The 57671-nt window shown below is 68.2% G+C and carries 52 protein-coding genes (1 of these 52 running past the window's edge); 36 read left to right on the top strand and 16 right to left on the bottom strand.

Features of this window, described 5'->3' with window-relative positions; translation table 11 throughout:
- On the bottom strand, positions 1–611 hold the start of the coding sequence (locus NE2_RS26265; protein WP_063030384.1) for a form I ribulose bisphosphate carboxylase large subunit. It extends 832 nt beyond the left edge of the window; 611 of the gene's 1443 nt are visible here — the first part of the coding sequence; the start codon lies at positions 609–611; its stop codon lies off the left edge, out of view.
- Positions 612–804: 193 nt separating this feature from the next.
- Between NE2_RS26265 and NE2_RS26260 the strand changes: the two genes are divergently transcribed.
- The gene (locus NE2_RS26260; protein ID WP_228817417.1) at positions 805–1800 is read left to right on the top strand and encodes a LysR family transcriptional regulator; all 996 of its coding nucleotides are present in this window, start codon (positions 805–807) and stop codon (positions 1798–1800) included.
- A gap of 2 nt (positions 1801–1802) precedes the next feature.
- On the opposite strand, the gene NE2_RS26255 is transcribed toward NE2_RS26260, so the two are convergent.
- The gene (locus tag NE2_RS26255; protein ID WP_218018667.1) at positions 1803–3842 is read right to left on the bottom strand and encodes a TcpD family membrane protein; all 2040 of its coding nucleotides are present in this window, start codon (positions 3840–3842) and stop codon (positions 1803–1805) included.
- Between the two features lie 941 nt (positions 3843–4783).
- On the opposite strand from NE2_RS26255, the gene NE2_RS26250 reads away from it, so the two are divergent.
- Together NE2_RS26250 and NE2_RS26245 are read left to right on the top strand one after the other, a co-directional pair.
- Complete coding sequence (locus NE2_RS26250) at positions 4784–5242, top strand: MarR family winged helix-turn-helix transcriptional regulator (RefSeq protein ID WP_030514401.1); 459 nt, start codon at positions 4784–4786, stop codon at positions 5240–5242.
- 98 nt (positions 5243–5340) lie between these two features.
- A complete protein-coding gene (locus NE2_RS26245) occupies positions 5341–6324 on the top strand; it encodes an aldo/keto reductase (protein ID WP_063030380.1) in 984 nt (327 codons plus the stop codon).
- A gap of 3 nt (positions 6325–6327) precedes the next feature.
- On the opposite strand, the gene NE2_RS26240 is transcribed toward NE2_RS26245, so the two are convergent.
- On the bottom strand, positions 6328–6720 hold the full coding sequence (locus NE2_RS26240) for a PASTA domain-containing protein (protein WP_063030378.1): 393 nt from the start codon (positions 6718–6720) through the stop codon (positions 6328–6330).
- Positions 6721–7404: 684 nt separating this feature from the next.
- Entirely contained in the window at positions 7405–7833 is a 429-nt protein-coding gene (locus tag NE2_RS26230; protein ID WP_063030373.1) for a CBS domain-containing protein, read from the bottom strand.
- A 230-nt stretch (positions 7834–8063) separates the two neighbouring features.
- Between NE2_RS26230 and NE2_RS26225 the strand changes: the two genes are divergently transcribed.
- From NE2_RS26225 to NE2_RS26150, 16 genes are all read left to right on the top strand, one after another.
- Positions 8064–8471, top strand: a complete 408-nt coding sequence (locus NE2_RS26225; RefSeq protein ID WP_174553982.1) for an Rv3143 family two-component system response regulator — start codon at positions 8064–8066, stop codon at positions 8469–8471.
- Between the two features lie 342 nt (positions 8472–8813).
- Positions 8814–9194, top strand: a complete 381-nt coding sequence (locus tag NE2_RS26220; protein ID WP_063030371.1) for an NADH-quinone oxidoreductase subunit A — start codon at positions 8814–8816, stop codon at positions 9192–9194.
- A 104-nt stretch (positions 9195–9298) separates the two neighbouring features.
- Positions 9299–9853 carry a NuoB/complex I 20 kDa subunit family protein gene (locus NE2_RS26215; RefSeq protein ID WP_063030367.1) on the top strand — a complete coding sequence of 185 codons (555 nt, stop codon included), beginning with the start codon at positions 9299–9301 and terminating at the stop codon, positions 9851–9853.
- Positions 9850–10650 (top strand): NADH-quinone oxidoreductase subunit C, encoded by an 801-nt coding sequence (locus NE2_RS26210; RefSeq protein ID WP_084494338.1) that lies wholly within the window; start codon positions 9850–9852, stop codon positions 10648–10650. Before NE2_RS26215 ends, NE2_RS26210 begins: the two co-directional genes overlap by 4 nt.
- A complete protein-coding gene (gene nuoD, locus NE2_RS26205; RefSeq protein ID WP_063030365.1) occupies positions 10650–11981 on the top strand; it encodes an NADH dehydrogenase (quinone) subunit D in 1332 nt (443 codons plus the stop codon). The genes NE2_RS26210 and nuoD overlap by 1 nt, the downstream gene beginning before the upstream one ends.
- On the top strand, positions 11978–12739 hold the full coding sequence (gene nuoE / locus NE2_RS26200) for an NADH-quinone oxidoreductase subunit NuoE (RefSeq protein WP_084494337.1): 762 nt from the start codon (positions 11978–11980) through the stop codon (positions 12737–12739). Before nuoD ends, nuoE begins: the two co-directional genes overlap by 4 nt.
- Positions 12739–14094 (top strand): NADH-quinone oxidoreductase subunit NuoF, encoded by a 1356-nt coding sequence (nuoF, locus tag NE2_RS26195; RefSeq protein ID WP_063030363.1) that lies wholly within the window; start codon positions 12739–12741, stop codon positions 14092–14094. Before nuoE ends, nuoF begins: the two co-directional genes overlap by 1 nt.
- Positions 14091–16559, top strand: coding sequence for an NADH-quinone oxidoreductase subunit G (locus NE2_RS26190; protein ID WP_063030397.1), 2469 nt, complete (start codon positions 14091–14093; stop codon positions 16557–16559). The genes nuoF and NE2_RS26190 overlap by 4 nt, the downstream gene beginning before the upstream one ends.
- Before the next feature lies 1 nt (position 16560).
- Positions 16561–18414, top strand: a complete 1854-nt coding sequence (nuoH, locus tag NE2_RS26185) for an NADH-quinone oxidoreductase subunit NuoH (protein ID WP_063030396.1) — start codon at positions 16561–16563, stop codon at positions 18412–18414.
- Positions 18411–19280: an NADH-quinone oxidoreductase subunit J gene (locus NE2_RS26180; RefSeq protein ID WP_084494336.1), complete on the top strand. Its 870-nt coding sequence runs from the start codon at positions 18411–18413 to the stop codon at positions 19278–19280. Before nuoH ends, NE2_RS26180 begins: the two co-directional genes overlap by 4 nt.
- The gene (gene nuoK / locus NE2_RS26175) at positions 19277–19576 is read left to right on the top strand and encodes an NADH-quinone oxidoreductase subunit NuoK (RefSeq protein ID WP_025350204.1); all 300 of its coding nucleotides are present in this window, start codon (positions 19277–19279) and stop codon (positions 19574–19576) included. The genes NE2_RS26180 and nuoK overlap by 4 nt, the downstream gene beginning before the upstream one ends.
- 1 nt (position 19577) lies before the next feature.
- Positions 19578–21482 carry an NADH-quinone oxidoreductase subunit L gene (nuoL, locus tag NE2_RS26170; protein WP_063030361.1) on the top strand — a complete coding sequence of 635 codons (1905 nt, stop codon included), beginning with the start codon at positions 19578–19580 and terminating at the stop codon, positions 21480–21482.
- Positions 21479–23128, top strand: coding sequence for an NADH-quinone oxidoreductase subunit M (locus NE2_RS26165; protein WP_063030359.1), 1650 nt, complete (start codon positions 21479–21481; stop codon positions 23126–23128). Before nuoL ends, NE2_RS26165 begins: the two co-directional genes overlap by 4 nt.
- Positions 23125–24750, top strand: a complete 1626-nt coding sequence (gene nuoN, locus NE2_RS26160; protein WP_063030357.1) for an NADH-quinone oxidoreductase subunit NuoN — start codon at positions 23125–23127, stop codon at positions 24748–24750. Before NE2_RS26165 ends, nuoN begins: the two co-directional genes overlap by 4 nt.
- Before the next feature lie 110 nt (positions 24751–24860).
- Positions 24861–25682, top strand: coding sequence for an SAM-dependent methyltransferase (locus tag NE2_RS26155; RefSeq protein WP_063030355.1), 822 nt, complete (start codon positions 24861–24863; stop codon positions 25680–25682).
- Between the two features lie 37 nt (positions 25683–25719).
- The gene (locus NE2_RS26150) at positions 25720–26544 is read left to right on the top strand and encodes a cyclase family protein (RefSeq protein ID WP_063030353.1); all 825 of its coding nucleotides are present in this window, start codon (positions 25720–25722) and stop codon (positions 26542–26544) included.
- Between the two features lie 30 nt (positions 26545–26574).
- Here the strand turns inward: NE2_RS26150 and NE2_RS37290 are convergent, their stop codons facing one another.
- From NE2_RS37290 to NE2_RS26135, 3 genes are read right to left on the bottom strand one after another with little or no spacing between them, the layout of a single operon-like run.
- Positions 26575–27186: a DUF4232 domain-containing protein gene (locus tag NE2_RS37290; protein ID WP_233429882.1), complete on the bottom strand. Its 612-nt coding sequence runs from the start codon at positions 27184–27186 to the stop codon at positions 26575–26577.
- A 31-nt stretch (positions 27187–27217) separates the two neighbouring features.
- Entirely contained in the window at positions 27218–27781 is a 564-nt protein-coding gene (locus tag NE2_RS26140; protein WP_063030351.1) for a maltokinase N-terminal cap-like domain-containing protein, read from the bottom strand.
- Positions 27782–27790: 9 nt separating this feature from the next.
- Positions 27791–28417 carry an HdeD family acid-resistance protein gene (locus NE2_RS26135; RefSeq protein WP_063030349.1) on the bottom strand — a complete coding sequence of 209 codons (627 nt, stop codon included), beginning with the start codon at positions 28415–28417 and terminating at the stop codon, positions 27791–27793.
- Positions 28418–28600: 183 nt separating this feature from the next.
- On the opposite strand from NE2_RS26135, the gene NE2_RS26130 reads away from it, so the two are divergent.
- The 3 genes from NE2_RS26130 to NE2_RS26120 all read left to right on the top strand — a co-directional run bounded on the left by NE2_RS26130 (position 28601) and on the right by NE2_RS26120 (position 31847).
- Positions 28601–29914 (top strand): cytochrome P450, encoded by a 1314-nt coding sequence (locus tag NE2_RS26130; RefSeq protein ID WP_063030347.1) that lies wholly within the window; start codon positions 28601–28603, stop codon positions 29912–29914.
- A 253-nt stretch (positions 29915–30167) separates the two neighbouring features.
- Positions 30168–30842, top strand: a complete 675-nt coding sequence (locus tag NE2_RS26125; protein ID WP_063030345.1) for an NAD(P)H-binding protein — start codon at positions 30168–30170, stop codon at positions 30840–30842.
- A gap of 33 nt (positions 30843–30875) precedes the next feature.
- Positions 30876–31847: an EamA family transporter gene (locus NE2_RS26120; RefSeq protein WP_063030343.1), complete on the top strand. Its 972-nt coding sequence runs from the start codon at positions 30876–30878 to the stop codon at positions 31845–31847.
- On the opposite strand, the gene NE2_RS26115 is transcribed toward NE2_RS26120, so the two are convergent.
- Both NE2_RS26115 and NE2_RS26110 read right to left on the bottom strand, forming a co-directional pair.
- The gene (locus tag NE2_RS26115) at positions 31820–32578 is read right to left on the bottom strand and encodes a MerR family transcriptional regulator (protein ID WP_063030394.1); all 759 of its coding nucleotides are present in this window, start codon (positions 32576–32578) and stop codon (positions 31820–31822) included. The genes NE2_RS26120 and NE2_RS26115 overlap by 28 nt on opposite strands.
- Positions 32579–32652: 74 nt before the next feature.
- Complete coding sequence (locus NE2_RS26110) at positions 32653–33282, bottom strand: TetR/AcrR family transcriptional regulator (RefSeq protein ID WP_063909488.1); 630 nt, start codon at positions 33280–33282, stop codon at positions 32653–32655.
- 48 nt (positions 33283–33330) lie between these two features.
- Here NE2_RS26110 and NE2_RS26105 point away from each other — a divergent pair, with 48 nt between their 5' ends.
- Positions 33331–36504, top strand: coding sequence for a carboxyl transferase domain-containing protein (locus tag NE2_RS26105; protein ID WP_063030339.1), 3174 nt, complete (start codon positions 33331–33333; stop codon positions 36502–36504).
- 25 nt (positions 36505–36529) lie between these two features.
- Here NE2_RS26105 and NE2_RS26100 read toward each other — a convergent pair whose 3' ends face one another.
- Positions 36530–37342: an SAM-dependent methyltransferase gene (locus tag NE2_RS26100; protein WP_218018665.1), complete on the bottom strand. Its 813-nt coding sequence runs from the start codon at positions 37340–37342 to the stop codon at positions 36530–36532.
- A gap of 151 nt (positions 37343–37493) precedes the next feature.
- On the bottom strand, positions 37494–38468 hold the full coding sequence (locus tag NE2_RS26095; protein WP_063030337.1) for a coiled-coil domain-containing protein: 975 nt from the start codon (positions 38466–38468) through the stop codon (positions 37494–37496).
- Between the two features lie 465 nt (positions 38469–38933).
- Here NE2_RS26095 and NE2_RS35945 point away from each other — a divergent pair, with 465 nt between their 5' ends.
- The 4 genes from NE2_RS35945 (at position 38934) to NE2_RS26080 (ending at position 41177) form a co-directional block, all read left to right on the top strand.
- Positions 38934–39071 carry a hypothetical protein gene (locus NE2_RS35945; RefSeq protein WP_157110968.1) on the top strand — a complete coding sequence of 46 codons (138 nt, stop codon included), beginning with the start codon at positions 38934–38936 and terminating at the stop codon, positions 39069–39071.
- Positions 39072–39129: 58 nt separating this feature from the next.
- Positions 39130–39465 (top strand): metalloregulator ArsR/SmtB family transcription factor, encoded by a 336-nt coding sequence (locus tag NE2_RS26090; protein WP_063030335.1) that lies wholly within the window; start codon positions 39130–39132, stop codon positions 39463–39465.
- A gap of 14 nt (positions 39466–39479) precedes the next feature.
- Positions 39480–40229 (top strand): DUF2071 domain-containing protein, encoded by a 750-nt coding sequence (locus tag NE2_RS26085; RefSeq protein ID WP_228817423.1) that lies wholly within the window; start codon positions 39480–39482, stop codon positions 40227–40229.
- 369 nt (positions 40230–40598) lie between these two features.
- Positions 40599–41177 carry a DinB family protein gene (locus tag NE2_RS26080; RefSeq protein WP_063030331.1) on the top strand — a complete coding sequence of 193 codons (579 nt, stop codon included), beginning with the start codon at positions 40599–40601 and terminating at the stop codon, positions 41175–41177.
- A gap of 74 nt (positions 41178–41251) precedes the next feature.
- Here the strand turns inward: NE2_RS26080 and NE2_RS26075 are convergent, their stop codons facing one another.
- Positions 41252–41725, bottom strand: coding sequence for a flavodoxin family protein (locus tag NE2_RS26075; RefSeq protein WP_063030329.1), 474 nt, complete (start codon positions 41723–41725; stop codon positions 41252–41254).
- A 75-nt stretch (positions 41726–41800) separates the two neighbouring features.
- Between NE2_RS26075 and NE2_RS26070 the strand changes: the two genes are divergently transcribed.
- Entirely contained in the window at positions 41801–42562 is a 762-nt protein-coding gene (locus NE2_RS26070; protein WP_063030327.1) for an enoyl-CoA hydratase, read from the top strand.
- A gap of 85 nt (positions 42563–42647) precedes the next feature.
- Positions 42648–43430, top strand: a complete 783-nt coding sequence (locus NE2_RS26065; protein ID WP_063030325.1) for a PaaI family thioesterase — start codon at positions 42648–42650, stop codon at positions 43428–43430.
- Positions 43431–43443: 13 nt separating this feature from the next.
- On the opposite strand, the gene rox is transcribed toward NE2_RS26065, so the two are convergent.
- A complete protein-coding gene (gene rox / locus NE2_RS26060) occupies positions 43444–44862 on the bottom strand; it encodes a rifampin monooxygenase (RefSeq protein ID WP_063030392.1) in 1419 nt (472 codons plus the stop codon).
- Positions 44863–45055: 193 nt separating this feature from the next.
- A complete protein-coding gene (locus NE2_RS26055; RefSeq protein WP_218018664.1) occupies positions 45056–45556 on the bottom strand; it encodes a GNAT family N-acetyltransferase in 501 nt (166 codons plus the stop codon).
- Between the two features lie 65 nt (positions 45557–45621).
- On the opposite strand from NE2_RS26055, the gene NE2_RS26050 reads away from it, so the two are divergent.
- The 5 genes from NE2_RS26050 (at position 45622) to NE2_RS26030 (ending at position 50810) form a co-directional block, all read left to right on the top strand.
- Entirely contained in the window at positions 45622–46836 is a 1215-nt protein-coding gene (locus NE2_RS26050) for a site-specific integrase (RefSeq protein ID WP_063030321.1), read from the top strand.
- Positions 46837–47211: 375 nt separating this feature from the next.
- Positions 47212–48660 (top strand): amidase, encoded by a 1449-nt coding sequence (locus NE2_RS26045; protein WP_063030319.1) that lies wholly within the window; start codon positions 47212–47214, stop codon positions 48658–48660.
- A 186-nt stretch (positions 48661–48846) separates the two neighbouring features.
- Positions 48847–49524, top strand: a complete 678-nt coding sequence (locus NE2_RS26040; protein WP_063030317.1) for a nucleotidyltransferase domain-containing protein — start codon at positions 48847–48849, stop codon at positions 49522–49524.
- Complete coding sequence (locus tag NE2_RS26035) at positions 49521–50156, top strand: metallophosphoesterase family protein (protein ID WP_063909486.1); 636 nt, start codon at positions 49521–49523, stop codon at positions 50154–50156. The genes NE2_RS26040 and NE2_RS26035 overlap by 4 nt, the downstream gene beginning before the upstream one ends.
- A gap of 9 nt (positions 50157–50165) precedes the next feature.
- Complete coding sequence (locus NE2_RS26030; RefSeq protein ID WP_063030314.1) at positions 50166–50810, top strand: LysE family translocator; 645 nt, start codon at positions 50166–50168, stop codon at positions 50808–50810.
- Positions 50811–50871: 61 nt separating this feature from the next.
- Here the strand turns inward: NE2_RS26030 and NE2_RS26025 are convergent, their stop codons facing one another.
- Positions 50872–53178 carry a molybdopterin-dependent oxidoreductase gene (locus NE2_RS26025; RefSeq protein WP_063030311.1) on the bottom strand — a complete coding sequence of 769 codons (2307 nt, stop codon included), beginning with the start codon at positions 53176–53178 and terminating at the stop codon, positions 50872–50874.
- A 165-nt stretch (positions 53179–53343) separates the two neighbouring features.
- On the opposite strand from NE2_RS26025, the gene NE2_RS26020 reads away from it, so the two are divergent.
- Together NE2_RS26020 and NE2_RS26015 are read left to right on the top strand one after the other, a co-directional pair.
- A complete protein-coding gene (locus tag NE2_RS26020; RefSeq protein WP_063030309.1) occupies positions 53344–54696 on the top strand; it encodes a family 1 glycosylhydrolase in 1353 nt (450 codons plus the stop codon).
- Between the two features lie 105 nt (positions 54697–54801).
- Positions 54802–56496, top strand: coding sequence for a hydrogenase maturation protein (locus tag NE2_RS26015; RefSeq protein WP_063030307.1), 1695 nt, complete (start codon positions 54802–54804; stop codon positions 56494–56496).
- A 65-nt stretch (positions 56497–56561) separates the two neighbouring features.
- Here NE2_RS26015 and NE2_RS26010 read toward each other — a convergent pair.
- The coding region (locus tag NE2_RS26010; protein ID WP_063030305.1) for a flavin-containing monooxygenase at positions 56562–57671 on the bottom strand (1110 nt) is incomplete at its 5' end.

Here is a 57671-nt window from a genome sequence, read left to right as displayed (position 1 = left end):
ATGTTCTCGTCGTCCTTGGTGAAATCGAGGCCGCCCTTACACGCCTCGTACACCACCCGTCCGTAGTTGCGTGCCGAGAGGCCGAGTTTCGGCTTCACGGTCGCCCCCAGCAACGGCCGTCCGTACTTGTTCAGATATTCCCGTTCCATAACGATTCCGTGTGGCGGCCCCTGAAAGGTCTTGACATAGGCCACCGGAATGCGCATGTCCTCGAGCCGCAATGCCTGGAGCGGTTTGAAACCGAAGACATTGCCGATCACCGACGACGTGAGATTGGTGATCGAACCCTCTTCGAAAAGGTCCAGATCGTAGGCGATATAGGCGAAATACTCGCCCGGCCGCCCCGGCACCTCCTCGACCCGATAGCATTTGGCCCGGTAGCGGTCGTGCGCGGTGAGCCGGTCGGTCCACACGACAGTCCATGTGGCAGTGGAGGATTCGCCGGCCACGGCAGCTGCCGCCTCGATCGGGTCCACCCCCGGTTGCGGCGTCACCCGGAACACCGCCAGCACATCGGTATCGCAGGGTTGATAGTCCGCGTCGTAATAGCCCATCGACGCATACGAGTGCACGCCCGGATCCCAGCGGTCACGAGTCGATTCGTCGGTCATCGGTCCTCCTGTATTCTGCGGGACACCCGCACCCGGTCGGCATCGCGAGCCGCTGCGCGAATCTCACCTGCGACACCTCCTGGGATGGTGCGGCGAGTGCGCAGATTCAGGATGCGGGCACCCGCCCGGCGAGGACAATTCGATTGTTTCCGGTCTCGCTCAACCGAATCGTTGAGTTTGCTACCGTCTGTAGATGGGAACGGTGAGTGCGGTCCGAATGGAAACATTTCTGGCTGTGGCCCGGCACAACAGCATTCGGCGCGCCGCTGCGCAACTGCACATCACCGAGGCGGCCGCATCGGCGGCGGTGGCACATATCGAAAAGCAACTCGGCGCGAAACTGATCGCGAAATCCGGACGCGGTATCGCACTCACCGAGGCGGGGCGGGTCTATGCCGAATACTGCCGCAGCATCCTCGGTTTGATGAAAGAGGCGCATGCCGCGGTCCGCCGCGCCGAAACGGGGCGGCTGCGTATCGGGGTGGTGGCGACCGCCGGGGAATACGTGCTGCTGCGGCTGCTGGTGTCGTTTCGCGACCGCTACCCCGAGATCGAACTGGGCCTGTCGATCCACCCGCGCGATCTGCTGTTCATCGAATTACAGCATCACGAAACCGATCTCGTGATCGCCGGGCGTCCGCCGCGCGACACCGGGCTGGTGGTACGGGCGCGCCGACCCAGCCGCCTGGTCGTGGTAGGAGCGCCGGGACGATCCCACGATCCGCGCACCACGACGTGGCTGTTGCGCGGCCCCGGCTCGGGCACCAGGGACACCACACTGGCCCTGCTGGACCGGCTGCAGATCCGCCCACCCGCCCTCACCCTCGGCACCCACGGCGCCGTCCTCGCCGCCGCCCGGGAAGGGCTGGGGATCACGCTGATTCACAGCGACGCGGTGGAAGCCGATGTGGCGCAAGGCAACCTGGTCGTCGTGCCAATCGAGGGAACACCACTGGACCGGCCGTGGCATGCGGTGACGACCGGCACCCCGACTCCGGCGGCGCGCCTGTTCGTCGCGCATATGGTCGACCCCGCCCGGGTGGGTGACCACGCCTTCCACCCGACCACCGACCACCCCACCGGCCCCTTGCCGACCACCTCCGCCGCCCCCGACCCGGCCCCGCATCCTCATTCGACCACGCGACGCGCCGGCACCGGACCGGAAGTGTCTCCACCGCCGGAGCCATAGCGTCACGGCTGCCAGGGATCGGCGCCCATCTCTGGTTTGAGATGGTGCAGATTGGTGATCCGGCGTGCGGATTCCCGCAACTGACGCCTGTGCTGCTCCAACGCAGGGTCGTTGGTCACCACCGACCGGTGATATCTCTCCGCGATCGCCAGGTGATTCTCGGCCAGTCGGTTGCCGATGTAGTAGCGGGTGTCGCGACCGGCATTGTTCCACTGGTCCGGAGTGATCCGGCGTATCGCCGTCTCGGAGTCCCAGGATCGCTCGACCAGCCGCACGAAATTGTGATCGATCGCGGCGCCGTCCTCGGGAGCGTTGGCGTGTCGCCTGAAGTTGGCCGCGGCCACCACCGCCTGCGCGGAGAAGGCCTCGTGCGCGCGATCGCCGACGTGGTTGTCGACGGCCATCGACGCGGCGAGCGCCTTTTGCAGCGGAGCGAACCCGTACGGTGACGCGTCCCGGAGGCTCGCCTTCTGCACGGCCAATGCCCGCAGCGCGTCGATAACTCCCTGATCGGTGGCTCCGGTCGCCAGAAGGGTGGGAGCGAGATACAGGTCCGGCACCCGGCTGTCGGTCAACCCGTCCAGCGCATTGGCCACGCCGAGGGTCGACTCCAAACCGTCGCTGCCGGCGCGCGCGAGCGCCTTCTCGCGCCAGTTCAGCCGGTTCAGCTGGAGCCATTGCGCACCCTCGCGGTTCAGCGGCGCGCTGTCCATATTCGCCAGATCTGCGCGCTTGCGCCGTAGCGCGAACGGATTCAACGGTCCCATCGTGCGCCCGGCAGCCCAGGCGGCGATCGGTGACGAGTTCAAGGTGTTCAGGGCCGCCACGGTGGTCAAAAGCTTTGTCGGAGAATGCGCGCCGGATCCGCCACCGGGCATGCCGAGGGCGGTCTTTCCCCCGGCCCCCGTGGCGAAGCCACCCTGGGTCGCGAGCGCGAATCGGTTGGCGATCCAGTCGTTTCCTCTGTCCAGGTTGAAATCGAGGCGGCGCAGCTGCGTGATCGCGATGATCTCGACACACACGACAATTATCAGAACGGCGAACACCTGGCCCTGCGCCTGGTCGAACAGGCCGCCGAGAAGGACGAGATATATCCCGAGAAATATAATGAAGGCGACCATTTTGAATCCGGACACGAAGGAATGCACGAGACTTCGCACCAGATGCGTCTGGGTGGGTCCGTATATGAATCCGCCCGCGGCGAACCCGAATATCGTCATGAACGCGTAGTAGATGGCGTCGAACGCCGTGCGCATGATTTTGAGGGCCATGTAGACGCCGAACAGGATTGTTATCAACCCGCAGAGGATCAGCACCAGGCCGGTACCGACCTGCGACATCGTCGGATGGTCGATGCGGTGGATCGCATCCATGTCATGACAGTTCTCCAGGCCCGAGTGCAGCAGATTCTTGCTGCCTGCCGTGATTCCGGCGGTCCACGCGTTCCGGCACGCGGAATTGCCGTCGATGACATGTCCGAAATTCCATACCTGCACCGGCTTGCGTACCAAGTTGTCCGCCAGGGCGCTCTGGATGTTCTTCACAAATTCGCCGGCCGCGGGCGTGGATCGGCCTTGCAGGCCTGCTACCACGGCAATGCCGAGGTCGCGGCCCTGAGCCATCAGTCCGTCGGAGGAGAGGACATCGGCCAGCGGGTTCGCCAGGAAGAACGGTCCGGCTATGCCGATGAGAATCATCGTTACCGCTTGTGACGTGGCTTTGGAGTGGAATCCGCGCACGACGAACCAGGCCACGACGAGTGCGCCGATGGTTGCCGCGGTGACGAGCATCATCGGAGTCGCAAGCTGTTCGGTGAGTGCGGAGGCCAGCCCGCGCAGCGGGTTTGCCAGCATATCCAGCCATTTGAAGCTGAGGGCCATGCCGATGAGCCATATGGCGGTCGTCATGATGACGACGTACAGGATCAGTTCGAACCCGAGAGCCGACCACAACACCGTGGTGCCGGGATGCAGTATCCCGGGGTCTTTTGCGGCGAATTGATAGTTCGCCAGCGGGGCCCCGGTGGAATCGTGTATCTGCATCCAACTGACGGCATCCACGGACGAACTGTCGTCTCCGGTATCGGTACCGGGTTGCGCCCGCGCCATTCCGATCATGCCAGGCGGTGCGAGGACGGCCAGTACCGAAAGAAACAGGAAAAGAAAGAGCCGGCGTCGTATCGGCGAAATGCCGGGCTTCGACGGACTCGCCATCGGCTGTGAAGCTGCGGTACTGCGATCGATTCTCATCGGTCGTGCCAACTTCCGGTAAGAGAGCAGCGTTGTAGCCGTGCCGAAAGCCGCCCTTCGACTCGGGGCGTTTTTTTACATGCTCGGACTACCCGCCGCTCGCATTGTCGAGGGGGTTCACACAGGTGACGCGCGGCCGGAACCTGAGCCGCCGCAGACAGAATTCGGCTACGGAGCCCAGCGTTCCGGCTTCGATATCAGTGCTGTTGCAGACTGCAATGCCGACAACCAGTGCAACGCAGTCGGAAAGGCGTGATCACCCGAGTCGCGTCGTCATCGCAAGCGACGGCGGCCGCGTCTCCAGGCGGTGAAACGGCGATCGACGTTACATCCCGAGCTCAGCTCGAGCGCGGGCGTCCCACTCGGGGGTTCGAGTGGTCGAAGCGCTGTGTTGCGCGCGGAGTTCGTTTGCCGCTGTGTTCATCGCCGTCCTGAGTCCGTTAACCCATTATTCAAGATCAAGATACCGTGCGCCCGAGGCATTTTCGACTCTCCACGCCTGGGGCGCCGGGTCCGGAACGTCCGCCGTCGATCCGGCCGCCAGCGTGTTGCGCGGGGAACGGTGCGCAACCGCCACGCGGAACGCGGCCGGGTCGGCCGAGGAAACACTCGGCGCCGCCGATGAGCAGGCCGAACGCGTCGGGATCGAGCGGGAGGGCATACTTACTGAATCGGATATCGCCGACGGTGCGGCTGCCGACGGTCCCAGCACACGCGTAGGAGCGACAACGCCCATGATCCAGCAGGAGCGCGCACGCAGCGCGGAGGAACTTGCCGAGGCGGCGGATCTGTATTTCGCGCTCGGCAGGATCACCCGGCTCCTGCGGCGCTCCGGCGACCTGGGTTCGCTGAGCCCCGGTTCGGCGGCGGCACTGGGCACGCTGGTGCGCAGCGGTCCGATGCGACTGGGCGATCTGGCCGCCGCCGAGCACGTCACCGCCCCCACGATGTCGCGCATCGTGTCGGGTCTGGAGAAGTACGGATACCTCGAACGCACCGCCGACCCGGCCGACGGCAGAGCTCAGTTGCTGACCGTCACCGAACAGGCGAAATCACTGGTCAACGGGCTCACATCGGCCCGGATCCAGCGCTTCGCCGCCGCCCTCGACGATATCGATCCGCAGCAGCGCCGCACGCTCGGCGACGCACTGGCCGTGCTCGTCGCACGGCTCGACGACGACGGGTCCCGGTAACGGCTTGACTTGGAGCGCACTCCAAGTCGTAGCGTCGGCCTCGTGAGTTCGTAGGGACTCACCATCCAATCCGATGGCACCTCAGGAGGACCGCTCGCATGATCGCGACCAGGAAACTCGGCGAATTGACCGTCGGCGCACAGGGACTCGGCTGCATGGGCATGAGCCAGGCCTACGGTGTGCGCGACAACGACGAGGAGTCGATCGCCACCATCCATCGCGCCCTCGACCTCGGGGTGACCCTGCTCGACACCGCGAACGTCTACGGCGCCGGCGCCAACGAGGAGCTGGTGGGCCGGGCCATCGCCGGTCGGCGCGACCAGGTGGTCCTCGCGACCAAATTCGGCATCGTGTGGGGCGAGGGCGGCAGCATGGGCGCCCGGGGCGACGCCGCCTACGTCGCGCAGTCCTGCGACGAATCGCTGAAGCGCCTCGGCGTGGACCACATCGACCTGTACTACCAGCACCGCGTCGACCCGAATGTGCCGGTCGAGGAGACCTGGGGCGCGCTGTCGGAGCTGGTCACCGCGGGTAAGGTCCGCTACCTCGGCATCTCCGAGGCTTCCGCCCAGACCATCCGCCGCGCGCACGCCGTACATCCGGTGACCGCACTGCAGAGCGAATGGTCGCTGTGGACGCGCGGTATCGAAGAGGAGATTCTGCCCACCTGCCGTGAACTCGGCATCGGAATCGTGCCGTTCTCCCCACTCGGGCGCGGCTTCCTCACCGGCTCGATCACCTCCACCGCCGATCTGCCCGCCGACGACCTGCGCCGCGCGCTGCCCCGCTTCGCCGACGACAACATCGACCGCAACCTGGCCGTCGTCGCCGAGCTGCGTGCGATGGCGGAGGAAAAGGGCGTGACCGCAGGACAATTGGCGCTGGCCTGGGTTCAGTCGCGCGGTGACGACGTGGTCCCGATTCCGGGCACCAAGCGCCGCACCTACCTGGAGCAGAATGTGGCGGCCACCGAGATCGAGCTCAGCGCCGAGGATCTGGCGCGGATCGAGGCCGCCGCCCCGGCCGACGCCTTCGCCGGAGCCCGGTATCCCGAGCACCTGGCCCGCGCCGCCGGCAAGTAGCGATCAGTGCGGGACGTCGACCGTCAGCGTGACCGGGGTGTCCGCGGCGACCGGTGTCCCCGCCTCCGGCTGCTGGGCGGTGACCGTCCAGGGGGTGGTCGCAGCGCCCGGATCGTGCATCACGTCGCGTCCGTCCGCGGTGGTGATACCGGTGACGTCGAAGCACAGCGCCGCACCGACCACGGTCTGTCCCAGTGGCTTCCCGCGGAAGTCGGGTAGCGGACGGGGCCAGGGCTGCGCGCCGCAGTCCTGGCCGGCCGCCGCCGCGACGGAACTCGATTGCGCCGCAGCGGATGTCGCGGTGGTACCGCTCGCCTGGTCGCCGGAGGAGCCGCCGCAGGCTCCGACAGTGCAGGCGACAGCGAGCAGGGACGCGGCGAATGCGATGCGGCGCATGAATGTCCTTCGGATCGAACGGCGTGTTCGGCGCCGCCGACCAGCGAACGGACGCGCGTGCAACGCACCCTAATACGCGATCGGTCACCGATCGAATCGGCCGGATCACCACCCGGAAATGCGACGTGGTCGGCGGCCGTTCGGAACGCTCCACAACGCAGACGCCGGGCGGTGAGCTCCGAGGGACAGCGCACGTCTCGAACCCCACCCGATACACCCGATGCCGGCATCGGCGACCTCGTGGTTCCGAACGAACCGCCCGAGGGAATTCTGCTCCGAAACTGGCGCGCGCAGACAACCTTTCGTGGTTACGAACCGGTGAATATCCAATCACCGTGCGGCAATGACGGATTCGGCGGATGCCTGCTGCGGTGACGAGGCTCGACACCCTCACCTCGATCGCGGCGAGCATCGTCAGCCTGCTGCAGGCATTCCATCCGATGTAGATACACGGTCGAGAAACGTCGAATCCGCCACCGGCGTATCTGGGCCACCCCGCCTGCGGCCGGTTCCGCCGTATCGAATCTGGCCGATACGGTGACCTCGCGCCCCGCCGACGTCACCTATCTGCGGCAGGCGTGGGACCGGGCCTAATTGTTACCGGCACCGACCGAGCCCAGGTCCCGGTGGGCCCGGGCACGGTGCTGTCGCGGCCGCACTCGCGGCCGGAACCGGACCGGATGTTCAACCCTGCAGATAATGCTCCAGGTGTTCGCGTTCGTCCTGCAACTCCGAGATCGCGCTCTTGACCACATCGCCGATGCTGACGATTCCGACCATTCGCCCGTGATCGACGACCGGCAGATGCCGGATCCGATGTTCGGTCATCGTCGCGCGCAAACTCTCCACCCGATCCTCGGGCGAGCAGGTGTGCACGATCGCGGTCATGATGTCGGACACCGGCCGATCCAACAGCTGTGCGCCCTGCCTGTGCAGGCAACGGACCACATCCCGCTCCGAGACGATCCCGTCCAACGCGCCGCCGGCACCACACACCACCACCGCGCCGACATTGTGTTCGGCCAGCACCGCCAGCAATCTGTCGACCGTCGCCTCCGTCGCGATCGTCACCACATCGGCCCCCTTGTTGCGCAAAACCTCCGAAATTCGCATCGTCCACCGCCCTGTCGAGCCTGTCGTTGTTACGCCCTGCCGGGACAGTTCTGCCGCCGAACTGCCGCCGGTTATAAGGATCGCGCGTTTTCTCCGCGGTGACCAGCAACGATTCCGATCGGCACGATCAACCTGGCGGTGAAGCGGGCGGCGAGCGCCACGCCCGGCGCGGGGACCGTTGCCGCCCAAGCTGCCACCGCGGCCGATCCGATGGACGTAGCATCCCAAGCGTGGCCGATGCGAACCGTCCCGCGCTGCGGGTTCTCGTCTACAGCAGCGATGCCGACACCCGTCGCCAGGTGATGCTGGCGCTGGGCAAGCATCCGCATCCCGACCTGCCGCCGTTCGACTACCGCGAGACCGCCACCGCGCCGGTGGTGATCGAACAGCTCGACGCCGGCGGGATCGACCTGGCGATTCTCGACGGTGAGGCCACACCCACCGGCGGAATGGGGCTGGCCAAACAGCTCAAGGACGAAATCGCCGATTGCCCGCCCATCGTGGTGCTGACCGGCAGGGCCGACGATGCCTGGCTCGCCGCTTGGTCCCGGGCCGAGGCGGCGGTCGCGCATCCGCTGGACCCGTTCCAGCTCACCTCGGCGGTCACCACGGCCCTGAACGCTCGCCCCGCCGCCTGATCAGCGCTTTTCCGGTCGGCCGACAGTCTCGTCGGCCGACCGTTTTCGTGCGCGCCGAGGGGCGCGGCGCGCCCGGCTACGGGGAGGCCATTGCGCTGTTTCGGTCATAAGTGACAGTTCCGAATTCGATCAAACACCGGGGCGGAACCGTGAGTATTCAGAAAGAGCGGTTGTAGGCTGTGCTGTAGCTCACACGAGCGTGGCTGTTGATATGAATGGCGCCCTGCCTGCCTGTCGTCCCGCGCTCGCGCTCGAGCTGCGCTTCGGGGTGAGACTGGCCCGGCAGACGACGATGTCAGCCCCGCCTCGGCAGTTGCCGGCGAGGAGAGGGGTTGTGTCGTTGTGAATACCCAGGTGCCGACTCTTGTACTCGGTGCGATCGCTGCCGCGTTCGCGCTGGGATCGGTGTTGCTGGCGGCCGTGATCGGGCCCAAACGCTACAACCGCGCCAAACTCGAAGCCTACGAATGCGGTATCGAACCCACCCCGCACGCCATCGCCGGCGGGCCGGGAAATGCTGCGGGACAACGCTTTCCGGTGAAGTACTACCTCACCGCGATGCTGTTCATCATCTTCGACATCGAGATCGTATTCCTCTATCCGTGGGCGGTGCACTTCGATGCCCTCGGCGTCTTCGGGTTGGCGGCCATGGCGCTGTTCATTGTCAACGTCTCGGTTGCCTACGCCTACGAGTGGAGGCGCGGCGGCCTGAGCTGGGACTGAACGCGGGGCGGGCCGCTCGGCCCGTCGGCACCGCATACCCAACCCGTCGTCCCGGCGTCCGCCGGGACCGAGGATTCGCACACGGAAGTGAGAGTTGATCCGAGATGGGGCTCGAGGAGAAATTGCCCAGCGGATTCCTGCTGAGCACGGTCGAACAGTTCGCCGGATACATGCGTAAGGGGTCCCTGTGGCCCGCCACGTTCGGGCTGGCCTGCTGTGCGATCGAGATGATGGCCACGGGAGCCGGTCGCTTCGACAGCGCCCGCTTCGGGATGGAGGTCTTCCGCGCCTCCCCCCGGCAGGCGGACCTGATGATCGTCGCCGGCCGGGTCAGCCAGAAGATGGCGCCGGTGCTGCGGCAGGTCTACGACCAGATGACCGAACCCAAATGGGTACTGGCGATGGGGGTCTGCGCCTCGTCCGGCGGCATGTTCAACAACTACGCCATCGTGCAGGGTGTCGATCATGTTGTGCCCGTGGACATCTACCTACCCGGTTGCCCGCCGCGCCCGGAGATGCTGCTGCACGCCATCTTGACACTGCACGAGAAGATTCAGCAGATGCCGCTGGGTGCCGACCGCGCCGAGGCCGTGCGCGCGGCCGAGGCCGCCGCGCTCGCCTCCACTCCCACGATCCGGATGGAGGGGTTGCTGCGATGAGCCTTGACGCACCGCGCAGCGCCGGCGATCCGCCCGACAGCCCCGCGGACACCGAATCCTCCTCGGGCGCGCGCGGTTCCGGCCCGGCCGGCGAGCCGGCGATCGAACCCGAATCGCGCGGCCCCTCCCCCGACCGTCCCGACGACGAGGTCATCGGCGTGCGTCGCGGCATGTTCGGCGTCCGGGGCACCGGTGACACCTCCGGGTATGGGCGGTTGGTGCGGACCGTCGCACTGCCCGGCAGTACCCCCGCGCCCTACGGCTCCTATTTCGACGAGGTGGTCGCCGCTTTGGCGCGGTCATTGACGGACGACCTGTTCCGCGCCGCGATCGAGAAGATCGTGGTCTTCGCCGGGGAACTGACCCTGCACGTGCGGCGGGAACGGGTGGTGGAGGTGGCTCGGGCGCTGCGCGACGACCCGGCGCTGCGCTTCGAACTGTGTCTCGGAGTGAACGGCGTGCACTATCCGGACGACACGGGCCGCGAATTGCACGCCGCCTATCACCTGCTGTCGATCACGCACAACCGCCGGGTGCGGGTCGAGGTGTCGGTACCGGATTCGGATCCGCATATGCCCTCGCTGTTCGCGGTGTATCCGACCACCGACTGGCACGAGCGCGAAACCTACGACTTCTTCGGCATCGTCTTCGACGGGCACCCGTCGCTGACGCGGATCATGATGCCCGACGACTGGCGTGGACATCCGCAGCGCAAGGACTACCCGCTCGGCGGGATCCCGGTCGAGTACAAGGGCGCGCGTATTCCGCCGCCGGACCAGCGGAGGACCTACAGCTGATGAACCACACCGAAATCACCGGCGCCGCGACGGATCCGGTCGCCGAGAGCCCGGCGGTCACCGTCGTCGGACAGGACTGGGACGATGTGCGCGAGGCCCTCGACGGCGCCGCGGAAGAGCGCATCGTCGTCAACATGGGACCACAGCATCCGTCCACGCACGGCGTGCTGCGGCTGATCCTCGAGATCGAGGGCGAAACGGTCACCGAGGCGCGCTGCGGAATCGGCTACCTGCACACCGGCATCGAGAAGAATCTCGAATTCCGCAACTGGGTGCAGGGCGTCACGTTCGTGACCCGGATGGACTACCTCTCCCCGCTGTTCAACGAGACGGCCTACTGCCTGGCCGTGGAGAAGCTGCTCGGCATCACCGACGATATTCCCGAGCGGGTGAACATCGTCCGCGTCATGCTGATGGAACTCAACCGCATCTCCTCGCATCTGGTGGCGCTGGCCACCGGAGGTATGGAACTCGGCGCGCTGACGCCGATGCTGTTCGGATTCCGCGAGCGCGAGCTGATCCTCGACATCTTCGAAACCGTCACCGGACTGCGGATGAACCACGCCTACATCCGTCCCGGCGGACTGGCACAGGATCTGCCGCCAGACGCGGTGGGCAAGATCCGAGACCTGCTGGCGCTCATGCCGAAACGGCTGCGCGATATGGAGTTGCTGCTCAACGAGAACCCGATCTTCAAGGCTCGCACGCGCGGCATCGGCTATCTCGACCTGGCCTCGTGTATGGCTCTGGGAGTGACGGGCCCGGTCCTACGCTCGACCGGACTGCCACACGATCTGCGCAAGTCGCAGCCGTACTGCGGCTACGAGAACTACGAGTTCGACGTCATGACCGACACCGGATGCGACTGCTACGGCCGCTATCTGATCCGCATCAAGGAGATGAAGGAGTCGCTGAAGATCGTCGAGCAGTGCCTCGACAAACTCCGCCCGGGCCCGGTCATGGTGTCGGACAAGAAGATCGCGTGGCCGGCCGACCTGAAGCTCGGCCCCGACGGACTCGGCAATTCCGCCGAATATATCGGCACCATCATGGGCACCTCGATGGAGGCGCTGATCCACCACTTCAAACTCGTCACCGAGGGTATGCGGGTGCCGCCCGGCCAGGTGTACGCATCGGTGGAGTCCCCGCGCGGCGAACTCGGCGTCCACATGGTCTCCGACGGCGGAACCCGGCCCTATCGTGTGCATTTCCGCGATCCCTCGTTCACGAATCTGCAGGCCGTGGCGGCGATGTGCGAAGGCGGCATGGTCGCCGACGTGATCGCCTCGGTGGCCAGCATCGACCCGGTGATGGGTGGTGTCGACCGATGACAGCCGAACCGATTCCCGCGACCGCGACCGGTCGCGACCCGATCCTGCTGCAGTTGTCGCGGCGGCCCGTCCCCTACCCGCCGCAGGTGCAGGAGAATCTACGGGCGGAGGCGCGCGAGATCATCGACCGCTATCCGCACCCGCGCTCGGCACTGCTGCCACTGCTGCATCTGGTGCAGAGCGTGGAAGGCTATGTCAGCGGCACCGGGATCGCGTTCTGCGCCGAGCAACTCGGGCTCACCGACGCCGAAGTGACCGCGGTCGCCACCTTCTACTCGATGTATCGCCGCACCCCGACCGGCGACTATCACGTCGGAGTCTGCACCAATACGCTGTGCGCGGTCATGGGCGGCGACGAGATCCTGGCCGCGCTCACCCGGCATCTGGAGATCACCCCCGGGGAAACGACCGCGGACGGGTCCATCACGCTGGAACATCTGGAGTGCAACGCCGCCTGCGATTACGCCCCGGTCGTCATGGTGAACTGGGAATTCTTCGACAACCAGACCCCGGAGTCGGCCCGCGCGCTCGCCGACGCGCTGCGAGCCGGGCGCGAGGTCACCGGCACGCGCAGCGGCGCACCGTTGTGCAGCTTCCGCGAAACGGCCCGCATCCTCGCCGGATTCCCGGATCGGCGGCCCGACGCCAACGAGGGCACCCCCGGAGAAGCCACGCTCGCCGGTCTGCGCGTAGCGGCCGAGCGGTCGACACCTGCTGCGCCGCAGGGTGATTCGGATAGCGAACAGGGGGAACGGTGATGACGCTCGCGCCCGTACTCACCCGCTACTGGGATCAGCCGCAATCGTGGACCCTCGACACCTACCGGGCACACGACGGCTATCGCGCCCTGTCCCGGGCGCTGGGCATGCATCCCGACGAGGTCATCGCCACGGTGAAAGACGCCGGGCTGCGCGGCCGCGGCGGCGCCGGATTTCCCACCGGCATGAAGTGGGGTTTCATCCCGCAGGATCCCGAGGGATCGCCGGCGGCCGGTAAGCCGCACTACCTGGTGGTCAACGCCGACGAATCCGAACCCGGCACCTGCAAGGACATCCCGTTGATGATGGCGACCCCGCATGTGCTGGTCGAGGGCGCCATCATCGCCGCCTACGCCATCCGCGCCGCCCATGCGTTCATCTATGTGCGCGGCGAGGTCGTGCCGGTGCTGCGCCGACTCCAGACCGCCGTCGAAGAGGCCTATGCCGCAGGCTATCTGGGCCGAAACATCCTCGGGTCGGGTTTCGATCTCGATCTGATCGTGCACGCCGGGGCCGGTGCCTACATCTGCGGTGAGGAAACCGCCCTACTGGATTCGCTCGAGGGCCGGCGCGGCCAGCCTCGCCTGCGCCCGCCCTTCCCCGCCGTCGCCGGGCTGTACGCGTGCCCGACCGTGGTCAACAACGTGGAGTCCATCGCGAGTGTGCCGGCCATCCTGCACAACGGCGTCGAATGGTTCCGTTCGATGGGGTCGGAGAAATCGCCCGGCTTCACCCTGTACTCGCTGTCCGGGCACGTCACCCGGCCGGGCCAGTACGAGGCGCCGCTGGGGGTGACGCTGCGCGAACTTCTCGGCCACGCCGGCGGTGTGCGCGCCGGGCACACCCTCAAGTTCTGGACACCCGGCGGCTCCTCCACGCCCTTGTTCACCGCCGAACACCTCGATGTGCCGCTGGACTACGAGAACGTGGGTGCGGCCGGATCCATGCTGGGCACCAAGGCATTACAGATCTTCGACGACACCACCTGCGTGGTCCGCGCGGTCCTGCGCTGGACCGAGTTCTACGCCCACGAATCCTGCGGAAAGTGCACCCCCTGCCGGGAGGGCACCTACTGGCTGGTGCAGCTGCTGCAACGGCTGGAGTCCGGCGGCGGTACCGACGCCGATCTGGACACCCTCCTCGATATCGCCGACAACATCAACGGCAAATCGTTCTGCGCGCTCGGCGACGGTGCGGCCAGCCCGATCGTGTCCTCTCTCAAATACTTCCGCGACGAATACGCCGAGCACATCCGGCTGGGCCGGTGCCCGTTCGATCCCGCTCGCTCGACCGCCTGGGCCGCCGCCACGGCCGCGACCGCCACCGCAGCGACGCCTGCCGAAGGAGTGCGATGACAGCGACAGTGAGCCACGACAGCAGTGGCGTCATCCCCCAGGACATGGTCACCGTCACCATCGACGGCACGACGATCGCGGTGCCCACCGGAACGTTGCTCATCCGGGCGGCCGAACTCGTCGGAATCCAGATTCCTCGGTTCTGCGATCATCCGCTGCTCGATCCGGTCGGGGCGTGCCGGCAGTGCCTGGTCGAGGTGGAGGGGCAGCGCAAGCCCGTCGCCTCCTGCACGATGGCCGTGACCGACGGGATGATCGCCCACACCCAGATCAGTTCGCCGGCCGCGCAGAAGGCGCAGGCCGGGGTGATGGAACTGCTGCTGATCAACCATCCGCTGGATTGCCCGGTCTGCGACAAGGGCGGGGAATGCCCGCTGCAGAACCAGGCGATGTCCAGCGGCCGGCCCGAATCACGCTTCGAAGGGGTGAAACGCACCTACCCCAAACCGATTCCGCTCTCGCCCGCGGTGCTGCTGGATCGGGAGCGGTGCGTACTGTGCGCCCGCTGCACCCGGTTCTCGCAGCAGATCGCCGCTGATCCGTTCATCGAGTTGATGGACCGCGGCGCACTGCAGCAGGTCGGGATCGCCGACGGCGAGCCGATGGACTCCTACTTCTCCGGCAACACCGTCCAGATCTGTCCGGTCGGCGCCCTCACCGGCACCACCTACCGCTTCCGCGCCCGCCCCTTCGACCTGGTCTCGAGTCCGGCGGTGTGTGAGCACTGCGCCGCCGGGTGCGCCCAGCGCACCGACCACCGCCGCGGAAAAGTGCTGCGCCGCTTGGCCGGTGACGATCCGCAGGTCAACGAGGAATGGAATTGCGATAAGGGCCGGTGGGCCTTCACCTACGCGACCGAACCCGACCGGATCACCACTCCCCTGATCCGCGACGACAGCGGCGTCCTCGTTCCGGCTTCGTGGTCGGAGGCGCTCGCGCGAGCGGGTGCGGGACTGGCCGCCGCCCGCGGGAACGCCGGAGTGCTCGTGGGCGGCCGGGCCACCGTCGAGGACGCCTACGCGTACGCCAAGTTCGCGCGTATCGCACTGGGCACCAACGACATCGATTTCCGCGCTCGCGCCCACTCCGCCGAGGAGGCCGAGTTCCTGGCCGCGGCGATCGCCGGACAGGGGGTGCGGGTGGACTACGGCGCGCTGGATTCGGCGCCCGTGGTCCTGCTCGCCGGACTCGAACCCGAAGAGGAATGCCCGATCCTGCATCTGCGGCTGCGCAAGGCCGCCCGCACTTCGGCGACCGCGATCTATTCGCTGGCCGCCTACGCGAGCCGGGGCCTGAACCGGATATCGGGGCGGTTGATTCCCACCGTGCCCGGCGACGAAGCGCGGCTCTTGCAGGCGTTGGCGGTCTCGGGCGCCGGATACGAATGCCCGCCCGATCCACCGGGACTCGACGAACTCGCCCGCGCGCTGCGCCGTCGCGGCGCGGTGATCCTGGCCGGCGAACGACTGGCCGCACTCCCCGGCGCGCTGTCGGCGGTGGCGGCACTGGCCGAGACCACCGGCGCCGCGCTCGCATGGGTGCCGCGCCGCGCCGGGGAACGTGGCGCGCTCGAGGCGGGAGCGCTGCCCGGTCTGCTGCCGGGCGGTCGTCCGACCGCGAATGCGCGTGCGCGCCAAGAGGTCCAGCGGATCTGGCAGGTCGACGAACTGCCGACCGCACCCGGTCGCGATACCGCCGCGATTCTCGACGCCGGCCGCCACCCCGGCGCGCTGCTGGTCGGGGGCGTGGAGATCGCCGATCTGCCCGATCCCCGCGCCGCCCTGGCCGCCGTCGAGGCCGCCGCCTTCGTGGTCAGTCTGGAATTGCGGCGCAGTGAGGTCACCGAGCGGGCCGATGTGGTGTTCCCCGTCGCCTCGGCGATGGAGAAGGCGGGGACATACCTCACCTGGGAGGGCCGGCCACGGCCGTTCGGCGCCGCCCTCGGCGATGCGACGGTGCGGCGGCAGGCGGCTCCGCTGGCCGATCATCGCGTGCTGCACTCGCTGGCCGACGAGATGGGAGTGCGGCTGGGCCTGCCGACGGTCGAGGCCGCCCGCGCGGAACTGGACGCCCTGGGAGTCTGGGACGGGCCGCGGCCGCAGCCGCCGTCGTATCCGTCGGCGGCGCTACCGGATACCGAAACCGGCACCGCGATCCTCGCCGGCTGGCGGATGCTGCTCGACAACGGCCGCATGCAGGACGGTGAACCGAATCTCGCCGGCACCGCCCGGCCCGCGGTGCTGCGGCTGTCGCCGGCCACCGCCGCCGAAATCGGCGCGGCCACCGGCGATTCGGTGCGGATCAGCACCGGGCACGGCCGCATCGTGCTGCCGCTGGAGATCACCGATATGCCCGATCGTGTCGCCTGGCTGCCGTGGAATTCGGCGGAGTCGACGGTCAACGACCGGCTCACCACCGCCCTCGGTCACCGCGTGCGCATCCAACGGGAGGACCCCCATGAGTGAGATGTCGCCGGCCGTGCTGGTCTCGGCCCCGGCCGATCTGTCCGCCTTCGGCCACGACCCGTGGTGGCTGGTTGTGGTCAAATCCATCGGTATCTTCATCTTCCTGCTGCTCATCCCGCTGCTCGCGGTGGTGATCGAGCGCAAGGTGGTGGCCTGGATGCAGATGCGGGTCGGACCCAATCGGGTCGGGCCGCGCGGTTCGCTGCAATCCATCGCCGACGGGGTGAAGATGCTCCTCAAAGAGGACATCGTCCCGGCGATGGTGGACAAGCCCATCTACATTCTGGCGCCGATCGTCGCGCTGATTCCGGCGGTGATGGCCTTCGCGGTGATACCGCTCGGACCGGAGGTGTCGATCTTCGGCACCCGCACACCGCTGCAGTTGACCGATATGCCGGTGGGGGTGCTCTACATCCTCGCGATGACCTCGATCGGGGTCTACGGCATCGTGCTGGCGGGATGGTCGTCGGGATCGACGTATCCGCTGCTCGGCGCTCTGCGGTCGACCGCGCAGGTGATTTCCTACGAGATCGCGATGGCGGCCTGTTTCGCGGCAGTGTTCCTGCTGGCCGGGACCATGTCCACCTCCGGCATCGTGGATCGGCAGTGGGGCACCTGGAACGTGTGGCTGCTGCTGCCGTCGTTCGTCATCTACGCGGTGGCGATGGTCGGCGAAACCAACCGCGCCCCCTTCGATCTCCCCGAGGCCGAGGGTGAACTCGTCGGCGGTTTCCACACCGAATACTCGTCGCTGAAATTCGCGATGTTCATGATGGCCGAATACATCAACATGGGCACTGTCTCGGCGCTGGCCACCACACTGTTCTTCGGCGGCTGGCACGCACCCTTCCCGCTGAACCTGTGGGACGGCGCGAATTCGGGCTGGTGGCCGCTGCTGTGGTTCACGCTGAAGATCTGGACGTTCCTGTTCGTCTTCATCTGGTTGCGCGGGACGCTGCCACGGTTGCGCTATGACCAGTTCATGAATCTCGGCTGGAAACTGCTCATTCCGGTGTCGCTGCTGTGGGTGATGATCGTCGCGACACTGAAGGTCGTGCAGGACAACGGCCACGACGTGCAGACCACGGGCCTCGTGATCGCCGGGGTGATCATGTCGGTGGGCCTGCTGGCGATTATGCTGCGCGCCGGGCGTGCCGGCGACAATCTCGCACCGGAAACCACTGGCACGAAACAGTTCTCGGACTTCCCAGTTCCGCCGATGCCCGAAACCGCGCCGGCTGCCACCAAAGCCGGTCTGCTGGAACCCATCGGCGGATTCTGGGTCACCTTCGTCACGATGTTCAAAAAGAAGAACACCGAGTTCTACCCCGAGGAGAAGGTGCCGACCGCGCCGCGCTACCACGGCCGCCACCAGCTCAACCGCCATCCCGACGGTCTGGAGAAGTGCATCGGCTGCGAACTGTGCGCGTGGGCCTGCCCCGCGGACGCGATCTACGTCGAGGGCGCCGACAACACCGAGAGCGAGCGCTACTCCCCCGGCGAACGCTACGGCCGCGTCTACCAGATCAACTATCTGCGCTGCATCGGCTGCGGACTGTGCATCGAGGCGTGCCCCACGCGGGCATTGACGATGACCAACGAATACGAGATGGCCGACGACAATCGCGCCGATCTCATCTACGAGAAGGACCGGCTGCTCGCGCCGCTGGGCGACGGGATGATCGCCCCGCCGCACGCCGCCTATCCGGGCGCCACCGAGGAGGACTACTACCTGGGCGCGGTGCCCGCCGCCCCCGGCAGCGACCGCGATACCGGGCTCCGTCCCACCGGCACCACCGCCGCGGACACCGGTCGCGAACCGGCGGCCACCGGTGCGCAAGGAGGTGCGCAATGACCCCGGCCGCGAATGTGCTTGCCGCCGAAGCTGCCACCCGTACCTCGACCGGGGAGGCGGTGCTGTTCTGGGTCCTCGCCGTGGTCGCGGTGGCGGGCGGTCTGGGCATGGTGTGTGCCCACAAGGCCGTGCACTCCGCGCTGTGCTTGGCGGCCACCATGATCACCCTGTCGGTGTTCTACATCGCCCAGGACGCGCTGTTCCTGGGTGTGGTGCAGATCGTGGTGTACACGGGCGCGGTCATGATGTTGTTCCTGTTCGTCCTGATGCTCGTCGGCGTCGACTCGGCCGAATCGCTGCGGGAGACGTTGCGCGGGCACCGCATCGGTGTCGTCGTGGTGGGTGTCGGATTCGGGCTGCTGCTGATCGGGGCGATCGCCCGGGGCGTGCGCGACGATTCGGTGGCGGCGACGGGTCCCGGATTCGGCGCCGACCCGATCGGCGCGCTGGCAGAGCTGATCTTCGTGCGTTACGTGTGGGCCTTCGAGCTCACCGGGGCGCTGCTGATCACGGCAACCATCGGCGCGATGGTCCTCGCGCATCGGGAACGGTTCGGTCCGCGCACCGGGCAGCGCGAGCAATCGCAGCGCCGCCTGCGTGAAGGCCACCGCATCACGCCCCTGCCCACCCCCGGTGTCTATGCCCGCCACAACGCCGTCGACGTGCCGGCCCGGCTGCCCGACGGCTCGTTCGCCGAACTGTCGGTGAGCACCATCCTGCGCCATCGTCGGCGCCGCGCCCACACCGAGGACGCGGTGATCGGTATGCGAGAAGGCAACGGCGGCAACGGCGGTGGCGAGAACGAGCGCACCGACAGCAACGGCGCTCACGCGACCGGCGACAACGAGAGGAAGGCTCCGCGGTGAATCCGGACAACTACCTGTATCTGTCCGCCCTGCTGTTCACCATCGGCGCGGCCGGGGTGCTGGTGCGGCGCAACGCGATCGTGGTGTTCATGTGCATCGAATTGATGCTCAACGCGGTCAATCTCGCCTTCGTCACCTTCGCCCGGCAGCACCACAACCTCGACGGGCAGGTGTTCGCGTTCTTCACGATGGTCGTCGCCGCGGCGGAAGTCGTCGTGGGCCTGGCGATCATCATGACCATCTTCCGCACCCGCCGCTCGACCTCGGTCGACGACGCCAACCTGTTGAAGTACTGACGTGGGTACCGGGAATCTGCTCTGGCTGCTGCCGGCCCTCCCCGCCGCCGGCGCGCTGATCCTGCTGCTGGCAGGACACCTGAGCGACCGCTGGGGCCATTGGATGGGCTGCGCGACGGCGGTCGGCTCGTTCGGCGTGGCGGTGTGGGCGTTCGCCGAGATGCTCGGCCGTGCCGGCGCCGATCGAGCGGTGTCACACAACTTCTTCAGCTGGATACCGGTGGCCGGACTCCAGGCGGAGTTCTCGCTGCAACTGGATCAGCTGACGATGTGTTTCGTCCTGCTGATCACCGGCGTCGGCTCGCTGATCCACATCTACTCGGTCGGTTACATGAGCGACGATCCGGCGCGGCGGCGGTTCTTCGCCTACCTCAATCTGTTCCTGGCCGCGATGCTGATCCTCGTCATGGCCGACAACTATCTGGTGCTCTATCTCGGCTGGGAGGGCGTGGGCCTGGCCTCGTACCTGCTGATCGGGTTCTGGCACGAGAAGCCGTCCGCGGCGGCGGCGGCGAAGAAGGCCTTCGTGGTCAACCGTGTCGGCGACATGGGGCTGGCGATCGCGCTGTTCCTGATGTTCGCCACCTTCGGTTCGGTCGATTTCGGGCACGTGTTCGCCGGTGTCCCGCAGGCGAGCGAAGGCACCCTGACCGCACTGGGCCTGCTGTTGCTGCTCGGCGCGTGCGGTAAATCCGCGCAGGTGCCGCTGCAGTCCTGGCTCGGCGACGCGATGGAAGGCCCGACTCCGGTGTCGGCGCTCATCCACGCCGCCACGATGGTGACCGCGGGTGTGTATCTGATCGCGCGGTCGAACGCGATCTTCGACGCGGCCCCGGCGGCGCGCGCGGGCGTGCTGGTGGTGGGCGCGGTGACGTTGCTGTTCGGCGCCGTGATCGGCTGTGCGAAGGACGACATCAAGAAGGCGCTGGCGGCGTCCACGATGAGTCAGATCGGCTATATGGTGCTGGCCGCCGGACTGGGGCCGGCCGGATATGCCGTGGCGATCATGCATCTGCTCACCCACGGCTTCTTCAAGGCCGGATTGTTCCTCGGCGCCGGATCGGTCATGCACGCGATGAACGACGAGACGGATATGCGCCGTTACGGCGGGCTGCGAAAGTATCTGCCGATCACGTTCGTCACCTTCGGGCTCGGCTATCTGGCGATCATCGGGGTGCCGCCGTTCGCGGGGTTCTTCTCCAAGGACCGGATCATCGAGGCCGCGTTCGGCTACGGCGGCGCGAACGGCATCACCCTCGGCGCCGCCGCGCTGCTCGGCGCCGGGATCACCGCCTTCTATATGACGCGCGTGATGTTGTTGACGTTTTTCGGCGAAAAGCGTTGGGCTGCAAACGATTCCGAGCAAGAGCCGCATCCGCACGAAGCCCCCGCGGTGATGACCGGCCCGATGATCGTGCTGGCGATCGGCTCGGTGTTCTCCGGCGGGGTGTTCGTTTTCGGATCGTCGCTGCAGAACTGGCTGGCACCGGTGGTCGGCACCGAACATGCCGAAAGCGCCGTGCCGGCGTGGGCGGTCACCGTGGCCGCGCTGGTCGTGGTCGCGATCGGTGTCGCGGTCGCCTACCGCCAGTACGCGCGGCGGCCGGTGCCGCGCACCGCCCCGCAGGACGTCACACCGTTGACCGTCGCGGCTCGCCGCGATCTGTACGGCGACGCGTTCAACGAAGCCGCGTTCATGCGTCCGGGCACTCACCTGACCCGCTCGCTGGTCTTCCTCGACAACCGCGGTATCGACGGCATCGTCAACACCACGGCCGCGGTGATCGGCGGCCTGTCGGCGCGAATCCGGCGCGTGCAAACGGGTTTCGTGCGCTCGTACGCCCTGTCCATGTTCACCGGCGCGGCCCTGGTGGTCGCGGCCCTGCTGGCGGTGAGGTTGCTGTGACGGAGTATCCCTGGCTGACCACACTGTGGGTGCTGCCCCTGGCCGGCGCCGTCGTGGTGCTGGCCGTTCCGGCCGGCCGGCGCACGGTGGCCCGGGTGACCGGACTCGTGTTGTCGCTGGCCACCTTGGCCGTCGCGATCGTGGTCGCGGTGCGGTTCGATCCCGGCGGTCCGCAATACCAACTCGTCGAATCACACCGCTGGATACCGGCTTTCGGCGCCGGCTACACCCTCGGCGTCGACGGCATCGCGCTGGTGCTGCTGCTGTTGACCGCCGCACTGGTGCCGCTGCTGATCCTCGCCGGATGGAAGGACGACCGCGAAGCGGGCAGCGGGCGGCGGGTCGCGCACATCTACGTCGCGCTCACCCTGATCGTCGAGTCGATGGTGCTGATCTCGTTCGTCTCGCTCGACATCCTGCTGTTCTACGTGTTCTTCGAGGTCATGCTGATCCCGATGTATTTCCTCATCGGCGGCTTCGGGCCCCGCACCAGCGGCGGTGAATCGGCGGCCGTGGAACTGGCACTGCGGCAGCAGCGTTCGCGCGCGGCGGTGAAATTCCTGCTGTACAACCTGTTCGGCGGCCTGATCATGCTGGCCGCCGTCATCGGGCTCTACGTACTCACCGCACGGGCACATGTCGGCGGTGAGGGTGGCACCTTCGATTTCCGGGCGGTCACGGCGGCGGCGAATTCCGGGCAGCTCGGCGCCGGTCCGGCCGTGCTCAACGCACTGTTCCTCGGCTTCATGTTCGCCTTCGCGGTGAAGGCGCCGCTGTGGCCGCTGCACACCTGGCTGCCCGGCGCGGCGGTGTCGGCGACACCGGCTAGCGCGGTACTGATGATGGCGGTGGTCGACAAGGTGGGTACCTTCGGCATGCTGCGCTACTGCCTGCTGCTGTTCCCGGCCGCCTCGACCACCTACGCGCCGATGATCAGTGTGCTGGCGGTGATCGGCATCCTCTACGGCGCGCTGCTGGCCATCGGGCAGACCGATGTGATGCGCCTGATCGCCTACACCTCGATCTCGCATTTCGGCTTCATCATCCTCGGCATCTTCGCGATGACCAATCAGGGCGGGTCGGGTGCGACGCTGTACATGGTCAACCACGGCATCTCGACCGCGGCGCTGTTCCTCATCGCGGGATTCCTGGTGTCGCGCCGCGGAACTCGGGTGATCGCGGAATTCGGCGGGGTACAGAAGGTGGCGCCGGTACTGGCGGGCACCTTCCTGATCGCGGGCCTGGCGACGCTCTCACTGCCCGGCCTCGCGCCGTTCGTGAGCGAATTCCTCGTCCTGTCCGGCACGTTCACCCGCTATCCGGTGGCGGCCGTGTTCGCCACCGGCGCACTGGTGCTGGCGGCGCTGTACGTGCTGTGGATGTACCAGCGCATGATGACCGGACCGGTCCGCAAGGGCAACGAGCGATTGCAGGATCTGCTGCCGCGCGAACTGCTGGTCGTGGTGCCGCTGCTGGCGGCGTTGCTGGTCCTCGGCGCGTATCCGAAACCGGTTCTCGACCGGATCAATCCGGCGGTGGCCGGCACGCTCACCACCATCGGCAAACACGATCCGGCGCCCACGGTCGCGCCGGATGCCGCGACCGTACCGGCCGCGACCACTCCGAGCGGAGGTAACCACCGGTGAATCAGCTTCTGGCCGCGACGGTTCCGGCTCCTTCGATCGAATATCACGCTTTGGCACCGATGCTCGTCGTCTTCGGTGTGGCCGTCGCCGGGGTGATCGCCGAGGCGTTCCTGCCCCGGTCCTGGCGCTATCCGGTCCATCTGGTGCTCGCGCTGGGCGGTTTGGTGGCGGCATTGGTGGCCGTGATCGCGCTCGCGGGCACTCATGCGACGGTGGCCGTCGGCGCGGTCGCCGTCGACAACGTGACGCTGATGCTGCAAGGCACCATTTTGGTGGTCGCGATTCTGGCGGTCGCGCTGATGGCCGAACGCGGTATCGAACCGCGGCTGGCGCGCGAAAGCCGGGAGGGCCCCGGGACCTGGAGCCGGGCGGCCGCGGCGGCTTCCGGTGCGGTCGTCGTCGACGCCTTCACTCCGCAGGCCGCGGCGGTGCCGGGCAGTTCGGACGAGATCGCGGCGGCGCGGGCCGGTATCACCACCACCGAGGTGTTTCCGCTGACCCTGTTCGCGGTCGGTGGCATGCTGCTGTTTCCCGCGTCCAACGATCTGCTGTCGATGTTCGTCGCGCTCGAGGTGCTGTCGCTGCCGCTGTATCTGCTGTGCGGGCTGGCTCGGCGGCGTCGGCTGCTGTCGCAGGAGGCGGCGCTGAAGTACTTCCTGCTGGGCGCGTTCGCGTCAGCGTTCTTCCTGTACGGGATGGCGCTGCTGTACGGCTACGCCGGCACGGTTCGCCTCTCCGGGATCGCCGACGCCGTGGCCCGCGATTCCGGCTCGAAAACCCTTGCGGTGCTGGGTGTGGCGATGCTGGTGGTGGGGTTGCTGTTCAAGATCGGTGCCGTGCCGTTCCAGTCATGGGTGCCCGATGTATATCAGGGGGCGCCGACCGCGGTCACCGCGTTCATGGCCGCGGCGACCAAGATCGCGGCGGTAGGTGCTCTGCTGCGCATCCTGCAGGTCGCGGTGCCGGGACTGAGTGCGGACTGGCGTCCGATCCTGGGCGCCGCGGCCGTGGCCACGATGGTGCTGGGCGCGATTCTCGCCGTCACTCAGACCGATGTGAAGCGCATGCTCGCCTACTCCTCCATCGCGCACGCCGGCTTTATCCTCACCGCGCTGGTGGCGGCCAATTCCGACGGGGTGTCGTCGGTGCTGTTCTATCTGGCCGTCTACGGCGTGAGCACGGTGGGTGCGTTCGCGGTGGTCACGCTGGTGCGCGACCGCGTGGGAGACGAGGCCACCGCGCTGTCGGCGTGGGCGGGGCTCGGGCGCCGTTCACCATGGCTGGCAACGGTTTTCGCGCTGTTTCTGCTGTCGTTCGCGGGCATTCCGCTGACCAGTGGCTTCGTCGGAAAATTTGCGGTGTTCTCGGCGGCCGCGTCCGGACATGCGGCGTATCTGGTGATCGTCGGTGTGATCTCGAGTGCGATCGCCGTGTTCTTCTACATTCGCGTCATCGTGCAGATGTTCTTCACCGATCCCCCGGAGGCACCGCCCGCCGTGGTCACCGCGCCGGTGACCACCATGGTCGTCATCGTCACCGGCGCCGCCACACTCGCCCTGGGTATCATGCCGCAGCCGCTGCTCGACCTGGCAAACCGCGCGGTCGGATTCGTCAGCGGATGATGCCGGAGACTGCTTCGGGAACAACGGTTCTCGTCGAGGTTGCACCGAAACGTCAACGGTGGCTCTAGGATCGAGTCCGACGACGACCTCCGCGCACAGAAACTGGTGTGATGACCGACAGCGCCGCACAGGTGGATCAATCGAAGCCGAGCATCGCCCGCGTGTACGACTATCTGCTGGGCGGGCGCGACAATTACGCCGTCGACCGCAAGGTCGGTGACTACTTCATCAACGATCTACCGGGTTCGGTCGCCATCGCCTATGCCAATCGGCAGGCCATGATTCGCGCGGTCGCCGATATTGCGGACTCCGGTGTGCGCCAGTTCATCGATATGGGCAGCGGGTTGCCGACCGTCGACAATGTGCATCAGGTCGCCCAGCGTCACCTCGACACCGCGCGCGTGGTGTACGTGGACAATGATCCGATCGTGCTGGCCCATGGTCGCGCCCTGCTGTCCGCCGACGACAACACCACGGTCATCCACGCGGATCTGCGCGATCCGGAGGCCATCTTCTCTCATCCGGACCTGCGGCGGCTGATCGATTTCGACGAGCCGGTGGCGGTGATCTTCAGCGCGATCCTGCACCATCTCAACAACGACGAGAATCCGGCCGACCTGGTGAAGTGGTGGACCGACCGGATCCCGGTGGGCTCACAGATCTACATCTCGCATTTCCGCTCCGGCTTCAACGAGGAGACGCAGGCCGCGGAGGAGAAGCTCCAGGCGACCTTCGGGCGTGGCCGCTGGCGTTCGGACGAGGAAATCCTCGATCTGTTCGGCGATCTCGAGGTGCTCGAGCCGGGGCTGGAGATCTGCGCCCGGTGGCGGCCCGCCGACGCCGACGCCTCGGTCTCGCGCATCGGCCCCGCCGAGCGCGAGCCCACGCTGTGGGAACAACTGATCGCATGCGCCCTGGCCCGTAAGTCGTAGCGGTCACACGTCGCGGGGCACTAAGCTTCCGGGCACCATGTGCGCACCTCGGATCGTCCGGATCGCCCACGACGGTGCCGATTTCGCGACGGTCCCGTCGCGGCGCGCCTTGGCGGGCGCGGCCGGCCTCGCGGCACTGGCGGTGGCGGCCACCGCACCCGCCGCACGCCCGCGCGCCGGAGCCGTCGTCGATCTCACCCATCCGGTGGGCCCGAATACGCCGATGTGGCCGGGCAATCCGCCGTTCGCGATGGTTCCGGTGGCATGGCATGCGCTGGGCAGTTTCGACCAGAACACGATCGCGTTGTGGGAGCACACCGGAACCCATGTCGATGCGCCGCTGCGCCGCGCCTCCGTCGGGGCATCGGGCGGCACCTTCTCGGTGCGTGATCTGGTGGCTCCGCTCATCGTGATCGACATCAGCGCGAAGGCGGCGTTCGACGTCGACGCGACGGTCACGATCGACGACATCGATGCCTTCGAGCGAATCTACGGCCGCATTCCGCCCCGGGCCTTCGTCGCCATGTACTCCGGGTGGGAACGCCGGCTCGCCCATCCGGCGGCCTTCGTCAACCTCGACGTCCAGGGCACCCCGCGTGCGCCCGGCTTCTGCGCCGAGGCCGCGGATTACCTTGTGCGCCAGCGCGATATCGTCGGCGCGGGGGTGGATACACTCAGCCTCGACCATGCGGACGATCCCGACTACGGCGCACACACCGCCTTCCTCGGCGGCGGGCGCTACGGCGTGGAGATGGTGGCCAATCTCGGCTCGGTCCCGCCGACCGGCGCCACCGTCGTGGTCGGCGCGCCCGAACACATCGGCGGTACGGGCCGACCGTGCCGAATGCTCGCCTACACCTGAGGCCCGGCACCCCCGCCGGCTCGGATCACCTCAGCCGGTGACCGGATGCACCTCCAGAGCGCAGGTGTCGATGGTGGTGTGCACGGTGCGGGTGTAGGTCGAATCGGGAGCTGTCACATCGAGACTCGTGTACAGCGGGCAGTCTTCGCCGGCCGGGCCCATCGCGGAGCCTTCCACGACCGCGCGGGCGGGGCGACCGGGCAGCACCGTGACGGCGGGCGGCGTGTCGTCGTCGCGGGGCAGGCCCCCCATATATCCGCGCGGGGTGCGTCGGGCGTGCAGGGCCGGGCCGCCCTCGCCCGTGTCGACGCCGGGATAGCCGCCGATCGTGCAGGGCGGGGTGTCGGCGGCGAGGGCGAAGCTCAGTTCGACGCCGCGATGCATCATCCCCGGCGAGAGGGTGTGGGCGGTGATGTCCAGCTGGCGTGGCCGGCACGCCGCGATGGCCGGCGCGGCGGTGGTGGGCCCCGGTGTGGGGGTGTGCTGCGGCGAAGGCGACTGCGCGGCAGGCGTTTCGGTGGCCGGTCGCGCGGAGGGTGCGGTCCCGGAGTCACGTTGCGCACAACCGGCGAGGGTGGTGGCGGCGGTCGCGCCGAGCAGCACCACCGCAGCCGTCCGATATCCGTATCTGCCGAACCTCACCTCGACTCCTTCCGACCGCACGCGTGCGCGCTCAGTTCACCGCTACCTCCAGCACTACCCCCGCCGCCGGCGCGCCCTCCGCATCGGTCCAGCTCACCCGGGCCCACCCGGGCGCGGAGGCGGCCGACGGCGAGGGAATCCGATTGACGCGCACCGCGTTCGGCGTTTCCGGATCGGCGGCGGACACCTCGACGGTGTCGGCGGGGGCGTCGCTGCGGTTCTGGTCCTGGGCCACCGCGCGTCCGGCGAGCAGCGCCGCCATCTGCGCGAGGGCCACCGGGTCGTGCGCGGCGTCGTAGATCCAGCGAGTCCCGAGCACACCGTGTTCGGAGGTGCCGATCAACGCCGCCTCCGCGCCGGGCAGCGGGGCGCCGCGATAGGTCATCGGCACGTGGTAGACGGGGTGGCGGGGATCGGCGGTGTCGACGACGAGCATATGCTCGATGCCCACCTCCCCGTCGGGGTCGTCGAGGCGGAACCCGCCCGCCTTGTGCAGGTGCGGCGTTGTGCCGGTGAACCATTCGCGCGTCGGCAGCCATGCGGTGAGCAGTTCGAGTTTGCCGGGCTCGAGGGTGGTGTGGTGAACGACAGCCATGTCCCGACCCTAATCCGCGGCCCGGACGGGGGTCTGCGCGCGCGGTCCGAGCAGGCCGCGCACCCCCACCGGGTCGCCACCACCTTCGGGACGGCGGACGCGGACGGCCATGCGGATCTCCATCGCGCCGAGCAGCATCAGGCAGACGCCGACCAGAACCGACAGGGCCGCGACGGTGTCGATCGGCCACACCAGCACGATGAGCCCGGCCAGCAGTGTCGCCAGGCCGTAGCCCTCGCGCCGGCCCGGCTTCGGCAGGTCCTCCGACCAGGCAGCGACGATCGCCTGCACGATGCCGCGGATCATCCATCCCATGCCGACCCACATCGCCAGCAACGCCACCCAGTCACCGCTGCGCATGCACCACAGCGCCAGCAGCACCGACAGGGCGCCGCTCCCGAATTCCAGCGCCTTGAGCCCGCCGCGGATGCGCGCGCGGAAGGCGACCGTGAGCTGCCAAGCGGCGGTCAGCAGCAGCGTCGTTCCGAGCAATAGTTCCGCTACCGGAACGGACTTATCGGGCCAAACGAGCAGAATCACCCCGACGGTGATCGACGCACAGCCGATCGCACACGCCAGGTGCCAGGCATCACCAGCGAAGACATCCCTGCGTCCGGCCGCTCGGAAGGTGGGCATGGCCCCGATGATATGGCCCCGGACGGTGCACCCTGCGCAATTTCACGGGTTCGGCCCGGCCGATCCAGCTATCGGACAGCCGCCCACTGCTCATGGAACGTGTGTGGTCCGGTAACGGTTACCGGGCTACCGTGGGGTGGATATCGGATCTCGCACCGCCGCGGACCGTCGGGAGGTAGCCCCATGACCACTGTGTTCCCGCCGGGTCCCCGGCTGCCGCGGGTGGCTCAGACGCTGTTGCACGCGAAGTGGCGGGGCTGGTTCGCCGGGGTGGCCTCGCGCCGCTACGGCGATGTCTACACGATGCGCATGATCGCACCGTATGCCGAGAATCTGGTGGTGTTCTCGCGTCCGGAACACATCCGCGAGATCTTCGCCGGCGCCCCCGCGGATCTGCATGCCGGCGAAGGCAATCGGGTGCTGGAGCCGGTGATGGGACAGCATTCGCTGTTACTCACCGACGAGGACGAGCACGCGCGAGCCCGCCGGCTGCTGATGCCGGCGTTCACCGGCTCGGCGCTGCGCGGCTACCGCGACCTGGTCGAGGCGATCGCCAAACACCACATCGACCAGTGGCAGCCGGATACCACGCTGGTGACGCTGCCACGGATGAACGAACTGACACTCGATGTGATCATGCAGGTGGTGTTCGGCATCAGCGAGCAGCGCGGACGTGCCGAGCTCGCGCCGCGGCTGCGGTACCTGGTCGATGTCGGCCCGCTGATCTTCCTGGGCTGGAAATGGCATCGGCTGCAGCGTTTCGGCCCGTGGAAGCGATTCGCCGACAACAAGAATGCGATCGACGCGCTGCTCTACGAGGAGATCGCGCGACGGCGCGACGAGGCGGATCCCGGTGAGCGCGCCGACGTGCTGGCCCGGTTGCTCGCGGTGGGCGCGGAGGCCGGCGACGAGCCGCTCTCGGATGCCGAACTGCGCGATCAGTTGGTGACCCTGCTGCTGGCCGGGCACGAAACCACCGCGTCGGCGCTGTCGTGGGCGATGTTCGAATTGGCCGCTCATCCCGAGGTGCAGCAGCGGGCGCGCCGCGCGGCCGCCGAGGGCGACGACAAATATCTGGAAGCGGTGCTCAAGGAGGCGATGCGCCGCCATCCGGTCATCGGCGGCACACTGCGCCGGCTCACGCGCGAGACGACGATCGGCGGGTACACCCTGCCCCGCGGCACCGTTGTGCAGACCTCGATCGTGCTGGCGCATGCGAATCCGGACAATCATCCCGAACCCGAAAGTTTCCGACCCGAACGCTTTCTCGACGGCAGCGTGGCCGCCAACACCTGGCTGCCGTTCGGTGGCGGTGTGCGTCGCTGTATCGGCGCCGGATTCTCACTCATGGAGGGCACGGCGGTGCTGTCGGAAGTGCTGAGCCGATTCGCCCTGGCGCCGGTGCGCACCCACGAACGCGGCCGCATCCGCAACATCACCAATGTGCCCGCTCACGGTGCGCCGGTGTTGCTGCGACCGCACCCGGGCACGCTCTGATCCCACACGAGCGATCCCACAGCACCGATCCCGCGGCACTCCGGCCCGCTACTGCACTCGTTCCCAGCCGCGCGGCGGCCGGTGCGCCCCGAGCGACACATCCCGACTGCGCACAACGGATACGGAGTCGAAATCGGTGACGATCAGCGACCACCCAGCATGCCGTGCCACCGTGCACCCGGGCGCGGGACGTTTCGGCGCGGAGTCCACAATCGGCAGTGGACCGCACTCGCCGACAGAGAGGTGATCGCTCGTGAAGGTATTCCAGATCGGCGCGGCCGGCGGCGTGGGCCGCCGCCTCGCGCAACGCCTCGCGGACCGCGGTGACAAGGTCACCGGTATGCACCGCAATCCCGAACAGGCCGAGACCGTCGCGGCGACCGGGGCGACGCCGGTGACCGGCGATCTGATCCACGATACGGTGGAGGAATTGGCGGCCGAGATCGCCGGGCACGACGCGGTGGTGTTCTCCGCGGGCGCGCACGGCACCGGCCCCGACAAGACCACCGCCATCGACGGCGCCGGACTGGAGAAGGCCGCCGCGGCCGCCGCGCAGGCGGGCGTCTCGCGCTTCGTGCTGGTGTCGGTATTCCCCGATGCCGGGCGCGACCGCGAAACCTCGGCGGGGTTCGAACACTACATGCGGGTGAAGAAGTCCGCGGACGTCCATCTGACCCACACCGCGCTGGACTGGCTCATCGTGCGTCCGGGAACGCTGCTCGACGATCCGGGGTCCGGCACCGTCACCGCCGGCCTGGCCATCGAATACGGTTCGGTCTCCCGCGACGACGTCGCCGCCTTCATCGACGCGGCTTTGCACGAACCGGCACTGAACCGGGTCATCGTCGAGCTCACCGGCGGCAGCACTCCTGTCGCCGACGCGGTGGCCGAACTGGTGGCCGCGACCACCCCGCGCAAAACCATGTGACAGCCGACGCCGCCCGGCCTAGCGTTCTCGGGCATGTCGAGGATCGCGCCCGAGGTCACCACCGGGGGCCGGCTGGGTTCGGGCACGGGGTGCGCGATGGTGTCGGCGGTGTCGTTCGCACTCTCGGGCCCCTTGGCGCGCGGCCTGATGAACGCCGGCTGGAGTTCCGCGGCGGTGGTGATCGTGCGCGTCCTGGTCGGCGCCGCGGCACTCACGCCGATAGCGGCCGTCGCACTGCGGAAGAACTGGAAGTCGGTGCGCGGCAACGCGGCTCTGATCCTCGGCTACGGGCTGGTGGCGATCGCCGGAGTGCAGCTGGCGTATTTCACCGCCGTATCGCGTCTGTCCGTGGGAATGGCGTTGCTGATCCAGTACACCTCGCCGATCGCGGTGGTCGGTTGGTTGTGGCTGCGTCGCCACCAGCGTCCGGCCGGATCGACGGTGGCCGGAGCTTTCCTCGGCCTCACCGGCTTGTTCTTCGTGATCGACCTGCGGTCGGGCGCGGCCACCGACTGGATCGGCATCTGCTGGGCACTGCTGGCCATGGCCTGCGGGGCGGTGTACTTCCTGCTCTCGGCGCACGGCCACGGCACCCTGCCGGGAACCGTCCTGGCCACCGGTGGGCTGCTCGTCGGCGGACTCGGACTGCTCGCCGCCGGAGCGACGGGCGTCCTTCCGCTGCGAGCCACCGCGAATCCCGTTGTGTATCAAGGTGTCACGATGCCGTGGTGGCTGCTGATCGCGATTCTCGGCACCGTGACCGCTGCCCTGGCCTACGTCGCCGGCATCGCCGCCACCCGCCTGCTCGGCTCCCGGGCGGCGGCGTTCACGGGGCTGCTCGAAGTGGTGGCGGCCCTGATCGTCGCGTGGGCACTGCTCGGTGAGGCCCCGCACCCCGTCCAGTTGCTCGGCGGCGTGCTGGTCCTCACCGGCGTGCTCATCGTGCGCCGCGGCGAGGCGGCCAGTGCCTACACCGATCAGTCGGTGAGCCGCTGCTCGGCGTAGACGGCCATGGCGTCGCGCTGGTATTCGGCCAATCCGGGCGCGATCCGCTCGTAGTTCGCCTTGAACCGTTCGTCGTCGACATACATCTGGCCGAGGCAGGTGTACGCACTCCGGTTCGGGGTCCAGAAACGGCGGATCCCCTCGTACTGAGCGTGGATTTCGGCCTGTACCGCCGCATCCTCGACCGGTGTTCCGGCGGCCATGAATTCGGCCATCCGGATCATCGCCGCGGTCAGTTCCCGCTGCATGCGCTCGACGTCCTCGGCGGTCATACCGGCGGTCGCCTGCCGCGACTGCTCGAACTGTTCGGGCCAGCGCTCCCGGGCCTCGTCGTCGTACTGCGTGTGATCGAAGCCCGCGAACAGATTTTCCGGGCGGTTGATCTGCACTGACATCTCCTTGTTCCCTTCGAGTTCGGCGATGGTGCGCGCCACGGTCTCGGCCATCCGTCCCAGCCGGTCGCGTTCGGCGAGCAGCCGGGCGTACTGGCGTTTGAGCGCTGCCAGCGTGTCCGGTTCGGAGTCGACCGCCTCGGCGATCTCGGCGAGACCGAGCCCCAGCTCGCGCAGCACGAGGATTTGCTGCAGCCGCAACAGGCTCTGCTCGTCGTAGTAGCGATAGCCGTTGCTGCCCACATGGGCCGGGGTGAGCAAACCGATGTCGTCGTAGTGGCGCAAGGTGCGGGCAGTGACTCCCGACATCTTCGCCACCTCCGCGATCGACCAGCTCATGGTGCTTCCCATCTGTCCTGAGGCCGGTCGCTCCGGCCTCGTCTTCGACGGTAGAAGTTGCCGTAACGTGAAGGTCAAGCCGAAAAATCGGCGGCCGGGCGCAGCCCGAGCAGGGTTTCGGCGATCTGCCGCATCTCGGCCAGATACCGGGCGCGCTCGGGCGGCGGATCGGCCCGGCGGGCGAGCATGCCGCTGGTCAGCGCATAGCCGACTGTTTCGGCGACCACGCGAACCGGCGCCGCGGGGGTGACGGTCCCCGCACGGTGTTCCCGGTCCAGGTAGCGGGCGAAGCGGCGGATGGGACGTTCGGAGATTTCGGCGGCCAGCTCGCCGATCTCGGGGTCGACGGCGCCGCGCTCTTCGATCAACCGCAGCAGCGGGCCGGCGTGCAGGACCGCCTCGGCGAACGATTCTATGGTGGCGCGCAACATCTCTCGCGGATCGGAATCGGCCAGTTCGGGTTCCTGGGCGGCGAGGAATTCGTCGCGAACCCGGGTGGCGAGCGCGTGGAAGATCTCGTCCTTCGAGGCGAAGTAGACATACAGCGTCGCGCGGGAGACACCGGCCCGGGCGGTGATCGCGGCCACCGTCGTCGCCGCGTAGCCCCGTTCGATGAAAACGTCGGCCGCGGCATCGAGCAGGGCACGATGCCGGTCTGTATCCGAGCGCTCCCGGGCCGCTCGCACACTCCACGACGAGGTCATACCGTCCAGCATATTGACGTTGACGTCAATGTCAATCAAACTGGCGGCATGCAGGTGGTGGTGGCGAACCGAGGTGAAGTGGCGGTCCGTGTGTTGCGTACGGCGCGAGAGCGCGGCTACGGCACGTGGGCGTTGTCGACGGCGGACGAGCCGGACGCGATGCCGGTGCGGCTGGCAGACGAGGCGGTCCGGTTGCCGGGCTCGGGCGCCGCGGCCTACCTCGACATCGACGCCGTCGTCGCGGCCGCCGGCAGTGCGGGGCCGGGCGCGCTGGTACATCCGGGCTACGGATTCCTCAGCGAAAGCGCCGATTTCGCCGCCGCATGCGCGGCAGCGGGACTGGTGTTCGTCGGGCCGGCTCCGGAGGTGCTGCGAACCTTCGGCGACAAGGTGGCGGCCCGGCGTGCCGCGGAACAGGCCGGTGTCGCGGTGCTGCCCGCGACCGCCGGCGCCGCCGGGCCCGAGCAGATCGAGGCCCTGCTCCTCGCTCACCCCGAAGGCGTGATGATCAAGGCGACGGCCGGTGGCGGCGGCCGCGGGATGCGCGTGGTGCGCCGTCGCGAGGAACTGGCGCAGGCCTACGCACACTGCCGCGCCGAGGCTCGCGCGGGTTTCGGTGACGACACCGTCTATGCCGAGGCGTTGGTCGAACACGCCCGCCACATCGAGGTGCAGATCGTCGCCGACGGTTCGCGCGCGGTCGCGGTCGGCGATCGCGATTGCAGCGTGCAGCGGCGCCGCCAGAAATTGATCGAGATCGCGCCCGCGCCCTCGCTCCCGCCGGAGATGCGCGAGCGCCTGCATGCCGAGGCGGTACGACTGGCCGAAACGGTCGGTTGTCGTGGTGTGATCACGGTCGAATTCCTGGTGCGCGGCGACACCGCGTGGTTTCTCGAGGTCAATCCGCGGCTGCAGGTCGAGCACACCGTCACCGAGGAGGTGACGGGCCTGGATCTGGTGGCCGTACAGTTCGACCTCGTTCAGGGCCACACACTGAACGATCTCGCGCTGTCGCACGCCGCCCGCGGATATGCGGTGCAGGTGCGTGTCAATGCCGAAATCCTTAGCGCGACAGGTGATGTGCTGCCCAGCACCGGCGTGCTCACCCGGTTCACTCCCCCGACCGGATCCGGTGTGCGCGTCGACACCGCCGCCTACAGCGGGATGCGGCAGGGCGCCGGCTTCGATTCACTGCTGGCCAAGATCATCGCCCGCGGACCGACCTGTCCGGCAGCGCTGCGGCGCGCCGCCGACGCACTGGCCGAAACCACGATCGACGGCGTCGACACCACGGTCGCCCTGCAGCGGGCCGTCCTCGACGCCTTGCCCGGCGACACCACGGTCGACACCCTGTGGTTCGAACGCCACAGCGCCGAATTGGCGCGCCGAACCGAGGAATCCGCTCCCCCGCCGACACCGCCCGCGACCGGTGCCCCGGCCCCGGCGGAGCAGTTCGACGATGACGAGCAAGTCTTGCGCTCACCCCTGGGTGGCACGGTGATCAGCGTGGTCGAACCGGGCACGGTGGTGGCCGCGGGCGCCGAGGTCGCCGTCGTGGAGGCGATGAAGATGCATCACGTGGTCCGCGCCGGACAGTCGTTGCGAGTGGTGCGGGTGCTGGCCGAACCCGCGACGGTGGTGGATCCGCATGCAGCACTGCTGGTGTGGGACGACGCGGAGCACGACGGCGAACACGCCGACCTCACCGCCGTGGACCTCGACGCCGAACGCGAGGATCTCGCGGAGGTGCGGGCCCGCCACCGTGCCGGACTCGACGCCGCACGCCCGGAGGCGGTGGCCAAGCGACACCGGCTGGGGCGTCGCACCGCCCGCGAGAACATCGCCGATCTGGTCGACGACGACAGTTTCGTCGAATACGGGGCGTTGGCGGTGGCGGCGCAGCGTTCCCGGCGCAGCATCGAGGATCTCATCGCGAATACGCCGGCCGACGGGCTCGTCGCGGGCGTGGCGACCGTCAACGCCGGACGATTCGGTCACAACCGCGCCCGGGCGGTGGTGATGTCCTACGACTACACGGTGCTGGCCGGTACTCAGGGCATGCGCAATCACGCCAAGACCGACCGCATGCTGGAACTGGCCCGCGAACAGCGACTTCCGGTGGTGTTCTTCACCGAGGGCGGCGGCGGACGGCCCGGCGACACCGATCACTCGGGTATCTCGGGCCTGGACGTGACGACTTTCCGTGCGATGGCCGCCCTCTCGGGCACGGTCCCGCTGATCGGCATCGTGTCCGGGCGCTGCTTCGCCGGAAATGCCGCGCTGCTCGGCATGTGCGATGTCGTCATCGCCACGCCGGACGCCAATATCGGCATGGGCGGGCCCGCGATGATCGAGGGCGGTGGCCTGGGTGTCTACGCACCGGAAGAGATCGGCCCCGTGCGGGTGCAGCGCCGCAACGGTGTGGTGCACATCGTCGCGAGCGACGAGGCCGAGGCGGTGGCGATCGCGCGTGACTATCTCGGCTATTTCCAAGGGGCCCTCGACACGTGGGAGGAGCCGGACCCGCGGCTGGCCCGCCATGTGGTGCCGCAGGACCGGCTGCGCGCCTACGACATCCGCGCGGCCGTCGCCGCGGTCGCCGACACCGGTTCGGTCTTGGAATTGCGCCGCGATTGGGGCGCGGGCGTGGTCACCGCGCTGATCCGCGTGCAGGGCAGGCCCTTCGGGCTCATCGCCAACGACTGCCATCACCTCGGCGGTGCCATCGACGCCCCGGCGGCCGACAAGCTCAGTGCCTTCCTGCGACTGTGCGACGCACACGGGCTGCCCATCGTATCGCTGTGTGACACACCGGGTTTCATGGTCGGGCCGGAAGCCGAAACCCATGCCACCGTCACGAAGTTCAGCCGCCTGTTCATCGACGCGGCCGCCATGTCGGTGCCGTGGGGCACCGTCATTCTGCGCAAGGGCTACGGATTGGGTGCGCAGGCGATGGCGGCCGGCTCGTTTCGCGCCCCGCGCTTCGTCATCGCGTGGCCCACCGGGGAAATCGGCGGAATGGGTCTGGAGGGCGCCGTGCGGCTGGGGTTCGCGAAGGAACTCGCGGCAATCGAGGATCCGGTGCAGCGGGCCACCGCATTCGACAATCTGGTCCGCGCCGCCTACGAGAGCGGGAAGGCGCTCACCGCCGCGACGGTACTCGAACTCGACGACGTCATCGATCCGGCGCAGACGCGCCGCTGGATCGGCACCCTGCGCTGAGCGCGGGTGCCGATCCCGGTGCGGCTCAGGCGGATTTGCGGGCCAGTCCGGCGACGATCAGTTGCTCCCACACGCTGAGTTCACGGCCACTGCCGGAATCCTCGGCGGCCGAGCGCGGCCACCAACGCGCGCACGGCTGCAGGCCCGGATCGATCAGTTCCAGGTCGCCGAACAGCGCCTCGATCTCGTCGTCGTTACGCCAGCGACCTCGACCGAAGGCGTCGAGCACCTTCCGCTCGGTGGTGTTGGTCTCGCGGTTGTGCCCGGAGCGGAAATGGGAGATGTAGACCTGACTGCCGGCCGGGACACGGGCGGCCCAGTCGCCGACCACACCGGCGGGATTCTCGTTGTCCTCCACGAAAGCCAGCACGACCCCGAACAGCAGGCCCACCGGTTCGTCGAAGTTGATCAGCCGCTTCACGTTCGCGTCCTCGGCGATGGCCGAAACCTGACAGAGGTCCTGCTGCATGACCGCGATCCGATCGTCGATCGACAGCAGCGCGCGGCCGTGGGCGACGACGAACGGATCGTTGTCGACGTAGACGATCGGCGCGTCGGGATGCTGGCGGCGCACCACGTCGTGCACGTTCTCGGTGGTGGGCAGCCCGCATCCCAGATCGATGTACTGGCGAATTCCGTTGGCGCACATGCTGCGTACCGCGCGCAGCGTGGCCGCGCGAGCGGTGATCGCGACCTGTTCGGAACCGGGCAGGAAGTCGATGAAGTAGTCGGCGAGGTTCTGGTCGACTCCGTAGTTGTCCCGTCCGCCGAGGATGTAGTCGTATACCCGTGCCACGCTCGGCCTTGCTTGCCGCGCTCGCATGGCGTCGTCGTTCACTTGTCACCTCTCGATTCCCACGACGCCCGTCGCAGCCGTGGCTGATTAGTTGACGAGCATAGCGGTCGGCCCCCGCCGAAGCCGACGATCGACTCGGTCTCGGCGTGGTTTCCAAGCCTGTCGCCGGTTGATTGCGTGATTGATCACCACGTCAGCGGGGATCGGCCATTTCTGGTGCGCCAGTGCCTGATTCGCTTTCCCGCTCGGTACGCGTGTCGGTCCGCCGCGACAGTTCGGCGTCGAGTTGCGCCTCGGCCCGTTCGGCCCGGGCCAGGGTCTGGCGTCGTGCGTCCTCGACCGCCGCGAGCCTGGCCGCGGTCTGCTGCGCGACGTGTTCGGCGGCCGCGGCGGCTTCGGCGCGCACGGCGGCGATATCGTCGGCGGCGCGCTGTTGTGCCGCGTTCGCCTCCGTCCGCATCCGGTCGATCTCGCCGCGGGCGCGGGCCAATTCCGCCTTGGTCTCCTCCAGGGTCCGGTTCCGTTCCGCGACGGCCGATTCGGCGCGCTCGATGGCGCGTTCGGCGTCGGCGGCGCGCTGGACGGCCAGGTCGCGTTCGGCGCCGGCGGCGGTGATCCGCTGGGCACTGTCGCGACGCACCTGTTCGAGTTCCGCGGTGAACGTGGTGCGCGCCAGTTCGATTTGCTCGCCGGCCTGCCGCCGCGCCTCGTCGATGTCGTGCGCGCACTGCGCGCGAACCGCGCGGATCTCGGCGTCGGCCTCGGAGCGTGCGGCGAATACGTCGTCGGCCGCCTGTTTGCTGACGCGCTGCACTTCCCGCAGTGCGTCGTCGCGTGCGGTGAGTGCCTCCGTGATGCGCGCTTCGGCCGTCTCGGCGGCCGCGGCGGCGTCTTCGGCCGCCGATTCGGCTGCGTCGCGGGCTTCTTCGGCCTCGCGCCGCGCCTTCTCCGCTGCCACGGTGGCGACCTCGGCCTCCGCGATGCGCCGCGCGGCATCGGCCTGCACGGCCTGGACCTGCGCCTCGGCCACCGAGGGGTCGGCCAGGGTCGACAATTCGGCCACGGCGACCGACAGCGTGTTACTCAGCTGGTCGGCCAGAGTCCGGAACTGAGTGAGCAACTCGTCGGCCCGCAACCGGGCCGCGGTCACCGGACCCGGTTGCGTCACAGTGACGTTCGTCTCCGTCCCCTCACCCTCCTGCTGACGACGCTGACGCTCCCGCCATGCCCGCCACCGCGTGTGTTCGGGATGGTCGCAATATTCCGATGGCCGTCCCGGAGTCCCGCCACGAGTGATGGTGCGCGTACAGCCCGGGTAGTTACAGATGCTCGACACGCGGGAATCGTAGCGTTTGTTTCGTCATTCCCAACGGAAGGACACGAAACGAAAGCCGGGAAGCGCCGGCGGATTTCGTTCCTGCCTGACCTCCGATAAGTGAACCTTATCGGAGGTCAGCCCTGCGCTTCGCTCCGAAATCCCCTCTGGTTATTACGTTTACGTTTGGTCGCATCCAACTAAACGTAACTACAACGCAACTCGCCAAAAACTGTGCTCGGTGGTACGGCCGTACCAATTGGCCCCGAGGTTGCACCCGGCGCCTGAAAAGCGCGAGGTCCCGGTAGAACTCGCGCGATGAACAACAGCAATGGCTTGACCGGCTTCGGGATGAACCCATCGTCATATGGAGCGATCGCCGGTGCGATCGAACCCTTCCGCGTTGGATACGTGGGCTGCTCCACTGGCGAACCGAACACCCTGATCACGATGTGATCTGACGGCTGGAATCCTGTCGTTGTTCGCTATTTAGCTATAGTGCTAAAATCCAAATATGACCGAGATCGGGCCTGAAGAGGAAGCCGGAGTGTTCCGCGCGCTGGCCGACCCCACGCGCCGACAGATCCTCGAGGATTTACGCTCCGGCGAGTTGACCGCAGGGGAAATCGCCGCCAAGTTTCCGATCAGTGGTCCGTCGATCTCCCGGCATCTTGGCGTACTCAAGGCAGCCGGGCTCGTCCGAGAACGCCGAGCCGCCAATCGAATCTTCTACTCGCTTGTCAAGGAACGACTGGCTTTGTGTGTCGGCAGGTTCCTGAGCGCGATCTGCCCGGAGCAGGTCATCGTCAGACAGCGCAGACCCCGAACCACCAAGAACAGGGGAACCTGATGAGACCTCCGCGGATGTCCAGCGTCGTCGAGCGACGCCTTCTTGTGAACTACCGCGTCGACCCTGAGGCTGCCGCGAGCTTGGTGCCGCCGCCGATGCGGCCCCAATTGGTCGGCGGCTGGGCGGTTGCCGGAATCTGCCTGATCCGCCTCGGCCAGTTCCGACCCAGTCGGCTACCCGGCTGGATCGGGCTGCGCAGCGAGAACGCGGCACATCGCATCGCGGTTGAGTGGGATGGTCCGCAGGGACGCACGACCGGTGTGTACATCTCGCGTCGCGACAGCGGCTCGGTGGCCAATGTCCTCGCCGGTGGCCGACTGTTTCCGGGTGAGCACAGTCTGGCGCGGTTCGACGTGCGGGAGACGACGCAGGACCTGCACGTGGCCTTCGCCAGTCATGACGAGGCCCTCTCCGTGAGCGTGGATGTCCGGACCGCCGAGCGGTTCCAGGGCAGCGAACTGTTCGCGGATCTCGCGCAGGCATCGGACTTCTTTCGGCATGGCTCGGCCGGATTCTCGGCCACGCGTGGCGGTCAATACCTCGATGGGCTCGAGCTCCAGACGAGCTCGTGGCACGTCGAGCCGGTCGAGGTCTGCTCGGTTCGGTCCACGGTCTTCGACGACCGGGACCGGTTCCCGCCCGGCACCGCAGTACTCGACTGTGCCTTGCTCATGCGCCAGGTGCCGGTGTCCTGGCACCCCCTTCCGCCCCTGCGGATCGATGCCGGCTCCGTGCCCGCGGGAAATACCGCACATCCGGAATAACTGCTCTGCGCCAGTCTGCGGCGGCCGCGAGGTCGGCCACGCCCAGTCGGCTCGTTCTCCGAGGCACCGGCACACGCTTGCTCCGGGAACAACGGATCCGAAATCACCCCGTCGCCGGGCCGCCGGGGGCCGTACACCCCTGATCACATACACCGCCGAACCCGGCAGCGCATCCGAAGACCGGCTCGAACTCCTCGCCGGTGGGGCAGCTACGCCCCAGGCCGGGAACACGCCGGCCCGCCCGCGTGCGACCGGTGCGGCGGACCACCCGCGACATGAATCTCTTCCGCCCGCGACAAGCGGACACAATCCGACCTAGTTCGCTGCGATCGTTGGTATCGGAATCGACAACGACCCGAAAGGACAACGATGACCACCGAGAACACCCCGGCGTCCGCACTCGACGGCGAACGCGCCGATCTACTCGCCCAGCTCGCCGCCGCACGCAGCGCCCTGCGCGGCACCGTCGACGGGCTGACCGACGAGCAGGCCGGCGCGCATCCCACCGTCAGCGCCCTGTCGCTGGGCGGGTTGGTCAAACATGTTGCAGCGATGGAGGACAACTGGCTGCGGTTCGTCGTGGAGGGCCCCTCGGCCATGACCTACGAGCTGCCCGAGGGGGTCACCTGGGCGGACTTCGCAGCCGGCACCGCGCGGGAGTATCCCCAGTGGGCCATCGACCACCGCAACACCTTCGTGATGCTGCCCGGCGAAACCCTCGCCGGCATCCTGACCCGCTACGAGCAGATCGCCGCGCGCACGGAGGAGATCATCGCCGCCGTCCCCGATCTCGCGGCCACGCATCCGCTCCCCCACGCGCCGTGGCATGAGACGGGTGCGGTGCGCAGCGTGCGCCGGGTGCTGATGCATCTGATCCAGGAGACCGCCCAGCACGCCGGGCACGCCGACATCATCCGCGAGTCACTGGACGGCCGGACCGCGGGCTGACGCCCGGACCATCACCGGGCCCACGCGGCGGGCGCATACCGGCCGCCGCGCGGGCCCGGGCGAAGGTGGCGCTTTCAGCGCCCGGCGGTGACGCGGTCGCGCAGCTCTTCGGCGAAGGTGCGTGCCGCGTGGAGGTCGGCGGCGTCGGGATGTCCCTTGCTGATTCCGCCGACGATTCGCATCGGCAGCCAGGTATCGAGGCCGCGGCAGGTGAAGGTGTCGAGCACGGTGAAGCCGCGCCGGGTGAGAAGCGTTGCGAGCGAACGGGTATAGCGGCGCAGGGGTGTTTCCGGCATACCGCTGGTGGCGTAGACGAACGCCTTGGTACCGGACTGTGCCGGCAGCGCGCGGATCAGCTCGCGCAAGCGGGGATGGAAGTTCATGGTGAAGATGCCGGACCCGAATCCCACGAGGTCGCAGGAGGCGAGTTCGGCGGTGTCGAGTTCCTCGGGCCCGACGACCCGGGCGCCGAGCACTTCGCCCATGGCCTCGGCGATTCTCCGGGTATTGCCGTGCGATACCGAGACACACACGATGACGGCCTTCATGCGGGCTCCCTTGCTCGTCCGGTTCGACTCGGATTCCCGGATCGTATCGACCGCGCCCTCCCTTACGATGACGCCATGGCGGAGATCACGGTGGAGCGGCGCGATGCGGTCGCGGTGGTGACGGTATCGGACCCGCAGCGCCGAAATGCGTTGACGCTCGGGCTGTCCGAGCAGCTGGCGGCGGCGATCGCGGAGGCGGAAGCCGATGCCGGGGTGCACGCGGTGGTGATCACCGGAGCTCCGCCGGCATTCTGCGCGGGCGCCGACCTCAGCGCACTCGGCGAGGCGGCGGAGGAAGGCTTGCGGGCCATCTACGCGGGATTTCTCGCCGTGGCCGAATGCTCGCTGCCCACGGTCGCGGCCGTCGGCGGGGCCGCGGTCGGCGCGGGACTGAATCTGGCCCTCGCCGCCGATGTACGCCTCGCCGGACCGCGCGCTCGGTTCGACGCGCGATTCCTGCGGCTGGGTATCCATCCCGGCGGCGGTATGACCTGGATGTTGCAGCGCGCCGTCGGGTCGCAGCAGGCCGCGGCCATGACGCTGCTCGGCCAGATCCTCGATGCCGACGCGGCACACAGTGCGGGCCTGGTGCATCGTGTCGTACTCGGCGACCACGACGACTTGCTCTCCGCCGCAGTCGAATTGGCGGCGGGTGCGGCCGAGGCGCCGCGCGATCTGCTGATCACCACCAAACGCACCATGCGCCATACACGCACCCTGGACGCGCATGCCGAGGCCGTCGACGCGGAGATCGTGCCGCAGGTGGCATCGCTGGAATCCGAGGAATTCGCCGCCCGGCTCGCCGCGATGAAGGCGCGCATCAGCGCCCCACGATAGCCGACGAGAATGCGATTCTCTTTGAAGTAGAATCAAATCGCTCATGTGTGGCCCCGCCGGGACGCACCGGACCGGAGGAGATGCCGTGAGTGTCGAAAGCAGACTGTCCCCGCGCCGCCACGTGCTGCTCGAACTCGGCTTCGCCACCCGGCGCGCCGGTGACGAGGTGCACGGTTCCGCGACCATCGTGCCGGAACTGCACGCGCCGGGAACCGCGCATCTGCGCACCTCCATTCTCGCCACCTGGGCCGATACCGTTGCCGGGTTGCTGGCGTCGCTGGTGATGCATCCGCGGGTTCCGGTGACCCTGGAACTCGACGTCAACCTCTACCGGCCCGCGCCCGCGGCCGGGCAGCTCGAGGCGATCGGCCGCACCGTGAAGGTGGGCCGGTCGGTCTTCGTGGCCGAGATCGACTTCGCCGTCGACGGCGAACCGCTGGCTTTGGCCGGCGCCTCCTTCATGGTCGCTCCCGACCCGGACCTGCAACTTCCCCGCGCGCTCAGCATCGACATGCCGGCCGGCCGCGACCGGCTCACCACTCCCCTGGCCGAACGCCTGCGCTGTGAACGGGTGCACCCCGGCGTGGCCGTTCTCCCGCGCACCGACGAGGTGCTCAACGCCGCCGGCAGCGTCAACGGCGGCCTCATCGCCGTCGCGGCCGAGGAAGCCGTGCTGTCCCTGGCTCCCGGTGACAGCCTCAGCTTCCTCGGCCTGCGTTATCTGCAACCGGCCAAGGTGGGCCCGGTGACGGCCTCCGCGACGCTGCGGGGCGGCGTCGGCCGGGTCGATCTGCGCGACACCGGCGCCGGCGACCGCCTCGCCACCATCGCCACCGCCCGCACCTTCGGTGTCGCGGCGCGACCGTAGATCCGGCGGCCGATCAGGCCGCGCCGAACCAGGTCGGGAGATGGGCGAGCAGATCGTCCTGGTCGTCGCCGACCCACGCCACATGCCCGTCCGGCCGTAAAAGAACTGCGGGAACATCCAATTCGTCGCTGACATCGACGACGTGATCCACCCGATCGGCCCACCCCGCCACCGACAGCCGGCCGGTCTGATCCAGCAGCAGTCCGCGGCCCGCGTGCATCAACTCGTAGAGGCGCCCGTCCTTCAACCGCACGTCCCGCAGGCGCCGGCCGAGCAGTTCGGGCCCGTCCCCGAAGTCGTAGCGGATCGCGGTGCCGGTGATTTTCTCGGTCAGCCGCCGGTTGACCTCCTCGATATCGATGAGCTCCGTGAGCAGCCGCCGCACCGCACGGGGACCCGGCTCGAGCGATATCAGCTCCATCTGCGCGCGCGTATTGTCCAGCACGGCGGCGGCGACCGGGTGCCGCTCGGACTCGTAGCTGTCCAGCAGCCCGGCGGGCGCCCAGCCGGCTACTTCGGCGGCCAGCTTCCACCCCAGATTGAACGCGTCCTGGATGCCGAGGTTGAGCCCCTGACCGCCGACCGGCGGATGGATGTGCGCGGCGTCCCCGGCCAGCAGCACCCGCCCGGCCCGATACCGCTCGGCCAGCCGGGTCGCGTCGCCGAAACGCGAGAGCCAGCGCGGTGAATGCACGCCGAAGTCGGTGCCGGCGGTGGCCACCAACTGCCGCTTCACCTCCTCCATCGTCGGTGGCACCGTACGGTCCTCGGACAATCCCTCGGCCGGCACCACGAAGCGGAACGTCCCGCTGCCCGACGGCCCGACCCCGAAACGCCGCTGGGTCTTGCGGACCTCGGTCACCACCGCGGTCACGGTCTCCAGCGGCGCGTCCAGCTCGACCTCCCCCAGCAGCGTCTCCACCCGCGTCGGCTCACCGGGGAAATCGATCCCCGCGAGTTTGCGCACGGTGCTGCGTCCGCCGTCGCACCCGACGAGATACTGTGCGCACAGCCGGCTGCCGTCGGCCAGGTCGACGGTCACACCCTCCGCGTCCTGGGTAGCGCCGACCACTTCGCGACCGCGCCGGATGTCTACGCCCATCTCGGCCGCATGTTCGGCGAGCAGCCGATCGGTGACAGTCTGCGGGATACCGAGCACATACGCGTGCGCCGAGTCCAGCTCCGGCTGCGGTGCGGTGATACCGGCGAAGAACCCCCCGACCGGATACTTCGTGCCCAGCTCGAGGAAACGTTCCAACAGCCCGCGTTGATCCATCACCTCGATACTGCGCGCGTGCAGGCCCAGCGCGCGGACAACCTTCGTCGGCTCGGTCTCCTTCTCCAGCACGACCGGGTTCAGGCCGTGCAACCGCAACTCGCACGCCAGCATCAGACCGGTAGGTCCGGCACCGGCAACGATCACGTCAATCATGAAACCCCATTCGACACGGTGGTGGCCGAGCCCACGGAACGGCCGATTTCCGCAGGTCATGGCGTTGGCTCGACGATTGTGCAGCACACCCCCGGCCTTGCCGCAAGACCCCCTGTGCGATATACATTGATAGTGGAAGGGAGTTCGGGGGAACTCCGCGCAATCCGATTCCGGGGCGTAATCCGATTCCGGGCTATTTCTGTTCCCGCGCTTCCGCATCGTCCGCAGCTCCCACCGCGCGAGTCATGAAGACACTCGTCCCGTTGTCGAGGTAGTCGCCGAACGCGCCGCACCGCACGAACCCGCACCGTTCGTACAGCGTGCGCGCAGGCCGAAACGCCTCGCCCGCACCGGTTTCCAGACTCACACACACCCAGCCGCGGGCGCGTGCCAGCTCGAGCAGATGCGTGACGATCGCGGTGCCGACGCCGTGTCCGCGTGCCGCGTCGACGGTGTGCATCGATTTCAGTTCCCCGTGCCCGGCACCGAGATCACGCACCGCGCCCATACCCAGCAGCAGACCGTCGCGCCGAGCGGTGACCACCGTGAGTAATGGATCGGCCCGTCCGCCCTGGTCGAGTGCGAAGACGGCCTCGGCGGGGGTATGGGCCCGCGCGAAGGCGAGATGGCGGGCGGCCAGAGCCAGCACGTCGGCTCGGGCGGGATCGTCGGCGGCGACTGTCACGGACGGCACGGTCGATCATTCTTCCCGGCGCGGGCGGGCGCGGCGAACGTCGTTGCCCGGTAGCCTGTCTCGCGATGAGCGTCTCACCGGATCCCGTGGTCGTCGATATCGCCGTGCCGGAGGCGGTTCGCACCGAATTACGGCGGGGTGTGCGCAGTGTGCTCGTCGACACGGTCGCCCTGCGGATGGTGCGGGAGCGCTTCGACACCGAGCAAGCCGGGGCACTGGGCCGTTATCTGGAGGCTTCACAGTCGCCGAACACGGTGCGCGCCTATCGGTCCGACTGGATCGGGTGGTCGGCGTGGTGTGCGGCCGAGGCGCGGTGCGCACTTCCCGCGGACGCCCTGGACGTCGCGGTATATCTGGCCGCGGCCGCCGATGCGCGAAAACCGTCCGGCGAGTGGGCATTCGGGCCGGCCACACTGGAACGCAAGAGCGCAGCCATCGCCGCGGTCCATGCCGCCAACGGGCTGCCCTCCCCGACCCGATCGGATGTGGTGCGGCTGACCCTGCGTGGCATTCGCCGCACCCGTCGCAGCGTGCCCAACCGTAAGCGTCCCGTGCTGCTGCACACGCTGGAACAACTGCTGGACGGATTGCCGGCCCCGGGCTGGCCCACCGAGCCTGCCCGCCGCCGAGACCGGCTGATGCTGCTCGTCGGCTTCGCCGGGGCACTGCGCCGGAGCGAACTCGCAGGACTACGCGTCGGCGATGTGGCCGTCACCCTCGATCACCGCACCGGCGAGCCCGTGCTGCTGGTGCGGCTGCCGGCAACCAAAACCGATCCGACCGGCGCGGGCGCCCAATCGGTGGCTCTGCCGCGTGGGGCACGACCCTCGACGTGTCCGGTGTGCGCCTTCGCGGAGTGGATCGACCTGCGCGACATCCACTCCGAGGGCGGCGCTGACGATCTGCGGTCCTGGACAGAGCGCACTACCGCCGCTACCGACATCCATCGCTGCCACGGCTTCACCGGCGCCACCCGGGTCGATCCGCAGGCCCCGCTGTTCCCGCCGGTGTCGCGGCACGGCGGCATCGGCGCGCAGCCGATTTCCGGGCGGGCGGTGGCGGAACTGGTGAAGCGCTATGCCGCACGGGCGGGACTCGATCCGGCCCTGTTCTCCGGACATTCGCTGCGCGCCGGATTCGCCACCCAGGCCGCACTGGGCGGCGCGAGCGACCGCGAAATCATGCGCCAGGGCCGCTGGTCCAATCCACGCACCGTGCACGGCTACATCCGCACCGCGAACCCGTTGGAGGACAACGCGGTAACGAAACTCGGGTTGTGAGGCCGGAACCGAGCCGGTAACGCGGCCGAACCGCTGACGTTCATCGGGATTCGGAACTGCAATGCTCTTCCGGCTCTCCACGAGGTCGACCTGCCTCGTCCGCCGGATTTTCGGCCAGCACCGATCTCGCCGGGCGACCGGTCGAACGGTCTGCGGCAGAAGTGGAAATACGGCAGCCATTGTGACATCTATCCCGTTGTCTGAAACGGCATTTCATGGCTTGCGCCGGCAAAGTCGGGTCACTGTCTGCGTCATGACCTGGGGATATGGCAGAACGAATGCGTTGATCTGCCCTGCAAGTGGCCTCGTTCGAATTTCCTCTTTGCGCGAAGAGGTATTTTATGCCCCCTGCCGCGGGCCAATACCTTCCGATTCATGGAGTGGAACTTTCAGTCGGCCGAAGAAATTGCGGCTGCCTTGCGCGCCGGTGTGGTGACCTCGGTCGAACTGACCGACGCGGCGATCGCCCGGATCGAACGCGACGACAAGGCGATCAACGCGATCTGTGTGCCGGACTTCGACAATGCGCGGGCCGCCGCGCGCGCCGCCGACCGGGCGCGCGCCCGCGGCGAGGACCGCCCGCTGCTCGGTATTCCGGTGACGGTCAAGGAGTCCTACGATATGGCCGGGCTGCCCACGACCTGGGGCATACCGCAGCACGCCGACTATGTACCGTCCCAGGACGCGGTACAGGTATCGCGGCTGAAGGCCGCCGGCGCGGTGATCCTCGGCAAAACCAATGTGCCGGTGATGCTGCGAGATATCCAGAGCTTCAACGAGATCTACGGCACCACCAACAATCCGTGGGATCACGGCCGCACGTCGGGTGGGTCGTCCGGCGGTTCGGCGGCGGCCCTGGCGTGCGGATTCGGCGCGCTGTCCATCGGCTCCGACCTTGCCGGTTCGTTGCGCACCCCCGCGCATTTCTGCGGCATCTACGCACACAAGCCGACACTCGGGCTGGCACCCACCCGCGGGATGGTCGCGCCACCCGCACCGGCACTGCCGGTGGACCTCGACCTCGCCGTTGTCGGTCCGATGGCGCGCACCGCTCGCGACCTCACACTTCTGCTCGACGTGATGGCCGGACCGGACCCGCTGACCCACGGCGTCGCCTACGACGTCGTGTTGCCGCCCGCGCGCCACGACCGGCTCGCCGACTTCCGTGTGCTGGTCCTCGAGGACCATCCGCTCATTCCGACCGGGGCGGCGGTGCGGGCGGGCGTGAACCGGGTCGCCGAGGCGCTCGTGGACGAGGGTGCCCGCGTGGAACGGCACAGCCCGCTGCTGCCCGACCCGACCGAAGCGGCGACACTATATATGCAGCTGATGCTGTCGAACGCCGCCGCAGGTCTTCCCCTCGACGTGTACCGGCAGCTGCAGACCCGAGCCGCCGCTCTCCGCGCGGACGATCGAGGTCTCGACGCGGCACGATTGCGCGGCATGGTGCTCAGCCACCGCGACTGGGTCGCGGCGAACAACGGTCGCGAACTCCACCGCCACGGTTGGCGGCGACTGTTCTCCGAGTTCGATGCGGTGGTGTGCCCCATCACGCCCACTCCCGCCTACCCGCACGACCACAACGGAGATCTGGAGGACCGGTACATCGACATCGACGGCGTGGAGTACCCGTACTTCGACCAGCTCGTGTGGGCCGGCATGGCCACCATGCCCGGCCTGCCCGCCACCGCCATACCGGCGGGCCGCTCACCCGAGGGCCTGCCGGTAGGAGTGCAGCTCATCGGCCCGATGTTCGAGGACCGCACCCCGCTGCGGCTGGCCGAACTGCTCGAGCAGAAGATCGGCGGCTTCCGGGCACCGTAGTGCGGGCGCTGAGTCGGACCAGTGCGTCGGCGCCGTGCGCAGGTGTGAGTGGCTGCGCGGCCGGAAATTGATGTGCGCGTGGCCGTTCGCCCGCACTATCGTTGCCTCTCCGGTGATGGTGCCGGTGCGCTTCGGGGCGCGGCTTGGTCGCAGCGGGCGACAGGGCGTACGGACGGGGGTGGGCAGGTGAAGAATCTGCTGTTGGAGGGCGTCGTCGGGTCGCAGGCGTACGGCTTGGCAACGGAGACGAGCGATACCGACTATGCCGGGGTATACGCGGAACCGACGAGTGCGTTGCTGGGTTTGCATCCGCCGGCGCGAGCCAGCCGCACCGGCCGCGGTGGCGACGACGCCGTCTACCACGAAATCGGTAAGGCGATGGCCCTGATGCTGTCGTGCAATCCGACGGCCTACGAATTGCTGTGGCTCGACACCTACACGGTCACAACGGCTTTCGGGCGGGAACTCGTCTCGCTGCGTGGATGTTTCGCGTCGGCGAGGCGGGTCCGCCGGGCGTATGTCGGGTATGCCGCCGCGCAGCTGCGTGATCTGGAACAGCGCCCGCATCCGTCGCCGGATCGGCGCGCCAAACAAGCCCGCCACACGTTGCGGCTGCTGTGGCAGGGACATCATCTCTACACCACCGGCTACCTGCCGATCCGGGTGCCGGATCCGGAGCGCTACCTCGAGTTCGGGCAGCGGGCCGCGGCCGAGGGGGCGACTCCGGTGCGGGCGGTGCTCGCCGAGTACGAGGCGGCATTCGCCGAGGCGACCTCGGCCCTGCGGGAGGAGCCCGACGAAGCGCCGATCGAGTCGCTGCTGCAACGGATCCGGCGTGCCTATCTGAACGAGGAGACTTCATGAGCGAGGTGTGGTTCCTCGCCGACCCGCACGTGGGACATCGGCTGGTGTCGAGCCTCCGGGGGTTCGACACACCCGAGGCGCACGATGCCGAGTTGGCCGAGCGGTGGGACAGCAGGGTCGGCGTCGAGGATCAGGTCTGGGTGCTCGGCGACATCTCGGTCGGTGGCACGAAGGCACAGACGACCGCACTCGAGTGGATGTCGCGGCGGCCGGGGGTGAAGCATCTGGTGGCCGGCAACCACGACGGCTGCCATCCGATGCGCAGCCGGGCGCATCACTGGCAGCGGATCTATTCGGAAGTGTTCGCCTCGGTGCAGCAGTCCGCGGTGCGCAGGATCGACGGCCACCGGGTGCTGTTGTCGCACTTTCCCTTTCACGGCGCCGCGGACGGGGACCATACCGCCGAGAACCGGTTCGAGGAGTGGCGGCTGCCCGCGACCGGTGACAATGCCGGTCGCTGGCTGCTGCACGGCCACACGCACAGTTCGGTGCGGATCCGCGGCCACATGATTCACGTCGGTCTCGACGCCCACGAGCTGGCGCCGGTACCGTTGGAGTGGGTGCGCCGAGTCATTGCGGGAACCGAGAAGGAGTCGGAAGTCCGGTGGCCGGGCCGGTTCGCCGATCGTTAGGGTCGTCCTGTGGTGGCGCGTGATCATCTGCTCGAATTCGCCGGATTGGCCGCACTGCTCGTCGTCATTCCCGGGCCGAGTGTCCTGTTCGCGATCACCCGTGCGATCACGGTCGGGCGGCGGGAAGCACTGTTCACCGTGGCCGGCAACGCGCTCGGTGTGTGCCTGCAGGTTGCCGCGGTCGCGTTCGGGCTCGGGACGGTGGTCGCGGCGTCGGCCACCGTGTTCACCGCCGTCAAAGTCCTGGGCGCGACCTACCTGATCTATCTGGGGCTCCAGGCGATTCGCCATCGAGCCCGGCTGGCCGACACCTTCACCGCTGAGGTGACCGCACTCCGGCGTGGCCCGCTCACCATGCTGCGCGACGGGCTGATCGTCGGATTCGCCAACCCGAAGTCCGTGGTCTTCCTCGCTGCGCTGCTGCCGCAATTCGTCACCCCGGAAAACGGCTGGGTTCCGGTGCAGATGCTGATACTCGGCATGTGTATCCCGGTGTTCGGGTTGATCTTCGACTCCGCATGGGCACTGACCGCCGGGACAGCGCGCGCCTGGTTCGCGCGCTCACCCCGACGACTGGCCGCCGTCGGAGGTGCCGGCGGACTCATGATGATCGGACTCGGTACCAGCTTGGCGTTGACCGGCCGGAAAGACTGAGGCCGGAGCCCGGCACATGGGCGTGCGCCGGAGCCGCCGGACGTGGTTGTCCGGCAGACGATTACGAGCGAACGTCCGATGAGTCCGAAACGATCCGCGGTGGGGTGAGTACCGTCAGCTCCGGAACCGCGCCGTGATAGGCCTCGATCTGCACGAGCGCCAGTTGTCCCGTACTGCCCTGGCTCAGCGTGGAGGAGGGGCGGTCGGCGGTGAGCACGTTCGGGTTGCCGTGCCGGCAGAACGACGGATCGGCGGGATCCGGGTCGTACCACGCGCCGGTGGACAGTTGCGCGATACCCGGCGCGACGGCGTCGTCGACGACGAGTCCGGCCAGGCAGGAGCCGCGGTCGTTGTACAGACGCACGATATCGCCGTCGGCCAGTCCGCGGGAGTGGGCCTCCGTTGGATGCAGGCGCACCGGTTCGCGGTCGCGGATCTTCACCGATCGGCTGTGGGCGCCGACGTCGAGCTGGCTGTGCAGTTTGGTGCGCGGCTGGTTGGCGACCAGTTGAAGCGGAAAGTGTTGTGCCGCAGCGCTGCCCAGCCATTCATCGGGTTCGAGCCATACCGGATGGCCGGGGCAGTCGGGGTAGCCGTACCCGGCGATGGTTTCGGAGAAGATCTCGATGCGACCGGAGGGTGTCGGTAGCGGATGCGTGCCGGGGTCGGCGCGGAAATCCGCGAACACCACCTGCGGTGGGTCGGCGACGGGCAGGTCGAGACCGGAACCGGCCCAGAACCGGTCGAAGTCCGGGAAGCCGCGTCCTCGTTCGCCGAGGTCGGACAACCATTGCTCGTACAGGTGCCGCAGCCATTCGCCTGTTGTGCGTCCCTCGGTGAATTCCTTACCGGTGCCGAGTCTTTCGGACAATTCGGTGAGGATGTCGTAGTCGTCGCGAGCTTGTCCGTACGGGCGGGTGAGGGCCGGCATCGGGAACAGGACGCCGTCGTTGTCGCCGGTGCCGTAGTCGTCGCGTTCGATGGTCATGGTGGCCGGCAGCACGATATCGGCGTGGCGGGCGGTGGCGGTCCAGAACGAGTCGTGGACGACGATGGTGTCGGGCCGGTCGAACGCGCGGCGCAGGCGCGCCAGGTCCTGATGGTGATGGAAGGGGTTGCCACCGGCCCAATAGACCAGGCGGATATCGGGATAGCGCAGCTCACGTCCGTCGTATCGGAACGGGGTGCCGGGTGCGAGCAGCATATCGGCGATGCGCGCGACGGGGATGAATCGGTCGATCGGGTTGGCGCCCTGGGGAAGTCGCGGCAGCGGCAGGGTGCGGGTGGGTTCGCCGACGCTCGCCGAGGATCCGTAGCCGTGTCCGAAACCGCCGCCGGGCAATCCGATCTGACCCAGCATGGCGGCCAGCACCACGCCCAGCCACGTCGGTTGCTCCCCGTACTGCGCGCGCTGCAGCGACCAGCTCACCGTGACGAGCGTGCGCGCCGCGGCCATCTCGTGTGCCAGCGCCTGGATGCGTTCGGCCGGCACCCCGGTGATCGCGGCCGCCCACGCGGGATCCTTCACCACCCCGTCGAACGTGCCGCGTAGATAGTGTGCGAACTGTTCGTAGCCGACGGCGTGGGAGTTCAGGAATGCGGTGTCGGCCAAGCCGTCGGCGTCGAGAACCTGGGCCAGCGCGAGCATCAGCGCGGCGTCGGTGCCCGGGCGCGGGGTGATCCACTCCGCCTCCGCGACCTCGGCGGTGTCGTCGCGCAGCGGGGCGACGGTGACGAACCGGCAGCCGCGCCGCCGGGCTCGCTCGATCCAGTCGCGAGTGTGGTGGCGGGACACGCCGCCCGGATTGACCGCGGCGTTTTTCGGTGAGATACCACCGAACGCGACCACCAGTTCGGTGTGTTCGGCGATCACCGATTTGGCGGTGAAACGTCCCAGCAGGGTGAACAGCGGTCCCAGCACATAGGGCAGCAGTACCGTGGAGGTGCCCAGGCTGTAGCTGTTGACGTGACGGACGTAGCCACCCAGGCAGTTCAGGAACCGGTGCAACTGGCTCTGGGCGTGATGGAATCGTCCCGCGCTGGCCCAGCCGTAGGAACCGCCGTAGACGGCTTCGGGGCCGAATTCGGTGTAGACCCGGCGCAATTCGCCGCTGAGCAGATCGAGTGCGCGGTCCCAGCTCACCGGGACATAGGAATCGCCGCCGCGGCCGGAGGCTCCCGGTCCGTGTTCGAGCCATGATTTCCGGACGTAGGGCTGGTCGATGCGGGTTGGGTGATGGTGCGCCGAAGCCACATTGCCGATCAGCGGGGTGGGCTCGGGATCGCCGGGCCAGGGCCGTACGTCGGTCAGCCGTTCGCCGTCGCTGACGGCGTCGAACGCTCCCCAATGCGTCATGTGCGTGGCCATGGCCGCCACCCTAGCCGCGCGCACCGACAGTGTTCGACCGAATTCCGCAACATCTGGACACTTGCCCAATTGCGGGTGAGAATGACTGCGCCGCAACCGGCCGTACGCGAATGGTGACCGGGTTACCGTTGCCGGAGCGTGCCCCACCGGATACCGAGGAGTTCGATGCGCAACGTCAGTCGCCGCGAGGCTTTCGGTCTGCTCGCCGCCGGGACCGCCGCCGCCGTGGCCGGTCCCGCCGCCGTGGCCGGTCCCGCCGCCTTCGCCCGGGCCCGTCCCGCCGCGCCGGCCACCGTGCCGAATCTGGGCGGTGACTTCCTGTGGGGTGTGGCCAGCGCCGGATTCCAGTGCGAAGGCCATGCGCCCGACAGCAACTGGCTCCGGTACGTGGCCTCGCATCCCGACTTCGACCGCTACCACGATGCGGTCGACTTCTTCACCGGCTATCGCTCCGATATCGGATTGGCCGCCGGCCTCGGCGTCGGGGTCTACCGCATCAGCGTCGAATGGGCACGGGTGCAGCCGCGGCCCGGCGAATGGGACGCGGCCGGATTCGCCTTCTACGACAGCGTTCTCGACACGATGGCCGCGCACGGCATCCGCCCGATGCTGACCCTGGACCACTGGGTGTATCCCGGCTGGGCCGCCGACCGCGGCGGCTGGGCGCATCCGGCGATGCTCGACGACTGGCTGGCCAACGCGCGAACGGTGGTGCAGCGCTACGCCTCTCGCAATCCGCTGTGGGTCACGTTCAACGAGCCGGCAATGTACATCGTCAACGAAACCCGCAACGGCGGATTGTCGCCGGCGGACGTCCCGGCGATGCAGCAGCGACTGATCCAGGCGCACAACACCATCTACGACGACATCCACCGGATGCAGCCGGGCGCCATGGTGACCAGCAACCTCGCCTACATCGTCGGCACCGCGGAGCCGGTGGTCAACGGCCCGATGATCGATGCCATCGCCGCGAAACTCGACTATGTCGGCATCGATTACTACTACGGGCACACCCCGCAGGACCTGGCCCGGCTGTCGCCGGGCGACCTCGAGCAGCTGTGGAAGATGCCGCTGCAGCCCGAGGGGATCTACTATGCGCTGGAATACTATTCGCGTCGATTCCCCGGTAAGCCGCTGTACGTGGTGGAGAACGGCATGCCGACCGAGAACGGCGCGCCCCGCCCCGACGGTTACACCCGCGGCGACGATCTGCGCGACACCGCGTACTGGCTCCAGCGCGCCAAGGCCGACGGCATCGACGTGATGGGCTACAACTACTGGTCGATCACCGACAACTACGAGTGGGGCAGCTACACACCGCGCTTCGGCTTGTACACCGTCGACGTGCTGACCGACCCCTCGCTGACCCGCCGCCCCACCGACGCCGTGGACGCCTACCGCGCGATTACTCGGGCCGGGGGTGTTTCCGCGGACTACCGTCCCACGCGCGGGCCGGTGGCCTGTTCGCTGGTCGACATTCCGGGCAGCTGTGCCGATCCGGTGACCGTGCCGCACTGATCGCACCGCCCGGTATGCGGGCGCGCGGCACTGGGGCTAGTTTCAGAGGGGCAAATGTTGCGGTCCGGTCACGGACCGACGAAACACCCTGATGGAGGACAGCTCGTGCGCATCCTGTTGGTCGCCAGCGCATTCAACAGTCTCACCCAGCGAGTGCATGCCGAATTGCGGGAACGCGATCACGAGGTCGGCGTCGAGTTGGCTCTCGGCGACGATCTACTCCGTGCCCGGGTCGCCCGCTTCCGGCCGGATCTGATTCTGGCGCCGATGCTCACCACGGCGATTCCCGAGGATGTGTGGACCGAACATCCGGTGTTCATCGTGCATCCGGGACCGATGGGCGATCGGGGGCCGTCGTCGCTGGACTGGGCTATCACCGAGGGTGCGACCCGCTGGGGTGTGACGGTGCTGCAGGCGGTGGCGGAGATGGACGCCGGTCCGATCTGGGCGTCGGTGGGTTTCGATGTGGCGCCGTGCGGCAAGAGCGAGCTGTATCGCAACGAGGTGTCCGACGCGGCGGTCGAGGCGGTGCTGACCGCGGTGCGCCGCTTCGCATCCGGCGACTACGTGCCCGAACCGCTGGATTACGACCGCCCCGACGTCACCGGCCGGCTGCGGCCGTTCCTCACCCAGCAGGTGCGCCGCATCGATTGGGCCACCGCCGATACCGCCACGGTGATCCGCACACTGCGCGCGGCCGATTCCCAGCCGGGTGTGCTGGACGAACTGTTCGGCCGCGAATACTTCGTCCACGGTGGCCATTACGAGGACCGGCTGCGTGGCGAACCGGGCGCGGTGATAGCCACCCGCGACGGCGCGATCTGCCGGGCCACCGTCGACGGTGCGGTGTGGTTGCCACAGCTGCGCCCGCGCCGCGTGCCGGGCGGACCGGTGACGTTCAAGATGCCGGCCACCGACGCGCTGGGCGCCGATCTGCCCGCCGCAGTCCCCGAGGTGCCGGTCTCCCCCGCCGAGGCGTCGGGGCGCGACACCTGGTCGGAGCTGCGCTACCACGAGGACGCCGGCGTGGGATATCTCGAATTCGCCTATCCCGGTGGGGCGATGGACACCCGGCAGTGCCGGCGGCTGCTGACCGCGTACCGCGAGGCCTGCGATCGACCGGTGGATGTGCTGGTGCTGGGGCCGCGGCGCGACTTCTTCTCCAACGGCATCCATCTCAACGTGATCGAGGCGGCCGCCGATCCGGCCGAGGAGTCGTGGCGCAATATCAACGCGATCGACGATGTGGTGGAGGCGATTCTCACCACCACCGACAAATTGGTGATCGCGGCGCTGTCGGGCAATGCCGCCGCCGGTGGGGTGATGCTGGCCCTGGCCGCCGACCACGTGTGGTGCCGGGAATCGGTGGTGCTCAATCCGCACTACCGGCTGATGGGCCTGCACGGTTCGGAGTATTGGACCTACACCTTGCCGCAACGGGTGGGCACTGAGATGGCGGAGCAGCTGACCAGCCGGACCCTGCCGGTCGGCGCGCGGGCCGCGGCGCGAGTGGGCTTGGTGGACAAGGTGTTCGAAGGCTCCACCGAGCAGTTCCGGGCACAGGTTCGGCGCGAGGCCGAAACCCTAGCGGCCGCACCGGAACTGCAGAATCTACTGCTGGCGAAGAAGCAGCGCCGCGCGGCCGACGAGGCGGTGCGGCCGCTGGCGCGGTATCGGGCCGAGGAACTGGCGCATATGCATCGCAACTTCTTCGGCGACGGCGAGTCCTATCACCGGTTGCGGCGCGAATTCGTCGCCAACACCAAACCGCTGGCGACGCCGGCGCATCTGCTGGGCTGAGGTCCCGGGCCGTCCGGTCGTGGCCGTGCGCTGCCGCGACCGGACGGAGTTCCGCGCGAAGATGTTCAGGCGGAACGGGATTCGACGACCGGGCGAGCGGCCGCCGAACGGGTGCCGAAGCGCAGGATGCCGTCTTCGAGGTCGGCTTTGCGCAGCAGCGCGCGGTCGCGGTAGTAGTTGTTGATCACCTTCCACGGGCCGCGGCGGCCCTGGCGCGGCATGACCGCGTCGCCGCGGGCGATGTAGCCGGAGGTCAGCGCGCCGCCCATCATCGATTCCGGCGCCCGGTCGGCTTCCTCGGCTTCGGCGACGAACGTCGAATACCCCTTGGCCTTCATGTGATTGAGCAGGCGGCAGAAGTATTCGGCGGCGAGATCGGCCTTCAACGTCCAGGAGGCGTTGGTGTAGCCGATGATCATCATGGCGTTGGGCAGCCCGCTCATCAGCGCACCTTTGTAGGCGACCAGATCGCGGGTGGCGATCGGGGTGCCGTCCACGTCGATCGCCGCGCCGCCGAGCATCTGGATGTTGAGGCCGGTCGCGCTGATCACGATGTCGGCCGGCAGTTCCTCGCCGGATTCCAGGCGGATGCCGGTTTCGGTGAAGGTCGCGATCCGGTCGGTGACGATGGAGGCGCGTCCGTTGCGCAGCACCTTGAACAGGTCCCCGTTGGGCACGATGCACAGCCGCTGATCCCACGGGTTGTAGCTGGGGCTGAAGTGGCGCATGTCCACGTTCGGCCCGACGGCGACCCGCACGGCCTGCAGGAGCAGTTTCCGCGACAGGGCGGGGTTGCTGCGGGAGAGGGCGAAGCTGGCGCGCTGCAGGGCGATATTGCGGGCGCGGCCGGTCTTGTAGGCCAGCGCGGCGGGCAGTTTGGCCTTCTTCATGCCGACCGCGACGGGGTCCTCGGCGGGCAGCGGCGCGATGTAGGTGGGCGAACGCTGCAGCATGGTCACGTGCGCGGCGTCCTCGCTCATGGCCGGGACCAGCGTGATCGCGGTGGCGCCGGAGCCGATGACGACGACCCGCTTGCCGCGGTAGTCCAGGTCCTCGGGCCAGTGCTGGGGGTGCACGATCTGCCCGCCGAAGTTCTCCTCACCGGGGAACTGCGGGCGGAAGCCCTGGTCGTAGTCGTAGTAGCCGGTGCAGCCGACCAGGAAGTTGCTGGTGTA

Source organism: Nocardia elegans NBRC 108235 (genome assembly GCF_001612845.1).
Lineage (GTDB): Bacteria > Actinomycetota > Actinomycetes > Mycobacteriales > Mycobacteriaceae > Nocardia > Nocardia nova.
This window is presented reverse-complemented; position numbering and strand designations above follow the sequence as displayed.

Bases quoted from the DNA above. Each gene is read 5' to 3' on its own strand.
- NE2_RS26155 (WP_063030355.1), top strand. From the start codon at position 24,861: ATGACCGACAGCGCCGCACAGGTGGATCAATCGAAGCCGAGCATCGCC.
- NE2_RS26025 (WP_063030311.1), bottom strand. From the start codon at position 53,178: ATGGCCACGCACATGACGCATTGGGGAGCGTTCGACGCCGTCAGCGAC.
- NE2_RS26130 (WP_063030347.1), top strand. From the start codon at position 28,601: ATGACCACTGTGTTCCCGCCGGGTCCCCGGCTGCCGCGGGTGGCTCAG.
- NE2_RS26250 (WP_030514401.1), top strand. From the start codon at position 4,784: ATGATCCAGCAGGAGCGCGCACGCAGCGCGGAGGAACTTGCCGAGGCG.
- NE2_RS26105 (WP_063030339.1), top strand. From the start codon at position 33,331: ATGCAGGTGGTGGTGGCGAACCGAGGTGAAGTGGCGGTCCGTGTGTTG.
- NE2_RS26230 (WP_063030373.1), bottom strand. From the start codon at position 7,833: ATGCGAATTTCGGAGGTTTTGCGCAACAAGGGGGCCGATGTGGTGACG.
- NE2_RS26260 (WP_228817417.1), top strand. From the start codon at position 805: ATGGGAACGGTGAGTGCGGTCCGAATGGAAACATTTCTGGCTGTGGCC.
- NE2_RS26135 (WP_063030349.1), bottom strand. From the start codon at position 28,417: ATGCCCACCTTCCGAGCGGCCGGACGCAGGGATGTCTTCGCTGGTGAT.
- NE2_RS26210 (WP_084494338.1), top strand. From the start codon at position 9,850: ATGAGCCTTGACGCACCGCGCAGCGCCGGCGATCCGCCCGACAGCCCC.
- NE2_RS26045 (WP_063030319.1), top strand. From the start codon at position 47,212: ATGGAGTGGAACTTTCAGTCGGCCGAAGAAATTGCGGCTGCCTTGCGC.
- NE2_RS26085 (WP_228817423.1), top strand. From the start codon at position 39,480: ATGTCCAGCGTCGTCGAGCGACGCCTTCTTGTGAACTACCGCGTCGAC.
- NE2_RS26150 (WP_063030353.1), top strand. From the start codon at position 25,720: ATGTGCGCACCTCGGATCGTCCGGATCGCCCACGACGGTGCCGATTTC.
- NE2_RS26115 (WP_063030394.1), bottom strand. From the start codon at position 32,578: ATGAGCTGGTCGATCGCGGAGGTGGCGAAGATGTCGGGAGTCACTGCC.
- NE2_RS26180 (WP_084494336.1), top strand. From the start codon at position 18,411: ATGACCCCGGCCGCGAATGTGCTTGCCGCCGAAGCTGCCACCCGTACC.
- NE2_RS26245 (WP_063030380.1), top strand. From the start codon at position 5,341: ATGATCGCGACCAGGAAACTCGGCGAATTGACCGTCGGCGCACAGGGA.
- NE2_RS26050 (WP_063030321.1), top strand. From the start codon at position 45,622: ATGAGCGTCTCACCGGATCCCGTGGTCGTCGATATCGCCGTGCCGGAG.
- NE2_RS26240 (WP_063030378.1), bottom strand. From the start codon at position 6,720: ATGCGCCGCATCGCATTCGCCGCGTCCCTGCTCGCTGTCGCCTGCACT.
- NE2_RS26110 (WP_063909488.1), bottom strand. From the start codon at position 33,282: ATGACCTCGTCGTGGAGTGTGCGAGCGGCCCGGGAGCGCTCGGATACA.
- NE2_RS26140 (WP_063030351.1), bottom strand. From the start codon at position 27,781: ATGGCTGTCGTTCACCACACCACCCTCGAGCCCGGCAAACTCGAACTG.
- NE2_RS26255 (WP_218018667.1), bottom strand. From the start codon at position 3,842: ATGCAGATACACGATTCCACCGGGGCCCCGCTGGCGAACTATCAATTC.
- NE2_RS26075 (WP_063030329.1), bottom strand. From the start codon at position 41,725: ATGAAGGCCGTCATCGTGTGTGTCTCGGTATCGCACGGCAATACCCGG.
- NE2_RS26035 (WP_063909486.1), top strand. From the start codon at position 49,521: ATGAGCGAGGTGTGGTTCCTCGCCGACCCGCACGTGGGACATCGGCTG.
- nuoF (WP_063030363.1), top strand. From the start codon at position 12,739: ATGACGCTCGCGCCCGTACTCACCCGCTACTGGGATCAGCCGCAATCG.
- NE2_RS26215 (WP_063030367.1), top strand. From the start codon at position 9,299: ATGGGGCTCGAGGAGAAATTGCCCAGCGGATTCCTGCTGAGCACGGTC.
- NE2_RS35945 (WP_157110968.1), top strand. From the start codon at position 38,934: ATGAACAACAGCAATGGCTTGACCGGCTTCGGGATGAACCCATCGTCA.
- nuoE (WP_084494337.1), top strand. From the start codon at position 11,978: ATGACAGCCGAACCGATTCCCGCGACCGCGACCGGTCGCGACCCGATC.
- nuoD (WP_063030365.1), top strand. From the start codon at position 10,650: ATGAACCACACCGAAATCACCGGCGCCGCGACGGATCCGGTCGCCGAG.
- rox (WP_063030392.1), bottom strand. From the start codon at position 44,862: ATGATTGACGTGATCGTTGCCGGTGCCGGACCTACCGGTCTGATGCTG.
- NE2_RS26080 (WP_063030331.1), top strand. From the start codon at position 40,599: ATGACCACCGAGAACACCCCGGCGTCCGCACTCGACGGCGAACGCGCC.
- nuoH (WP_063030396.1), top strand. From the start codon at position 16,561: ATGTCGCCGGCCGTGCTGGTCTCGGCCCCGGCCGATCTGTCCGCCTTC.
- NE2_RS26020 (WP_063030309.1), top strand. From the start codon at position 53,344: ATGCGCAACGTCAGTCGCCGCGAGGCTTTCGGTCTGCTCGCCGCCGGG.
- NE2_RS26070 (WP_063030327.1), top strand. From the start codon at position 41,801: ATGGCGGAGATCACGGTGGAGCGGCGCGATGCGGTCGCGGTGGTGACG.
- NE2_RS26120 (WP_063030343.1), top strand. From the start codon at position 30,876: ATGTCGAGGATCGCGCCCGAGGTCACCACCGGGGGCCGGCTGGGTTCG.
- NE2_RS26090 (WP_063030335.1), top strand. From the start codon at position 39,130: ATGACCGAGATCGGGCCTGAAGAGGAAGCCGGAGTGTTCCGCGCGCTG.
- NE2_RS26190 (WP_063030397.1), top strand. From the start codon at position 14,091: ATGACAGCGACAGTGAGCCACGACAGCAGTGGCGTCATCCCCCAGGAC.